General features: G+C 69.8%; 39 protein-coding genes and 3 tRNA genes. 37 read left to right on the forward strand and 5 right to left on the reverse strand.

Going from position 1 to position 41,415, the window contains the following annotated elements; all coding sequences use genetic code 11:
• Positions 1-354 precede the first annotated feature (354 nt).
• Complete coding sequence (locus MKK58_RS10160) at positions 355-1,755, reverse strand: sensor histidine kinase (RefSeq protein ID WP_243911963.1); 1,401 nt, start codon at positions 1,753-1,755, stop codon at positions 355-357.
• Complete coding sequence (locus MKK58_RS10165; protein ID WP_243911964.1) at positions 1,755-2,423, reverse strand: response regulator transcription factor; 669 nt, start codon at positions 2,421-2,423, stop codon at positions 1,755-1,757. The genes MKK58_RS10160 and MKK58_RS10165 overlap by 1 nt, the downstream gene beginning before the upstream one ends.
• A gap of 173 nt (positions 2,424-2,596) precedes the next feature.
• On the opposite strand from MKK58_RS10165, the gene MKK58_RS10170 reads away from it, so the two are divergent.
• The 11 genes from MKK58_RS10170 (at position 2,597) to MKK58_RS10220 (ending at position 11,408) form a co-directional block, all read left to right on the forward strand.
• Positions 2,597-3,241 (forward strand): DNA-binding protein, encoded by a 645-nt coding sequence (locus MKK58_RS10170; RefSeq protein WP_243911965.1) that lies wholly within the window; start codon positions 2,597-2,599, stop codon positions 3,239-3,241.
• Positions 3,242-3,285: 44 nt separating this feature from the next.
• The gene (locus tag MKK58_RS10175; RefSeq protein ID WP_243911966.1) at positions 3,286-3,636 is read left to right on the forward strand and encodes a hypothetical protein; all 351 of its coding nucleotides are present in this window, start codon (positions 3,286-3,288) and stop codon (positions 3,634-3,636) included.
• Positions 3,637-3,912: 276 nt separating this feature from the next.
• Positions 3,913-4,326 carry an EF-hand domain-containing protein gene (locus MKK58_RS10180; protein ID WP_243911967.1) on the forward strand — a complete coding sequence of 138 codons (414 nt, stop codon included), beginning with the start codon at positions 3,913-3,915 and terminating at the stop codon, positions 4,324-4,326.
• A gap of 215 nt (positions 4,327-4,541) precedes the next feature.
• Positions 4,542-5,459 carry a branched-chain amino acid ABC transporter permease gene (locus MKK58_RS10185; RefSeq protein ID WP_243911968.1) on the forward strand — a complete coding sequence of 306 codons (918 nt, stop codon included), beginning with the start codon at positions 4,542-4,544 and terminating at the stop codon, positions 5,457-5,459.
• Positions 5,460-5,564: 105 nt separating this feature from the next.
• Positions 5,565-6,863 carry a high-affinity branched-chain amino acid ABC transporter permease LivM gene (gene livM, locus MKK58_RS10190; RefSeq protein ID WP_243911993.1) on the forward strand — a complete coding sequence of 433 codons (1,299 nt, stop codon included), beginning with the start codon at positions 5,565-5,567 and terminating at the stop codon, positions 6,861-6,863.
• Positions 6,860-7,780, forward strand: a complete 921-nt coding sequence (locus MKK58_RS10195) for an ABC transporter ATP-binding protein (protein WP_279578313.1) — start codon at positions 6,860-6,862, stop codon at positions 7,778-7,780. Before livM ends, MKK58_RS10195 begins: the two co-directional genes overlap by 4 nt.
• On the forward strand, positions 7,777-8,574 hold the full coding sequence (locus MKK58_RS10200) for an ABC transporter ATP-binding protein (protein WP_243911969.1): 798 nt from the start codon (positions 7,777-7,779) through the stop codon (positions 8,572-8,574). Before MKK58_RS10195 ends, MKK58_RS10200 begins: the two co-directional genes overlap by 4 nt.
• A 2-nt stretch (positions 8,575-8,576) precedes the next feature.
• Complete coding sequence (locus MKK58_RS10205) at positions 8,577-8,942, forward strand: DUF6867 family protein (RefSeq protein WP_243911970.1); 366 nt, start codon at positions 8,577-8,579, stop codon at positions 8,940-8,942.
• A gap of 85 nt (positions 8,943-9,027) precedes the next feature.
• Positions 9,028-10,149, forward strand: coding sequence for a branched-chain amino acid ABC transporter substrate-binding protein (locus MKK58_RS10210; protein ID WP_243911971.1), 1,122 nt, complete (start codon positions 9,028-9,030; stop codon positions 10,147-10,149).
• A gap of 257 nt (positions 10,150-10,406) precedes the next feature.
• On the forward strand, positions 10,407-10,595 hold the full coding sequence (locus MKK58_RS10215; RefSeq protein WP_243911972.1) for a hypothetical protein: 189 nt from the start codon (positions 10,407-10,409) through the stop codon (positions 10,593-10,595).
• Between the two features lie 171 nt (positions 10,596-10,766).
• The gene (locus MKK58_RS10220) at positions 10,767-11,408 is read left to right on the forward strand and encodes a DedA family protein (protein ID WP_243911973.1); all 642 of its coding nucleotides are present in this window, start codon (positions 10,767-10,769) and stop codon (positions 11,406-11,408) included.
• A 237-nt stretch (positions 11,409-11,645) separates the two neighbouring features.
• Here the strand turns inward: MKK58_RS10220 and MKK58_RS10225 are convergent.
• Positions 11,646-11,721: transfer RNA gene (locus MKK58_RS10225), tRNA-Asn, on the reverse strand.
• Between the two features lie 286 nt (positions 11,722-12,007).
• On the opposite strand from MKK58_RS10225, the gene MKK58_RS10230 reads away from it, so the two are divergent.
• The 6 genes from MKK58_RS10230 to rsgA all read left to right on the forward strand — a co-directional run bounded on the left by MKK58_RS10230 (position 12,008) and on the right by rsgA (position 19,288).
• Positions 12,008-12,081, forward strand: a tRNA-Cys gene (locus MKK58_RS10230).
• A gap of 246 nt (positions 12,082-12,327) precedes the next feature.
• Positions 12,328-12,978, forward strand: a complete 651-nt coding sequence (locus MKK58_RS10235; protein ID WP_243911974.1) for a protein-L-isoaspartate O-methyltransferase family protein — start codon at positions 12,328-12,330, stop codon at positions 12,976-12,978.
• Between the two features lie 295 nt (positions 12,979-13,273).
• Positions 13,274-14,668, forward strand: coding sequence for a TolC family outer membrane protein (locus tag MKK58_RS10240; protein WP_243911975.1), 1,395 nt, complete (start codon positions 13,274-13,276; stop codon positions 14,666-14,668).
• 170 nt (positions 14,669-14,838) lie between these two features.
• The gene (locus MKK58_RS10245; RefSeq protein ID WP_279578314.1) at positions 14,839-15,441 is read left to right on the forward strand and encodes a PopZ family protein; all 603 of its coding nucleotides are present in this window, start codon (positions 14,839-14,841) and stop codon (positions 15,439-15,441) included.
• 105 nt (positions 15,442-15,546) lie between these two features.
• Entirely contained in the window at positions 15,547-18,282 is a 2,736-nt protein-coding gene (locus MKK58_RS10250) for a valine--tRNA ligase (protein ID WP_243911976.1), read from the forward strand.
• Between the two features lie 7 nt (positions 18,283-18,289).
• Positions 18,290-19,288, forward strand: a complete 999-nt coding sequence (gene rsgA / locus MKK58_RS10255; protein ID WP_243911977.1) for a ribosome small subunit-dependent GTPase A — start codon at positions 18,290-18,292, stop codon at positions 19,286-19,288.
• A gap of 8 nt (positions 19,289-19,296) precedes the next feature.
• On the opposite strand, the gene purD is transcribed toward rsgA, so the two are convergent.
• The gene (gene purD / locus MKK58_RS10260; RefSeq protein ID WP_243911978.1) at positions 19,297-20,580 is read right to left on the reverse strand and encodes a phosphoribosylamine--glycine ligase; all 1,284 of its coding nucleotides are present in this window, start codon (positions 20,578-20,580) and stop codon (positions 19,297-19,299) included.
• A gap of 213 nt (positions 20,581-20,793) precedes the next feature.
• On the opposite strand from purD, the gene MKK58_RS10265 reads away from it, so the two are divergent.
• The 13 genes from MKK58_RS10265 to MKK58_RS10325 all read left to right on the forward strand — a co-directional run bounded on the left by MKK58_RS10265 (position 20,794) and on the right by MKK58_RS10325 (position 35,257).
• Positions 20,794-20,973, forward strand: coding sequence for a hypothetical protein (locus MKK58_RS10265; RefSeq protein ID WP_243911979.1), 180 nt, complete (start codon positions 20,794-20,796; stop codon positions 20,971-20,973).
• Between the two features lie 81 nt (positions 20,974-21,054).
• Positions 21,055-22,776 carry an exodeoxyribonuclease VII large subunit gene (gene xseA / locus MKK58_RS10270; protein ID WP_243911996.1) on the forward strand — a complete coding sequence of 574 codons (1,722 nt, stop codon included), beginning with the start codon at positions 21,055-21,057 and terminating at the stop codon, positions 22,774-22,776.
• Between the two features lie 253 nt (positions 22,777-23,029).
• Positions 23,030-23,257, forward strand: a complete 228-nt coding sequence (locus MKK58_RS10275) for a DUF4170 domain-containing protein (RefSeq protein WP_243911980.1) — start codon at positions 23,030-23,032, stop codon at positions 23,255-23,257.
• A gap of 135 nt (positions 23,258-23,392) precedes the next feature.
• A complete protein-coding gene (locus MKK58_RS10280; protein ID WP_163644149.1) occupies positions 23,393-24,337 on the forward strand; it encodes a ribose-phosphate pyrophosphokinase in 945 nt (314 codons plus the stop codon).
• Between the two features lie 232 nt (positions 24,338-24,569).
• Entirely contained in the window at positions 24,570-25,277 is a 708-nt protein-coding gene (locus MKK58_RS10285) for a DUF1013 domain-containing protein (RefSeq protein ID WP_243911981.1), read from the forward strand.
• A gap of 369 nt (positions 25,278-25,646) precedes the next feature.
• Positions 25,647-28,817: an alkaline phosphatase gene (locus MKK58_RS10290; RefSeq protein ID WP_243911982.1), complete on the forward strand. Its 3,171-nt coding sequence runs from the start codon at positions 25,647-25,649 to the stop codon at positions 28,815-28,817.
• 303 nt (positions 28,818-29,120) lie between these two features.
• Positions 29,121-30,851, forward strand: coding sequence for a 30S ribosomal protein S1 (gene rpsA / locus MKK58_RS10295; protein ID WP_238277157.1), 1,731 nt, complete (start codon positions 29,121-29,123; stop codon positions 30,849-30,851).
• A gap of 359 nt (positions 30,852-31,210) precedes the next feature.
• Positions 31,211-32,197, forward strand: coding sequence for a signal peptide peptidase SppA (gene sppA, locus MKK58_RS10300; RefSeq protein WP_243911983.1), 987 nt, complete (start codon positions 31,211-31,213; stop codon positions 32,195-32,197).
• 47 nt (positions 32,198-32,244) lie between these two features.
• Positions 32,245-32,556 carry an integration host factor subunit beta gene (gene ihfB, locus MKK58_RS10305; RefSeq protein WP_238277152.1) on the forward strand — a complete coding sequence of 104 codons (312 nt, stop codon included), beginning with the start codon at positions 32,245-32,247 and terminating at the stop codon, positions 32,554-32,556.
• 40 nt (positions 32,557-32,596) lie between these two features.
• Entirely contained in the window at positions 32,597-32,971 is a 375-nt protein-coding gene (locus MKK58_RS10310) for a LapA family protein (RefSeq protein WP_238277150.1), read from the forward strand.
• A gap of 28 nt (positions 32,972-32,999) precedes the next feature.
• Positions 33,000-33,641 (forward strand): phosphoribosylanthranilate isomerase, encoded by a 642-nt coding sequence (locus tag MKK58_RS10315; protein WP_243911984.1) that lies wholly within the window; start codon positions 33,000-33,002, stop codon positions 33,639-33,641.
• Positions 33,642-33,827: 186 nt separating this feature from the next.
• The gene (trpB, locus tag MKK58_RS10320; protein WP_243911985.1) at positions 33,828-35,069 is read left to right on the forward strand and encodes a tryptophan synthase subunit beta; all 1,242 of its coding nucleotides are present in this window, start codon (positions 33,828-33,830) and stop codon (positions 35,067-35,069) included.
• Between the two features lie 111 nt (positions 35,070-35,180).
• A tRNA-Met gene (locus MKK58_RS10325) sits at positions 35,181-35,257 on the forward strand.
• A 166-nt stretch (positions 35,258-35,423) separates the two neighbouring features.
• Here the strand turns inward: MKK58_RS10325 and MKK58_RS10330 are convergent.
• Positions 35,424-36,134, reverse strand: coding sequence for a hypothetical protein (locus MKK58_RS10330; RefSeq protein WP_243911986.1), 711 nt, complete (start codon positions 36,132-36,134; stop codon positions 35,424-35,426).
• Positions 36,135-36,313: 179 nt separating this feature from the next.
• Between MKK58_RS10330 and MKK58_RS10335 the strand changes: the two genes are divergently transcribed.
• The 7 genes from MKK58_RS10335 (at position 36,314) to MKK58_RS10365 (ending at position 41,279) form a co-directional block, all read left to right on the forward strand.
• Entirely contained in the window at positions 36,314-37,045 is a 732-nt protein-coding gene (locus tag MKK58_RS10335) for a response regulator (protein WP_243911987.1), read from the forward strand.
• Positions 37,045-38,418 carry a sensor histidine kinase gene (locus MKK58_RS10340; RefSeq protein WP_243911988.1) on the forward strand — a complete coding sequence of 458 codons (1,374 nt, stop codon included), beginning with the start codon at positions 37,045-37,047 and terminating at the stop codon, positions 38,416-38,418. The genes MKK58_RS10335 and MKK58_RS10340 overlap by 1 nt, the downstream gene beginning before the upstream one ends.
• A gap of 157 nt (positions 38,419-38,575) precedes the next feature.
• Positions 38,576-38,839 carry a GCG_CRPN prefix-to-repeats domain-containing protein gene (locus MKK58_RS10345; protein ID WP_243911997.1) on the forward strand — a complete coding sequence of 88 codons (264 nt, stop codon included), beginning with the start codon at positions 38,576-38,578 and terminating at the stop codon, positions 38,837-38,839.
• A gap of 59 nt (positions 38,840-38,898) precedes the next feature.
• The gene (locus MKK58_RS10350) at positions 38,899-39,222 is read left to right on the forward strand and encodes a GCG_CRPN prefix-to-repeats domain-containing protein (RefSeq protein ID WP_243911989.1); all 324 of its coding nucleotides are present in this window, start codon (positions 38,899-38,901) and stop codon (positions 39,220-39,222) included.
• Between the two features lie 46 nt (positions 39,223-39,268).
• Positions 39,269-39,955 carry a DsbA family protein gene (locus tag MKK58_RS10355; RefSeq protein WP_243911990.1) on the forward strand — a complete coding sequence of 229 codons (687 nt, stop codon included), beginning with the start codon at positions 39,269-39,271 and terminating at the stop codon, positions 39,953-39,955.
• Between the two features lie 99 nt (positions 39,956-40,054).
• A complete protein-coding gene (locus MKK58_RS10360) occupies positions 40,055-40,351 on the forward strand; it encodes a hypothetical protein (protein ID WP_243911991.1) in 297 nt (98 codons plus the stop codon).
• 94 nt (positions 40,352-40,445) lie between these two features.
• Complete coding sequence (locus MKK58_RS10365) at positions 40,446-41,279, forward strand: DUF3658 domain-containing protein (protein ID WP_243911992.1); 834 nt, start codon at positions 40,446-40,448, stop codon at positions 41,277-41,279.
• Positions 41,280-41,415: the final 136 nt, after the last annotated feature.

Raw genomic sequence — 41,415 nt, forward strand, 5'->3', positions numbered from 1 at the left:
AACAGACCCGGCGTTTCCACCAAATCCGTGTGAGCTCTCGAAACGTGTCAGCAATCGTCTCACGATCCCCATTACAGGAATCCGCAAGAGCAAATACGCCGCCCACGCTTCTCTTTCTCAGATTCACTTGTCAAAGAACAAAAGCCCAGGCCAAAACCCAGACCCACACCAACAGACAAAAACAGAAGCGCCGCCCAGCTCGTCGCCGGAGCAACCCTTCCCAATCATCCAAAGAAGCGCCAGTCAGCCGCCAAATCCCTTGGCCGCCGCCGATGAACAGCCCTATACGGACACCAACAAACACCGTCAACCCAAAACGCAAACCTTTTGTGACGGACCGCGGATGTCCGCGTGTCACGCCGGCAGGGCGAGATGCGCGCTCAAGCCGCCGAGATCCGAGCGGCCGAGATCGAGCGCCCCACCGTAGAGCTCAGCGAGTTCCCGGGTGATCGAGAGGCCGAATCCATGGCCCGGCACGCTTTCGTCGAGGCGTCCCCCGCGCCGCAGCGCCATGGCGGCGGCGGCCGCGTCGAGGCCGGGGCCGTCGTCCTCCACCGTCACCACGACCCCGTCATCGGTCGCGCGAGCGGTGATGCGGATATGGGCGCGGCTCCACTGGCAGGCATTGTCGATCAGGTTGCCCAGCATCTCGTCGATGTCCTGCGCGTCGCAGGCCGCCGCGAGGCCCGGCGCCACGTCCTGCGCGATGGCGAGATCCTTGGCCGCATAGAGCCGCGCGAAGGTCGCGGCCAGATCGGCCACCGCGCCGGCGAGGTCGGTTCGCGCGCGGCCCGGTCCCCCGAGGGCGGCGGCGCGGGCTCGACGCAGGTGATGGCGCACGCGCCGGTCCATGCCGGAGACGAGGTTCGCGAGGGCGCCGTCAGGGTCCCGGCCGGGGTCGGCCAGGGCGAGGCTCAGGGTGGCGAGCGGGGTTTTCAGGCCATGGGCGAGATTGGCCACATGGGTGCGGGCCCGTTCGAGATTGGCGGCGTTCTGGTCGAGGAGCGCATTCACCTCCGCCGCGAGGGGGCGGATCTCGGAGGGCTGCGGACCCGGGATGCAGGGCTCACGGCCCGCCCGCACCGCCGCGAGGTCCCGGCGCAGGCGCTCCAGGGGCCTCAGGCCGAGGCGCACCTGTGCCACGAGCCCGGCCATGAGGCAGAGGCCGAGGATACCGAGGATCGCCGCCAGGGCGAGGCCGGCCTCGCGCAGAGGCCCAGCCAGGGCCCGGGCGGGGGCCGAGGCGACCAGGATCGCGGGCGGGCTGTCCCCCGTCGGTGGCAGGTCGAGGATACGCAGGATCAGCGCGTCGCCCCAGGGGCCGGTGCCATCGGCCGGCCGGGGCCGATCCGGGTCGCGGGGTCGAGGCGCATCGTCGGGCAGCGCGAGATCGCGACCTTCCAGGGAGCCGGAGCGTAGAACGCTGCGGCCCTGCCGCACCTGCCAGTGCCACCCGCCGCGATCCCGGTCGAAGGGCGGCCCGTCGAGATTGCGGTCGAGGCGCAGGCGGTCGCCCGGTCCGCGTTCCAGGCTCGCCGCGATGGCGACGAGCTGGCTGTCGAGGCGGCTGTCGAGCTGGCCACGGACGAAACGGTGCAGGATCAGCCCGATCGCCAGCCCCGCCACCACCAGGGCCGCCGTGACGAGGGCGAGGGCGGCAAGGAGCAGGCGACGCTGGAGGGAACCGAGATGGAACAGCCCGGTCGGCCCGGGCGGCCCGGGCGGCGGGTGACCCGGTCCACGCGGCGGCGGCATCAGGCGGGCTCGCCGGGGTGCAGCTGGTAGCCGTGGCCGCGCACGCCCTCGATGCGGGCGGGAGCGATCTTGCGGCGCAGGCGGGTGATGATGACCTCGACGGAGTTCGAATCCACATCGGCGTCGCCGTCATAGACCCGCTCGATCAGCTGGCCGCGCGGCATCACCCCGTCCTTGTGCAGGATCAGGCAGGAAAGGACGCGCCATTCGAGGCCGGTGAGCTTCAGGGGAAGGCCGTCGCGCTCGAAGGTGCCGAGGCCGGACTCGTAGGTGAGGGGCCCACAGGTGACGCGGGCGGCCCCGTGCGCCGTCGCCCGGCGTACCAGGGCGCGCAGGCGGATCACCAGTTCCTCCACCCGGAACGGCTTGACGAGGAAGTCGTCGGCGCCCGCCTTGAAACCCGCGACCTTGTCGCTCCAGCCGTCCCGCGCCGTGAGGATGAGGACCGGGACCGTCAGCCCCGCCGTCCGCCACGCCTTGAGGACCGAGAGGCCGTCGCGCTTGGGCAGGCCGAGGTCGAGCACCACCGCGTCGTAGGTCTCGGTCTCGCCGAGATGCTGCGCGTCCTCGCCGTTCGCGGCGTGGTCGAGGGCGAAGTTCTCGGCCCGCAGGGCCTTGGCGATCTCGGCGGCGAGGGCTGTGTCGTCCTCCACCAGCAGGAGTTTCATGGGGCGTGTCCGTGGGTGGAAGGCAGGGGCGCAAGGGCGGAGGCGAAGGGCGAGCGGCCTACGCCGCGTCGTTTAACGGGGGCTGAACCGTCCGGTTCAGTCCGGGTTCGTGGCCCCGGCCTAGAACGGCCTCAACCCGAGAGGGCGCCTTGAACCCGAGAAGGACAGACGTCATGACCGAGACCCACGAGACCTCCAGCCCCGCCGTCACCCCGACCCCGAAGCGCTCGCGCCGGGCCCTCGTCGCCGGCGCCATCGCGGCCCCCCTTGCCTTCGGTGCGATCGGCCTGTCGCTGGCCCAGAACGGCGCCTCCGTGATGACGCCGGTGGCGCCCACCGCGATCGCGGCCCTGAAACCGTCGGGCTCCATCGCCGCCAAGGGCGACGTCGCCGAGATCTACGGCAACAAGTTCGTGATGCAGGACGGCACCGGCAAGGCGCTGGTCGAGACCGGCCGCCAGGGGGAGGGGGGCACCCTCGTCAAGGCGGGCGAGGCCGTCACCGTGCAGGGCCGGTTCGAGAACGGCTTCCTGCATGCCCTGCTGATCACCCGCGCGGAGGGCAGCCAGGTCCGCGTCGGCCCCGCCGGCGGCCCGCCCGCCGGCACCCTCGACTGGGCCCGGGACCGGGTCGGCCTCGGGCCGACCCCCGACGTGCCGGCCCTGACCGCCGGGGTCGCGGCCGCGGGCTATTCCGACATTCGCGTCGTCGGGCGGGGTCCGCGCCACCTCGAGATCGCGGCGCGCGGCAGCGATGGCCGCGAGCGCCAGCTCCATGTCGGCTTCGACGGACAGGTCCGCGAGAAGCGGGTCTTCTAAGCGAACGCCCATCCCTTTCCCCTCGAGCCCGAAGGACATCGACCATGACGAAGACCAGAGCCCTCCTCGCCGCCGCCGCGATCCTCGTCGCCGGCGCGGCCGTCGCACAGCCGGCTCCGCCCCCGGGGGGCCCGCGTCCCGGGCCGGAGGCCGGAGGCCCCCCCGGCGGTCCCCGCCGCGGCCCCGATGCGCCACCTCCGCCGCCGGCGAAGGCCGCGCACTTCCGCCTGGAGCGGGGCGAGACCGCCCTCGACGTGAAATGCGCCGACGACGAGCCCATGAAGGCCTGCGCCGACCTCACCCTGCAGATGCTCGACCGCCTCGCCGCACTGCCGGGCCAGCCGAAACCCGATGCGCCCCGGCCGGACGCTCCGCCCCGGCCCGACGCCCGCTGACCCGATCCAGGGTCCGCATCCGTCGTCGAACCGGCGACCCCTTCGGTGATGGATGCGGACGCAGCCAAGTGCGCGGACGCGGCGGCTCATGGGCCACCGCGTCTCTGGCCAACGACAGACAACCCTCGGCGCGGATGAGCCGGCCGCCCATCGTGGAGCGGTATTGTCGCAGGACCAGCGCCGACGACGCGATACTGCATTGCAATATAAATCCTTCTGCGCGGTCGCAACGCATGGTAGCGAGGGAGCCGTTTTTGTCTGCACGGAGCCATTCGCATGTCCAACGTCTCCCGCCTCGCCGCCATCCTGGGCGCCGCTGCCCTCGCGCTTCCCCTGACCCTGCCGGCCTCGGCCAAGGGTCCGGGCGCGTCGAAGGTCATCTCGATGGTCGACACCGACAACGACGGCACCATCGACCTCAAGGAAGCCCAGGCCGTGGCCGGCGCCCTGTTCGACAAGCTCGAATCCGATAAGGACGGCACGGTCGACGCCAAGGAACTCCAGGGCCGCGTCAGCAAGAAGGCTCTGAAGGCCGCCGACCCGGATTCGGACGGCACCCTCGACAAGACCGAGTTCCTCGCGCTGGTGGAGGCCCGCTTCAAGGCCGCCGATCCGGACAACGACGGCACCCTCGACGCCAAGGAGCTGAAGACCCCGGCCGGCAAGGCGCTGGTCTCCCTCCTCAAGTAAGTCCGGCCGGTGCCGTCGCACCGGACCCTAGCCCGCTTCCGAGCCGGCCCGGCGCCTTCAGCGCCGGGCCGCGCGCGTTTCAGGACCGAGGGAAGCTCACGCCCGGACCCGCGGCAAGGATTGACCGGAGGCGGTTGTTCAGAACATTCCAGGCTGGCACGCCATTCGCAAACCCCGTTCGCGAATGGCCGCAGCGCCGAAACGAAGGCCGGTTCATGGAATTCTTCGCCCAGCAGTTCATCAACGGCCTGACGCTCGGGTCGATCTACGGGCTGATCGCCCTGGGCTACACCATGGTCTTCGGCATCATCGGGATGGTGAACTTTGCCCACGGCGACGTCTTCATGCTCTCATCCTTCATCGCGCTGATCTTCTTCCTGATCCTCACATCCTGGCTCGGGCTCACCTCGGTCGCCCTGGTGTTCCTCATCGTGCTCATCGTAGCGATGATCCTGACCGCGCTCTGGGGCTGGGCGATCGAGCGGGTGGCCTACCGGCCCCTGCGGGGCTCCTTCCGGCTCGCGCCGCTGATCTCGGCCATCGGCGTGTCGATCTTCCTGTCGAACTTCGTCCAGGTGGTGCAGGGCGCCCGCAACAAGCCGGTGCCGCCCCTGGTCCGCGACGTCATCGTGCTCTACCAGAACGAGCAGTACACGGTGACCCTGTCCTACAAGCAGGCGATCATCATGACGACGACGGCGCTGCTGCTCGCCGGCTTCTGGTACCTCGTGCAGCGCACCTCCTTCGGGCGGGCCCAGCGCGCCTGCGAGCAGGACCGGCGCATGGCGGCGCTGCTCGGGATCAACGTCGATCGCACGATCTCGCTGACCTTCGTGCTCGGAGCGGCCCTCGCGGCGGTCGCCGGCACCCTCTACCTCCTTTATTACGGCGTGGTCTCGTTCTCGGACGGTTTCGTGCCCGGCGTGAAGGCCTTCACGGCCGCCGTCCTCGGGGGCATCGGCTCGTTGCCCGGCGCGGTGCTGGGCGGCCTCATCATCGGTCTCATCGAGACCTTCTGGTCGGCCTACTTCTCGATCGAGTACAAGGACGTGGCCGCGTTCCTGATCCTCATCGTGGTGCTGATCTTCAAACCATCCGGCATCCTCGGACGCCCCGAAGTCGAGAAGGTCTGAGCCGTGGCGCAAGGATCGACGACGCAAGGATCGACGACTCACGGATCGACCATCGGCGCGGTGGCCCCCACCGTGGCCCGGCGCTCCGGCGCGGCGCTGCCCGAGATGCTCAAGGATTCGGCACTCTTCGCCCTGGTGACGCTGGGCCTGAGCATCCCGGTGGTGGCCTACCGGACGGATCTCGGGCAGGGCACCGGCCTCGAACTCACCGGCCGCTGGGGCGTCGTCGCCGGCCTGTGCCTCGCGGTCTTCGTGCTGCGCCTCGGCCAGCGGCTGCTCCTCGGCGAGGTCGCGCGGCGGCGGGAGGTGCACCGTCTCGCCACCGTCGACGCGGCTCCGGTCGTCGCCCGGGCCGGCCGGGTGCTCGGCCCGCTGACCCTGTTCGTGGCGCTGACCCTGCCGCTGCTGGCCGCCCTCGCATCGGGGGGCCTGTCGGAGGGGCGCTACTGGATCGACCTCGGCATCCTCATCCTCACCTACGTCATGCTGGGTTGGGGCCTGAACATCGTCGTCGGCCTCGCCGGCCTCCTCGACCTCGGCTACGTCGCATTCTACGCGGTGGGGGCCTATTCCTACGCGCTGCTCTCCACCGTGTTCGGCCTCTCGTTCTGGATCTGCCTGCCCCTGGCGGGCCTGTTCGCCGCCGCCTTCGGCGTGCTCCTGGGCTTCCCGGTGCTGCGCCTGCGGGGCGATTACCTCGCTATCGTGACGCTGGCCTTCGGCGAGATCATCCGTCTCGTCCTCATCAACTGGGTCGACTTCTCGGGCGGTGCGGCCGGTCTCTCCTCGATCCCGCGCGCCAGCTTCTTCGGCATTCCCTTCACGGCCGGGGAGGGCGGCTTCGCCCAGACCTTCGGGCTCGCCTTCAGCCCGATGCACCGCATCGTCTTCCTCTATTACCTGATCCTGGCGCTGGCCCTGATCACCAACCTGGTGACGCTGCGCATGCGCCGCCTGCCCCTGGGGCGCGCCTGGGAGGCCCTGCGCGAGGACGAGATCGCCTGCCGGTCGCTGGGCATCGACACCACCATGACCAAGCTCACCGCCTTCGCGCTCGGCGCCATGTTCGCGGGCTTCGCCGGTTCGTTCTTCGCCGTGCGGCAGGGCTTCGTTTCGCCGGAGAGCTTCAACTTCCTGGAGAGCGCGATCATCCTGGCCATCGTGGTGCTCGGCGGCATGGGCAGCCAGATCGGAGTGGCCATCGCCGCCATCGTGATGGTCGGGGCGCCCGAATTGCTGCGCAACCTCACCTTCCTGAAGGCCGTGTTCGGCGAGGGCTTCGACCCGAACGAGTACCGCCTGCTGCTGTTCGGACTCGCCATGGTCTGCATGATGGTCTGGCGACCGCGCGGGCTCATCTCGGAGCGCACGCCCTCCGTCCGCCTCGGAAACCGCGCCGCATGACCCTCGCCACGGGAATCACCCGCCTCGCCACCGTTCAGGACGAGCCCCCGGCCGCGATCTCAGGCGGCCCGGCCGACCCGATCCTGGTGGTCGACCACCTGACCATGCGCTTCGGCGGCCTGACCGCCGTGGGCGACCTCTCGTTCAAGGTCGGGCGCGGCGACATCACGGCGCTGATCGGCCCGAACGGCGCCGGCAAGACCACGGTCTTCAACTGCATCACCGGCTTCTACAAGCCGACCGAGGGCATGATCCGCCTGCGCCAAGAGGGCGGCGAGACCTACCTGCTGGAGCGCCTGCCCGGCCACGACGTCAACCGCCTCGCCCGCGTCGCCCGCACCTTTCAGAACATCCGCCTGTTTCCGCAGATGACCGTGCTGGAGAACCTGCTGGTGGCCATGCACAAGCCGCTGATGCGGGCCTCGGGCTTCTCCCTGGCGGGCATCCTGGGCCTGCCGGGCTATCGCCGGGCGCAAGCCGAGGCGATCGAGAAGGCCGCCGCCTGGATCGCCCGCATCGGGCTGACCCACCGAGCCGACGAGCCAGCGGGCGATCTGCCCTACGGCGACCAGCGCCGCCTGGAGATCGCGCGGGCCATGTGCACGGACCCCGTCCTGCTCTGCCTCGACGAACCGGCCGCGGGCCTCAACCCGCGCGAATCGGCAGACCTCAACACCCTCCTGCGCATGATCCGCGACGATTACGGGACCTCGGTGCTGCTGATCGAGCACGACATGTCGGTGGTGATGCAGATCTCCGACCGGATCGTGGTGCTCGATTACGGCATCAAGATCGCCGACGGGACGCCGGACGAAATCCGCAACGACACCCGGGTGATCGCGGCCTATCTCGGCGTCGACGACGAGGAGGTGGCGGCGGTGGAAGCGGAAGTCGGTCTCGCGGGAGCCCCAGCATGAGCGTCGCGGGCATCAACGTGCTGGTGGACGAGACCCGCGCCCGGATGGCGCAGGCGGACACCCAGGCCGGCAAGGCGCCGCTCCTCAGCGTGCGCGGGGTCTCGGCCTATTACGGCAGCATCCGGGCCCTGAAGGGGGTCGACGTCGACGTGCACGAGGGCGAGATCGTGGCGCTGATCGGCGCCAACGGGGCCGGCAAGTCGACCCTGATGATGACGATCTTCGGCCAGCCCCAGGCGCGCGAGGGCACCATCACCTTCGCAGGACAGGACATCACCAAACTGCCGACCCACGAGATCGCCCGGCTCAACCTGGCGCAGTCGCCGGAGGGACGGCGGATCTTCTCCCGCATGACCGTGCGGGAGAATCTGCAGATGGGAGCGGCGGTGAATGGCGGGCGTCACTTCGCCGAGGACCTCGAGCGGATGTGCACCCTGTTCCCGCGCCTGGCCGAGCGCATCGACCAGCGCGGCGGCACCATGTCGGGCGGCGAGCAGCAGATGCTCGCCATCGCCCGCGCGCTCATGAGCCGGCCGCGCCTGCTCATGCTCGACGAGCCCTCGCTGGGCTTGGCGCCGCTGGTGGTCAAGCAGATCTTCTCGGCCGTGCGCGACCTCAACGCCCGCGAGGGGCTGACCGTATTCATCGTCGAACAGAACGCCTATCATGCCCTCAAGCTCGCGCATCGCGGCTACGTCATGGTCAACGGCGCCGTCACCATGAGCGGCACCGGACAGGCGCTCCTCGACGACCCACAGGTCAAGGCCGCCTATCTCGAAGGGGGATCGCACTGAGCATGGGCGACGGTTTCAGCCTCGATCTGCGCACCCTCGGCATCTTCCTCCTCATCACCGTGGCGATGGGGGGCGGTGCGGCCTGGATGACCGGCAGCGGGCTCGCCCGCGGCTGGCGCCCGTTCTGGCACTGTGCCCTGGCGCTCCTCCTCATCGCGGCGGTGACGCGCTTCCTGCACTACGCCCTGTTCGAGGACCCGCTGCTGTCGCTGCCGGCCTACCTGGTCGACGCGGCGGTCGTCCTCGCCATCGGGGCCGTGGCCTACCGCTACACCCGCACCGGACAGATGACCCGGCAATATGCCTGGCTCTACGAGCGCACCGGCCCGCTGAGCTGGCGGGATCGGATGAGCGCGCCGACGCCCTGAGGGCCCGGCGCGAGACCACACCGCGTTTGGCGACCCGTCCGGCGAAGCGAACGCCCGGCCCGGCGCCGCAAGAGGGGAAACGAGCATGAAGTCACTGTTTTCAGCCGGTGTCGCCCTCAGCCTGATGCTGGCGGCCACCGCCGCCCAGGCCGAGATCAAGATCGGCGTGGTCGTCCCCGTCACCGGCCCGAACGCCGCCTTCGGCGCGCAGATCAAGACCGGCGCGCAGCAGGCCATCGCGGACATCAACAAGGCTGGCGGCGTCAACGGCGAGAAGCTGGTGATGACGGTCGGCGACGACGCCTCCGACCCCAAGCAGGGCGTCTCGGTGGCCAACAAGTTCGCGTCGGAAGGCGTGAAGGCCGTGGTCGGCGCCTTCAATTCCGGCGTGTCGATCCCGGTCTCCGACGTGCTGCAGGAAGCCGGAATTGTCGAGGTCAGCCCGGCCTCCACGGCGATCAAATACACCGAGCGCGGCAACTGGAACACCTTCCGCACCTGCGGACGCGACGACCAGCAGGGCGCCGTGGCGGGCGCCTACCTCGCCGACAAGTTCAAGGGCAAGAAGATCGCCTTCGTCCATGACAAGACCCCCTACGGCAAGGGCCTGGCCGACGAGACCCTGAAGGCCCTGAAGGCCAAGGGCGGCTCGAACGTGCTCTACGAGGGCATCAACCCAGGCGAGAAGGATTTTTCCGCCCTGGTCTCGAAGTTGAAGCAAGCCAATGTCGACGTGATCTACTTCGGCGGCCTCTACACCGAGGCCGGCCTGCTGATTCGCCAGATGCGCGACCAGAGCCTCAAGGCCCCGCTGATGGGGGGCGACGGCATCGCCGACCGCGAGTTCGCCCAGGTGGCGGGCCCGGGCTCGGACGGCACCCTGATGACCTTCTCGCCGGATGCCCGCAAGAACCCGAAGGCGAAGGCCACCATCGACGCCTTCAAGGCGATGAACTTCGACCCCGAGGGCTACACGCTCTATTCCTACGCCGCCACGCAGATCCTCGCCGAAGCGATGAAGGCGACGAAGTCCACCGACGGCCAGAAGGTCGCCGCCTACATGCGCGAGGGCAAGCCCTTCAACACGGTGATCGGCGACATCGCCTACGACAAGAAGGGCGACATCACCCGGCCGGACTACGTGATGTACATGTGGAAGAAGGGCGCCGACGGCTCCATCAACTACGCCGGCAACGAGCAGCCGTAAGCAGTGCCGGCTTCGTGGCCGATCCGGGCCGGGGGCGCGTTCCCCCGGCCTTTTTTCTGCGTGAATGTGCGATCCCGCCCCAGGGGAACGGGTCTCGTGACGCCGCGACGACGGAGCGGTGACCGTTCGGCGACGAGGCGCCCGGTCACCGCATGTCAGACCTGCCCACATCGTGGGAACGCGAGGGTTAACGGATCGCGTTCGTTCGGCTACCCCAAGCTGTGCCGTAGTGATGGCATCGCACTTGAGGAGCCTGGATGACCAAAGACGTGCAGCACGATCGCTCTGCCTCGCCGCTCGCATCCGTCTCTGACGAGATCTACTCTCCCCTCCAGAACCAAAGCCCGGACAGACCGGGCGAAGACGCTCCGGCCCCCGTGCCGGATGCACAGACCACCTCGACTTTCGAAAGCGACAGCTTCGCGGGCTTCGGCTCCTTCGGCTGATCCGCGAGCGCGCAGCGCTCCGAACTGTCCGGAAGGCCGGACCGGTGGCGCCGCGCGCTCGACCTCATGACGAAGTCTCCGCGTCGCGTGGCCCGGCACCGCCACGGACGAGCCCCGCTCCCGCCATGATCCCCCGCTCTGTGTCGCGGGATCATCGATGCGGGAATGCTGATGTCCTTTCTCTCGAACCTGCCCATCGCCGACCTGATCGCCAGCTACGGCTACCTCGCGATCTTCGTCGTCATCGCCCTCGAAAGCGCCGGCGTGCCGTTGCCCGGCGAGACGATCCTGATCTCCTCGGCGGTCTATGCCGGCAGCACCGGCCAACTGAACATCGGCCTCATCATCCTGGCCGCCGCGGCGGCCGCGATCCTGGGCGACAATCTCGGCTACTGGGTCGGCCGCCGCTGGGGGATGCCGCTCCTGCTGCGCTACGGCCATCTCATCGCCCTCGATCACGGCCGGCTCAAGCTCGGGCAGTACCTGTTCCGCGAGCATGGCGGGAAGATCGTGTTCTTCGGCCGCTTCACCGCGATGCTGCGCGCCTACGCGGCGGTGCTCGCCGGCGTGAACAAGCTCGATGCGCGCCGCTTCCTCATCTTCAACGGCCTCGGCGGCATCGCCTGGGCGACGATCATGGGCCTCGGCTCGTACTTCTGCGGCCGCTCCATCGAGCACATCGCCGGCCCGGTCGGCCTCGCCCTCCTGGCGCTGGTGATCTTCGGCGGCCTCGCCCTGTGGCTGTTCGTGCGCAAGCACGAGACCCGGCTCCTCGCCGAGGCCGAGACCGCGATCCCCGGCCCGCTGGCCTGACCGCATGCGCCGATCCGAAAAACCCCCGCCGGTCCATGACCGGCGGGGGTTTTTCGACGCGAGGCTTCGGGAGACCGAGCCGGATGCGGAGCACCGGACGCGAGCAAAAACGGCGCCGAAGGAGCGGCGCGGATGATGCAGACAGGATATGAGAGGAACGCGGCGCCTGATCCCACAGGATCGGCCCTGCCGGTATAGCCAGTCCACCAAGTGAACGGCTAAGTCTTGAAGAAGGTTTGGCTCCCCGAGCAGGACTCGAACCTGCGACAAAGCGATTAACAGTCGCTTGCTCTACCAACTGAGCTATCGGGGACCGCGATCGGGGGTCTACACAGCACATCGCCGGGACGCAAGGGTGTCCGGGCCAGGGATTTGACGAATCCGTCATATTTTTTGGCCGCCCCCTACGCGTGCGGTCCGGTTCCGCCCGATTGCGCCTCCGCCGCGGGGCCTCGCCGGAGAATTGCATCCCTTTTTGCGAAGATCGTCCAAAGGCCGTTGCCCTCGCGCCCGGGCCTCTGCTAGAGACCGCTCTCCCCGAGCCGGCCGCCCGGACGGGGGTCGCCGAGAGGGCCCGATCCGTCGGGCCGCGCGACAGAGGCCTCGTGGCGGAGTGGTTACGCAGAGGACTGCAAATCCTTGCACCCCGGTTCGATTCCGGGCGAGGCCTCCAAGAATTTTTCCCGCACAGCGCTGCAACGGGCGGTCCATCGATCCGATGGCTGAAGCCTCGCGCGCTGCGGCACGGGACCGACCGACCCAGTCCGACACCCTGCGCATGGCGAACGGCCCGTCGCGAACCTTGCGTTTTGCGGGTCGATCCACGACAAACTCCCAAGCTTCGGGAGGGCCGTCCGGCCCTCCCGAGGGGACAGACCGGCGCCCGGCGCCGGACCAGCGTCGAGGGAAGACGGCACCCATGCTCGATTACGCGCAGGCGCGACGCCTCATGGTCGATTGTCAGTTGCGGACCTTCGACGTGAACGACGTCCCGGTCCTCGACGCGTTCGGGGAGATTGCCCGCGAGGCCTTCGTGCCGCCGGGGCGCGAGGACTTCGCCTATATCGATCAGACCCTGCGGCTCGGCCCCCAGGGCCGCGCGATGCCGGCACCGATGCTGCTGGCGCGCATGATCCAGGCCCTGGCGATCCAGCCGGGCGAGAAGGCCCTCGATGTCGGCACGGGCTACGGCTACGGCGCCGCCATCCTGAGCCGGGTCGGCGCCCAGGTGACGGCCCTCGAATCCGACCCGGACCTCGCGGCCAGCGCCCGCACCCGCCTCGCCGCCTTCGACGGGATCGCGGTCGTGGAGGCCCCCCTGGAGACCGGCGATGCCAAGTCCGGTCCTTACGACGGCATCCTGGTGAACGGCCGGATCGAGACCCGGCCCCAGGCGCTCCTGGAGCAGCTGACGGATGGCGGCCGTCTCGTCTGCGTGATGGGCCGGGACCGGGCCGCCAAGGCGACCCTGTTCGTGCGGGCCGGCGATGCGTTCGGCGCGCGCCCGCTCTTCGATGCGGCCCTCCCGGCGCTGGGCGCCTACGCGGCAGAGGCCGGATTCGCCTTCTGAGGGTAGCCCGAACCCCGTCGCAATCCCCCTGCGGGGCGGGTCTCATGCCCCCGCGGCACCCGTTGGTGTGACCCTTGAGGGGCATCGACGGAAGTCGGTCCGCCGCAGCGCCTGGCGCATCCCCGGTGTCGCTTTTTTGTGGCACCCCCGGCCATTCGTGCAGTGCGCAGGAACCAGCCGGTGCTCCGTCAACGAAGGTCGGCTAGACTTGGCGCCGAGGCGGGCAATCCGGATCGCGTCCAGGCGCGGCGGCCATTCCAAGGCCGTCCGGTTCATCGAAAAACCGCAAGGGCTGATGAGCGTGAAAGAATCGAGACCTGCGATGCGTGCGCGGCTTCGGCCCGGCGCCGTCGCCGTGCTGGCCTTCGCGTTGGCGAATCCCGCCACGGCCGAGACGCTGGAAAGCGCGCTCTCGCGGGCCTATGCGGCCAATCCCGCCCTGAATTCCGGACGCGCCGGCGTGCGTGCGACCGACGAGAGCGTGGCCCAGGCCAAGTCCGGGTATCGCCCGACCGTGAGCATCGACGCGGATATCGGCCTCTCCCGGACCCAGGGGCAGGTTGCGACCCAACCCATCAACAACGTCACCCGGCCCGGCGGCGCCGGCCTGACCGTGAACCAGACCCTGTTCAACGGCTTTCGCACCGACAACCAGACCCGACAGGCGGAATCGGACGTGCTCCGCGTCCGGGAGGCGCTGCGCGCCACCGAGATGAACACGCTGTTCAACGCCGCTCAGGCCTACATGTTCGTGCTGAGCGACACGGCGAACCTGGAATTGCGCCGCAACAACGTCGAGGTTCTGGAAGAGCAGCTCCGTCAGACGCGCGACCGCTTCAACGTGGGCGAGGTGACCCGCACCGACGTCGCCCAGGCCGAGGCCCGCCTTGCCGGCGCGCGCTCCGAGGTGAGCGGCGCCGAGGCGACGCTGCGCGCCAGCATCGGCAACTACCGGCGCTTCATCGGCGTCGAGCCGCGTCAGCTTGCGCCGGGCCGCCCCCTCGACCGCTACGTGCCCGCGAACCTCGATACGGCGCTTAACATCGGCCTCAAGGAGCACCCGCAGATCGCCTCGGCGCTGCACCTCGTGGACGTGGCCGAAGCGCAGGTGAGGGTGCTCGAGGGCGCGCTCTACCCGACCGCCGGCATTCAGGGCACGGTGCAGCAGCGCTACGACAACCAGTTCCCGGGCGACAACGCGGTCAGCGCGTCCATCGTCGGCCGGCTCTCGATCCCCCTCTACGAGGGCGGACAGACCTACTCGCAGATCCGCCAGGCCAAGGAGACGGTCGGCCAGCGCCGCCTCGATGCCGAGGACACCCGCGATCAGGTCCGCTCGGCGATCGTCACCGCCTGGGGCCGGCTGGAGGCCGCAAAGGCGCAGGTCATCGCCTCGCAGGCGCAGGTGCAGGCCAACGAGGTGGCGCTGAACGGCGTGCGCGAGGAGGCCCGCGTGGGCCAGCGCACCACCCTCGACGTCCTCAACGCGCAGCAGGAACTGCTGAACGCCCGCACCAATCTCATCGTCGCCCAGCGCGACCGGGTGATCTTCTCCTACGGCGTCGTCCAGGCGGTGGGCCGCCTCACCGTGCGCTTCACCGCGCTGCCGGTAGCGGTCTACAGCCCGAAGGAGCACTTCGATCAGGTCAAGGACCTCTGGTACGGCGTGCGCACGCCCGACGGCCGATAGGACCTCCGGGCAACGGGACACCGGAGCAAAAGGATACCGGGGCAGAAGGATATCGGGGATTGGCGGGCTTATCCCGCGCCGCGCGCTGGGCGACGCTTGTGTCCGGATGGGAGCATGAAATACTCGGCCCCGTCAGCAAACGTTTACCCTTTTGACCGAGCATCGTCCGGATGAGTGCAGCGAGCCCCAAGGTGCCGGATAAGGCGCAGGAACCCTCCATGGAGGAGATCCTCGCCTCCATTCGCCGCATCATCGCGGACGACCAGAACGCCAAGGCCGAGGTGGTGGCGCCCCAGCGCTCCGCCCCGCTGCCCGAGAACGACGACGTCCTCGATCTCGCCGAAATCGCCCAGCCCGTGCGAAAGCCCGCTCCCCTGGAGGAGCCCGAGATCGCGTTCCGCAAGGCGCCGATCGAGGACGGGCAGATCGATTTCGACGCGATCTCCTTCGACGACGACGACGAGGACGAGCCGGAGCCTCCGCCGCCGGTCCGGGCCGCCGCCCCCGTGGAGCCGCCGCGCCCTGTGCCGCGGGCACCGGAGCCGGAACCGACGCCCACGGAGCGCCTGACCTCGGCCGTCACCGACGCCAGCGTGGCGCAGGCCTTCCACATGCTGTCCAACACCGTGCTGAGCAGCCAGGCCCGCACCCTCGAAGACCTCGTGCAGGACATGCTCCGGCCGATGCTGAAGGGCTGGCTCGACGAGAACCTGCCGAGCATGGTCGAGCGCCTGGTCCGGGCCGAGATCGAGCGCGTGGCCAGGGGCCGCTAGGGCCACCGACGTCGAATCGCGGGGCTCGCGAGTTGACGCAAGGGCCGTGACGGGTTGAAAGCGGGCCAGCTTCCGCTTCTCCCGACACGTGAACCGACTCCGCCCATGATGGACAAGACCTTCGACCCCGCCGCCGTCGAGGCGCGCGTCAGCGCCGCCTGGGAGTCCGGCGACGCCTTCAAGGCCGGTCGGCCCGAGCGGGCCGGGGCGCGGCCCTTCACCATGGTGATCCCGCCGCCGAACGTCACCGGCAGCCTTCACATGGGGCACGCCCTCAACAACACGCTCCAGGACATCCTCTGCCGCTTCGAGCGCATGCGCGGCCGCGACGTGCTCTGGCAGCCGGGCACCGATCACGCCGGCATCGCCACCCAGATGGTGGTGGAGCGCCGGATGATGGAGGCGCAGGAGCCGGGCCGGCGCGAGATCGGCCGGGAAGCCTTCGTCGAGAAGGTCTGGGCCTGGAAGGCGGAATCGGGCGGCGCCATCGTCAACCAGTTGAAGCGCCTCGGCGCCTCCTGCGACTGGTCGCGGGAGCGCTTCACCATGGGCGTCTCCGGCGCGCCGGACGACCAGATGGTCCGCGCCGTGACGAAGACGTTCGTGGATCTCCACGCGCAGGGCCTGATCTACCGCGACAAGCGCCTCGTGAACTGGGACCCCAAGTTCCAGACCGCGATCTCCGATCTCGAGGTGCTGCAGGTCGAGGTGAAGGGCCATCTCTGGCACTTCGACTACCCGATCGTGGACGCGGACGGGGCCGAGACCGAGGAGGTCATCACCGTCGCGACCACGCGCCCCGAGACCATGCTCGGCGACACCGCGGTGGCGGTCCACCCCGACGATGAGCGCTATACCCACCTCGTGGGCAAGCGCGTGCGCCTGCCGCTGGTCGGGCGCCTGATCCCGATCGTCGCCGACACCTATTCCGACCCGGAGAAGGGCACGGGCGCGGTCAAGATCACGCCCGCCCACGACTTCAACGATTTCGAGGTGGGCCGCCGCGCCGGCTGCACCCCGATCAACATTCTGGATTCGGAAGCCCGCATAAGCCTCGACGGAAACGCGGCTTTCCTTGCCGGCGCCGACCCCGAGCCGGAGGCCCTGGCCCTGCACGGCTTCGACCGGTTCGAGGCGAGGAAGCGCGTCGTCGCCCTGATGGAGGCGCGCGAGCGGCTGCGCCTGACCGAGCCCAACACCCATGCGGTCCCGCACGGCGACCGCTCGAACGTCGTCATCGAGCCCTACCTCACCGACCAGTGGTACGTGAACGTGAAGCCGCTCGCCGAGCGCGCGCTCCAGGCGGTGCGCGACGGGCAAACCCGTTTCGTGCCCGAGAATTACGAGCGGACCTTCTTCCAGTGGCTGGAGAACATCGAACCCTGGTGCATCTCGCGCCAGCTCTGGTGGGGCCACCAGATCCCGGTCTGGTACGACGACCAGGGCGGCATCTACGTCGCGACGAGCGAGGCGGAGGCGCAAGGTCAGGCCGATGCCAAGCGCCGCGCGCCCGTGGCTCTGCGCCGGGACGAGGACGTCCTCGACACCTGGTTCTCCTCCGCCCTGTGGCCGTTCTCGACGCTGGGCTGGCCGGACGAGACTCCGGAACTCGCGCGCTACTACCCGACCGACACCCTCGTGACCGGCAAGGACATCATCTTCTTCTGGGTCGCCCGAATGATGATGCTCGGCCTCCACGTCACCGACCGGGTGCCGTTCTCGACCGTCTACCTGCACACGCTGGTGCGCGACGCGTCGGGCGCCAAGATGTCGAAGTCGAAGGGCAACGTCGTCGATCCCCTCGGGCTCATCGACCAGTACGGGGCCGATGCCCTGCGCTTCACGCTTGCCGCCATGGCGGCACAGGGCCGGGACATCAAGCTCGCGGTGAACCGGGTCGAGGGCTACCGCAACTTCGCGACCAAGCTCTGGAACGCCTCGCGCTTCGCCGAGATGAACGGCTGCGTGCTCCGCGCCGACTACCGGCCGGAAGGCGCCACCGAAACCCTGAACCGCTGGGCGCTCGGCGAGGCCGCGCGGGCCGTGGCCGAGGTCACGGCGGCGCTGGAGGCCTACCGCTTCAACGACGCGGCGGCGGCCGCCTACCGCTTCGTCTGGAACATCTTCTGCGACTGGTACCTCGAACTCGCCAAGCCCGTGCTCCAGGGGGAGGGCGTAGAGGCCGCCGCCAGGGCCGAGACGCAAGGCACAGTCGCCTTCCTGATCGACCAGATCGCCAAGCTGCTGCACCCCTTCATGCCATTCCTCACGGAGGAACTCTGGGCGATCAAGGGCGAGGGTTTTTCGGAGTCGCGCGGTCTACTCGCGCTGGCGTCCTGGCCGGATCTGGCCGCCCTGAACGACGCCGCGTCCGAGGCCGAAATCGGCTGGCTGGTGGATCTGGTCTCCGAGATCCGCTCCGCCCGCTCGGAGACCAGCGTGCCGGCGGCGGCACAGATCCCCCTCGTGGTGGTCGGCGCCGACGCGGACCTGCGGGCCCGCGCGACCCGCTGGGGCGACACGCTGGTCCGGCTGGCGCGGCTCTCCGAGGTCCGCTTCGAGGCGTCCGCCCCGAAGAACTCGGTGCAGCTCCTGGTGCGCGGCTCGGTGGCGGCCCTGCCGCTGGAGGGCATCGTCGATCTCGCGGCGGAGGTCGCACGCCTGAAGAAGGAGGCGGCCAAGGCCAGCGCCGAGATCGCGAAGATCGAGGGCAAGCTCGGCAATGCCGACTTCCTCGCCCGCGCGCCCGACGAAGTGGTGGACGAGCAGCGCGAGCGCCGCGACGGGGAGGCGGCCCGCCTGGAGAAGATCACGGAGGCGCTGGCGCGGCTCGCGGGTTGAGCGGGTCGTGACCGCCGCCCACACGCTGACCGATCTCGGCTGGTCCGCCTTCTTCGCGGACCAGTGCCGGCCCGACGAGGCAGCGCTCCTGCCCCAGCGCATCGCCACCGTGCATCGCGCCCGCATGGGCGCCGTCTCGGAGGCGGGGGCGGTCAAGCTCATGCTGCCGGTCCATACCAACACCGGCGACTACGCGGTCGGCGACTGGGTCCTGGTCGAGGCCGATACACAGATGCTGCGCCGGCGCCTCGATCGCCGCACCGTGCTGGAGCGGCGCCGGGAGGGGAGCACGGCGCCGCAGCTCGCGGCGGCGAATGTCGACGCCCTGTTCATCGTCACCTCCTGCAACGCGGACTTCAACCCGACGCGGCTGGAGCGCTACCTTGCGCTGGCCAACCAAGGCGGGGCGGAGCCCGTGATCGTGCTGACCAAGGCGGATGTAGCCGAGGATGCGGAGCGTTATCGGCGGGAGGCCCTGGCGCTCCAGCGCGACCTGCGGGTCGTCCTCGTGAACCCGCGCGAACCCGAGGCCGCGACGCATCTTCGCCCCTGGTGCGGCCCGGGCCGCACCGTGGCGGTGGTGGGCTCGTCCGGTGTCGGCAAGTCGACGCTGGTCAACACCCTGGCCGGGCCGGACAACGACGCCCCTCAGGCGACGGGCGGCATCCGCGAGCACGACGCGAAGGGCCGCCACACCACCACGAGCCGCTCGCTGCACGCCATCGCGGGGGGCGGCTGGATCATCGACACGCCGGGCATCCGCTCGCTTCAGCTCGGCGACGCGGCGGAAGGCCTCGACACGCTGTTCGCCGAGATCACCGAGCTGGCGCCGGACTGCCGCTTTCGCGACTGCACCCACGCGCACGAGCCCGGATGCGCCGTCCAGGCCGCCGTGGCGGAGGGCCGGCTCGATCCCGAGCGGCTCGCGCGCTGGCGCACGCTCCGGGCGGAGAACCGGGGCAACACCGTCGTCCCCACGGGCCCGCGCGGCAACAAGCGGCGCTGAGGGACGGATCAGATACCGTCGCCGGCGACCTCCCGGGCGACGGCGCGGCGGCCGATGTCCCGGCGGCAGAAGCCCTCCGGCCAGTCGATCCGCGCGATGGCCGCGTAGGCGCGGGCCTGGGCCTCCAGCATGCTCTCGCCCAGCGCCGTGACAGCGAGCACCCGGCCGCCATCGGCCAGGAGCCGCCCACCCTCGGCGCGCGTGCCGGCCTGGAACACCAGAACGTCGGTGCCCGTGTCCGCCGACGCGACGCCCCGGATCTCGGAGCCGCGCATCACGGTGCCGGGGTAACCGGCGGCCGCCATCACCACCGTCAGCGCCGCGCGCCGCGCATCGAATTCCAGGCTGATGCCCGAGACGTCGCCCTCGCAGGCCGCCAGCAGGGCCGGCACGAGGTCGGAGGCGAGGCGGGGCATCAGCACCTGCGCCTCGGGGTCGCCGAAGCGGGTGTTGTACTCGATCAGCTTGGGCCCGTCGGCGGTGAGCATCAGACCGGCATACAGAATGCCGGTGAACGGCGTGCCGCGGGCGCGCATACCGTCGAGGGTGGGGCCGATAATGGTCTCCATCACCTCCCGTTCCAGGGCGGGAGTGAGGATGGTGGCGGGCGAGTAGGCCCCCATGCCGCCGGTGTTGGGGCCGCGATCACCATCGAAGACGCGCTTGTGGTCCTGGGCCGTGCCGACCGGGACCGCGCGGGTCCCGTCGCAGAGGGCGAAGAAGCTCGCTTCCTCGCCGAACAGGCATTCCTCGATGACGATCTCGGCGCCCGGCTCCTCTAAGAGGGCGCGCACCGCCGCCTCGGCCTGGTCGCGGGTCTCGGCTACCACCACGCCCTTGCCGGCCGCCAGCCCGTCAGCCTTCACCACGATGGGCGCGCCCCGCTCGGCGAGGTAGGCGAGGGCCGGCTCGAGGGCCCGGAAGCGCGCGAAGGCGGCGGTGGGGATGCCGACCTCGGCGCAGAGGTCCTTGGTGAACCCCTTCGAGCCCTCGAGCTGCGCGGCGGCCCGGGTGGGCCCGAAGGCGCGGATGCCCGCCGCCTGGAGATCGTCGACGAGGCCCGCCACCAGGGGCGCCTCGGGCCCGACCACCACGAGGCCGATGCGCTCACCCGAGCAGAAGGCACGGATGGCGGCATGGTCCGAGACGTCGAGGTCCGGCCGGTTCTCGCCGAACGCGGCCGTGCCGGGATTGCCCGGCGCCGTGAACAGGCGGGCGCAGAGCGGGCTCTTCGCGATGGCGTAGGCCAGGGCGTGCTCGCGGCCGCCCGAGCCGATCAGAAGGATATTCATGGGGGGTGTGTTCCCCAAAAGTCGTTCCTTGAAAAGGCCGAATCGCGGGCGGGCGTGCGCCTGTGCACGGGAGGCGGTGCGGGTCGATGCGTCGAACGGCGCGGGAAACCGGGGCGGAGAGAAGAATCGTCTCGTATTTTCCCCTGGAACGAACGCAGGTCGACGGCGTTTACGAGTATCATGCCAGGCTGTCGCAAATCCGTTCCGTTTTCGATGGCACCGCTCCCGACGCGGCGTGTGATCCTGTCGCACTACGTGCACAAGGGGCGCCACCCGGTCCGCGCCGCGAACGACAACCGTCGCGTGGACGGCCTGCCGATCTGGCGGATGGCACTGGCGGTGAGCGCCGTCCCGATCGTGTCCGTGCTGGTGATCCTGTCGATCCTGATGTGAGGCAACCGCCCGCCTCGGTGGGATATCTCTACCTGAGGCAGGTCTGGACCTAAGATGGCGCTGGCCGTAGCGTCCGCCGCCATGGCCGTTCCTCCCCCGCCCGCCAAAACCACCGCGTCCGCAAACACCGTCTCGAACGTACCGGAATGGTCCGTGGGCGACCTCGCCTCCGCACTCAAACGGACGCTGGAAGATGCCTTCGGCCATGTCCGCCTGCGCGGCGAGATCTCGGGCTTTCGCGGCCAGCACGGCTCGGGCCATGCCTATTTCTCCCTGAAGGACGGCAACGCGCGCATCGACGCCGTCGTCTGGAAGGGCACCTTCAACCGCCTGCGTCAGCGCCCGCAGGAAGGCCTGGAGGTCGTCGCCACCGGGCGAATCACCACCTTTCCGGGCAAGTCCTCGTACCAGATCGTCATCGAGACCCTGGAGCCGGCCGGCATCGGGGCCTGGATGGCGCTACTGGAGGAGCGCAAGCGCGTGCTGGCCGCCGAAGGTCTGTTCGCCGCCGAGTGCAAGCGGCCGATTCCCTACCTGCCGCGCGTCGTCGGTGTGGTGACCTCGCCCACCGGGGCCGTCATCCGCGACATCCTACATCGCCTGGAGGACCGCTTCGCCCGGCCCGTCCTGGTCTGGCCGGTGCGGGTGCAGGGGGAGGGGGCCGCCGAGGAGATCGCGGCCGCGATCCGGGGCTTCAACGCGCTCACGCCCGGCGGGCCGATCCCGCGCCCGGACGTGCTGATCGTGGCGCGCGGCGGCGGGTCGATCGAGGATCTCTGGGCCTTCAACGAGGAATGCGTGGTACGCGCGGCCTCGGAGTCCGCGATCCCCCTGATCTCCGCGGTGGGCCACGAGACCGACACCACCCTCATCGATTTCGTCTCGGACCGGCGCGCGCCCACGCCCACCGGCGCCGCCGAGATGGCGGTTCCGGTCCGAGCCGACCTCGTGGCCGAACTGGTCGATCTCGGGCGCCGCCAGCGCGAGGCCGTGACTCGGCGCCTCGACCGGGAGCGCAGCGACCTGCGCGCCCTGGTGCGGGCCATGCCGGACGTGGACGCCTTCCTGGCGGGCAAGCGCCAGCGCCTCGACCTCGCAGAGGCGCGCCTCGGCCCGGCCCTCGCCGGCAATGCCCGGGTCTACCGCCTCCGGATGGGGCGCGTCGTCGAGCGCTTCGCCCGGCATCCGCCGACGCTCGCCCTCGCCACCGCGCGGGGGCGCCTGTCGCGCATCGGCGACCGCCCGGAGGCCGCCCTGCGCCACCATGCGGGCCGCAAGGGCGAGGCCCTGGCCTATCTCGGGCGCCGCCTCGTCGTCGCCCGCGACGGCACCCTCGGCCGGGTCCGGGCCGAGCAGGTCCGCAGCCGCGACCGGCTCGGTGCCCTGCAGGCCCGGCTGGCCCAGGCCGGAACCCGTTCGATCGAGCGCCGCGCCGACCGTCTCGCCGGACTGGCGGGGCTGCTCGGCTCCCTCGGCTACCGGGCCGTTCTCGCCCGCGGCTACGCCCTCGTGCGCGACCGCGACGGGACCCCGATCCGTGCCGCCGCCGAGGCCACCCGCCACATGACCCTGGAATTCACCGACGGCACCGTGGCGGTGGGGATGCCGCAAGCGGGCGAGGCCGCTGAGGGCGTGCCGCCCGAGGCGCCGGCCGGGAAGGCATCCCCAAGCGGGAAGGCATCTCCGAGCGGGAAGGCATCTTCAAGAAGGTCGGGCACGCGGAAGGCCACACCGGCCGAGGCATCTCCGGAGACCGCCCCGCCCGGGCCGGCGGCCCGGCAGGGCACCCTGTTCGATCTCTGAAATGCGCGTTGCAGGACGCGACGCTGTCCTGGAGTTTCGCTTCGGCCTCGTGTGCACCCTCGAACCGGTGACCCCGCCGGCGAATGATGCTCGGGAACGGTGGTGCCCAGGCCACGCAGAGCCGCCATGCCGGCGCTCGCGTGCTCGCCGGCACGCGCAGCGGGTTGACGAACCCGGCCCCGTTTGCGACCGCACCGGCGGCACGGCTCATGCCTTCCGGCAGGAAACCGCGACCGGGCGGAGGAGATGCGGGATGACCACGACCATCGACAGCGGGCAGAAGCTTCACCTCGTCTTCGGCGGTGAACTCCAGAATCTCGACGGCGTGCATTTTCGCGACGTGAAGAATCTCGACATCGTCGGCATCTTTCCCGACTACGCCTCGGCGCAGACGGCCTGGAAAGCCAAGGCGCAATCCACGGTGGACAGCGCGCAGACGCGCTACTTCATCGTGCACCTGCACCGGCTCCTGGAGTCGTGATCCGCGCGAACCCGGCAAAGTAACGAAGGTGAAAGCATTGTGACGGCCCCGTTGCGGCTGTTATGGAGCGCCGCAGCGAAGGCCCGCCGTTCCTGAGGGGGCGGGTTTCCAGGATCGCGAGATGAAGACCCCGGCATGAAGTCCTCGATCAAGATCATCGCCGGCAATGCGAGCCGGCCCCTGGCCGAGGCCATCGCGGCCTATCTCGAATTGCCGCTCGCCAAGTGCATGGTCCGGCGCTTCGCCGACATGGAGATCTTCGTAGAGCTCCAGGAGAACGTGCGCGGCGAGGACGTCTTCATCGTCCAGTCGACCTCGTTCCCGGCCAACGATCACCTGATGGAACTGCTCATCATGATCGACGCGGCGCGCCGCTCCTCGGCCCGGCGCATCACCGCGGTGATCCCGTATTTCGGCTACGCCCGGCAGGACCGGCGCACCTCCGGCCGCACGCCGATCTCGGCCAAGCTGGTGGCCAACCTCATCACCGAGGCGGGGGCCGACCGCGTGATGACCCTCGACCTGCATGCCGGCCAGATCCAGGGCTTCTTCGACATTCCCACCGACAACCTCTTCGCCGCCCCCGTGATGGTACGCGACATCAAGGAACGCCTCGACCCGAAGGACTGGATGGTGGTCTCGCCGGATGTCGGCGGCGTGGTCCGGGCGCGGGCCATCGCCAAGCGCATCGACGCGACGCTCGCCATCGTCGACAAGCGCCGCGAGCGCCCCGGCGAATCGGAGGTGATGAACATCATCGGCGAGGTCGAGGGACGCTCCTGCATCCTCGTGGACGACATCGTCGATTCCGGCGGCACCCTGGTGAACGCGGCCGAAGCCCTTTTGAACGCCGGCGCCAAGGACGTCTCCGCCTACATCACGCACGGGGTGCTCTCGGGTGGGGCGGTCTCGCGCATCGCCGCCTCGCGGATGAAGGAGCTGGTCATCACCGACTCGATCCAGCCGACACAGGCCGTCAAGCTCGCCCGCAACATTCGCGTCGCCACCATCGCGCCGCTGCTGGGCGAGGCCATCGGCCGGACCGCGACGGAGTCGAGCGTGTCGAGCCTCTTCACCTGAGGCCTTCGCGGTCCCTTCGCAGCCCCGCCGAGCCCCGACGACGCCGCCCCGGATGCGACCCCGAGCGAAGGGGCGGATCGCAATTGCGCTGACCCCATTGAAACCTGTATAGACGGCGCTTCCCTATTGCAGCGTTGAGACGGGATGCTGCCGGCCAGTCGGGCCGGAGCGAGCGACGCCCTGTCGGCGGCGCCCCGGGACCCGTCCCGCACGAACCTGTTGGAGTCGCCCGATGTCGCAAGGCCCGCTGATGCCGAAGGCCACCGCCGTATGGCTGGTGGAGAATACCTCGCTGGCCTTCGAGCAGATCGCCGATTTCTGCAAGCTGCACCCCCTCGAGGTGAAGGGGATCGCCGACGGCGAAGTCGCCGCCGGCATCAAGGGCCTCGATCCGATCACCACGGGCCAGCTCACCCGCGACGAGATCGAGAAGGCCCAGAAGACCCCGAGCTACAAGCTCAAGGTCGCGGTCTCGAAGGTGAAGCTGCCCGAGGTCAAGCGCACCACCAAGGGTCCGCGCTACACCCCGCTCTCCCGCCGCCAGGACCGGCCGAACGCCATCCTCTGGCTGCTGCGCAACCACCCCGAACTCAAGGACGCGCAGATCATCCGGCTGGTGGGCACCACCAAGTCGACGATCCAGCAGATCCGCGAGCGCACCCACTGGAATTCCGGCTCCCTCCAGCCGATGGACCCGGTGACCCTCGGCCTCTGCACGCAGATCGACCTCGACTTCGAGGTCCAGCGCTCGGCCAAGGATCGCCCGGCCAACCTGGCCGTGGATGGCGGCGCGACCCTGCTGCCCACCGAGGTCTCGACGGCCACCGACTACTCGGAAGCCGACGAGCACCACCGCAGCGCCCGCGACGAGAAGCTCAACGCCGATTCGGTGTTCGCCAAGCTGAAGGGCATGCGCAGCACCGAGGAGGAGGAGGACTGAGACGGCGGATTCGTCGTCGGAACGCCCGCAGCACCTCGTCATCCCGGGTCCGCATAACGGAACCCGGGCTCCGGAAACCCAATGGTGCCCTGTCTTGCACGGTCACGCGTGTGGACTGCACGCCTCCGACGCGCTTCTTCCGAGTCCTGCGTGACGGGCGACGACCCGGTTCGCATCCCCGCAGCCTCGCTGCGGGGTTTTTTCTTGCCGGGACTCGAGAGCTATCGCTCGGCCTCAGCGGCGCAACCAGGCGCCATCACGACGTTCGAACCGCTTTAATCCCTTGATCGGCCAGATTTTTTGGCCGGCGCGCGTCATCCGGCCGTCGCACGAATCTTCGTAGTTCGGCCGAGCACGGGATATCGGCGGATGCGTCCGGCCGGCTCCTGCGGCATGAGGGAGAGCGGCGTCGTCATGGCCAATGCAGGGTCCGTCAAGAACGTCATCGTGATGATCGCCGATGGCGCCGGGTTCAACACCCTGGAAGCCACGCGGCTGTACCTGAAGGGTCTCGCCGACGGCGATCCCAGGGCAGGCGCGGCCGGCAAGGTCCTGATCGCGGACGGCTCGGCCTTCACCGCGACGGCGCAATCGGTCTATCCCCTCGACAACCGCACGACGCCGGTCCCCGGAGAGGCCGGCCTCGCCCAGAACCCCGCGGTGGTCTACGACCCGGCCAAGAACTACGACTTCGCGCGCGCCACCGGGCTCGACCCGAACGGGCAGCCCCGTGCCTTCGCGGGCTACGAATGGAACCGCAACACCTATCCGGATTCGGGCAACACCGCCTCGTCCATCGCCACCGGCGACAAGACCTACAACAACGCCATCGATGTCGACGGCAACGGCGCGGAACTCTTCTCGATCGCGGAACTGGCCAAGCAGCAGGGCAAGCCCACCGGCGTCGTCACCACGGTGCAGTTCAGCGACGCCACCCCCTCGGCCACGGGCGGCGCGCACAACATCGCACGCTCCAACGCCAACCAGATCGCCCAGGAGATGTTCGGCTCCGGCACCCTCGACGTCATCGCCGGCACCGGCAACCCCGACTACGACGACAACGGCCGCCTGCGCACCACCGCCGACTACACCTGGATCGGCGCCGACCTCTGGAACGGCCTGAAGGCCGACACCTATACCTCGCAGGACGGCGCCGGCTGGAACCTGCTCCAGGACCGCGCCGCGATTCAGGCCGCAGGCACCGGCACACCGACGACCGAGCGCCTGGCGATGATCTCGAAGGCCTTCACCAGCAACAACTTCAACCGCGCCGGCGCAGCCGCCGGCAACACCACCGAGATCCCCTTCAGCGTGCCGCGCCTGGAGAGCTCCGCGACCCTGTCGGAGCTGTCGCTGGCCGCGCTCAACAAGCTGAACGCCGACCCGGACGGCCTCTACCTGATGATCGAGGGCGGCGCGGTCGACCGGGCCATGCACGCCAACAACCGCGGCCGGATGATCGAGGAGTACATCGACTTCAACAACGCGGTGAAGACCGTGGTCGACTACGTCAATTCACCGACCAGCAAGGCGACCTTCGAGGACACGCTGCTGATCGTCACCGCCGATCACGACCACCTGTTCTTCGGCCCCGAGGGCGCGACGATTCCCTACCAGCCGGTTCAGCCCGACCGGAACGGGGACGGCGTACCGGAAGGCCTGTTCTTCTCAACCAACCATTCCAATCAGGTCATTCCGCTCTTCGCCGCCGGGGCCGGCTCGGCCCAGCTCGCGCAGCTCGCCGACCAGACCGATTCCTTCACGAACGCCCAGGGCCAGGTCGTCGGCAGCGGGCGCGCCTTCACCGACGAGGCCGAGCTCGGCGACTACCTGCTCGCCGAGACCCGCCTCGGCGCGACGGCGATCACCACCGGCAACGACAACCTGATCGGATCGGATGTCGGCGAAACCCTCGACGGGCTCGCCGGCAACGACGTGATCGATGGGCGGGGCGGCAACGACACGCTGATCGGCGGCCTCGGCAACGACGTGCTCCGCGGCGGCGCCGGCGACGACATCCTCACGGGCGGCGCCGGAAACGACACGGCCCTGATCAACGTCAGCACCGATGGTGCCGACCGCATCGACCTCGGCGACGGAAACGACCGCGTCGACGTCTCGGCCGCGGCCAGCGGGCAGGTGCGCCTGACGTTCACCTCGGCGGAGGTCGGCAACGGGAGTGCCGGCGATGGACGGACCGGCGCCAACCAGGATGGCGGTCTCGCCGTGCGGCTCCAGGCCGAGGGCGCCGGCGACGCCCCGACCGGCGCCGTCTCCCGCGTCGACGACGAGGGCATCACCTTCGTGGCGACCACCGACGGACTCACCTTCGATGTGCGCGACCTCGTCGCCGGGACGCAGCGCGGCGACGCCTTCCGGGTCGTCGCGCTCGGCACCTCCGGCAACGACACCCTGGCGCCGCTGGCCGATCGGGTCGCTCAGAGCCATTACATCAATGCCGGCCAGGGCAACGATCTGGTGACGGGCGGCAGCGCTGCCGACTTCCTCGTGGGCGGCGCCGGCAACGACGTCCTCAACGGGGCGGCCGGCAACGACAGCTTCATCGGCGGCGCGGGCAACGACCGCATCAACGGCGGCGACGGGACGGATCGGGCCATCTTCACCTACGCCCTCGGCTCCACCGCGCTGGGGCGGGATCCGAGCGGGTTCCTGACGCTGACCGGCACCGACGGCACCGACACCGTGACGGGAATCGAGCAGTTCCAGTTCAGCGACCGCACGGTGGACGTGGCGGACGGCAATCCGCTGGTCGACGACCTGTTCTACCTGATCCGCAACCCCGACGTGGCCGCATCCGGACAGGACGCGGATGCCCATTACGCCGCTTATGGCGCGAACGATGGCCGCGATCCGAACGCCTTCTTCTCCACCAAGGGCTATCTCGGGCTCAACGGGGACGTCGTGAAGTCCGCCGCGGATGCGCTGGGCCAATACAAGACCTCCGGCTTCAAGGAAGGCCGCGATCCGGGCGCGCACTTCGACAACGAGTTCTATCTCGCCCGGAACCCCGACGTGGCGGCGGCCGGGCTCAATCCCCTGCAGCACTACCTCGAATACGGGCAGTCCGAAGGTCGGGCCATCTACGACGCGGTCGGCAGGAGCGCGGACATCAAGGCAGGCTTCGACGCCGCGTTCTACCTTCTCACCAACGACGACGTGCTGCGCGCGGCCCAGGCCTCGGGCACCACCGACACCTTCGCCTTCGCCCAGCGCCACTTCGACACCTATGGCTGGAAGGAAGGCCGTGACCCGAACGCCATCTTCGACACCGCGGGCTACCTGAAGGCGTACGGGGACGTCGCCGCCGCCGGCATCAACCCGCTGAGCCACTACGACACCTACGGCTGGAAGGAGGGTCGCGACCCGGCGACCGACTTCGACACCTCGACCTACCTCCAGGTCAACGGCGACGTGGCGCAGGCGAACATGAACCCGCTGCAGCACTACCTCCAGTACGGCCTCGTCGAGAACCGTGCCGTCCTCAACGACGGAACCTTCGGCGCCGGCCTGATCGGCTGACCCGCGCGGGGTCCCGGGAGGGGCGCCCGACATCCGCGTCACCGGAACGGACCTGTTGCCCGGGACCCGCCAATCCGCTACAGGAATGGCGCTCTTCGACTGAAAGTGACGAGGCTCGGCCGGTGTGCCGGGCCTCGCACCCGTTGGAGAACCGCTCTCGGCCATCGCTTGAGATTGCGTCGGCCCTCCTTGATTCGGGAGGTTGAGCCCATGGGGTCGCAGACCCCGGGCGGCGACGTCGAGGGTGCCCCGTCACACGAGCCGCCGATGCTGGCCTCCCGATGAGGCCTGTCAGGAGACAGAATGACCGCTGGTAACGCCCTGCAGCGTAGCCCGAGCCGCGACGATTTCGCGGCCCTGCTTGAGGAGTCCTTCCTCCAGCACGAAATCACCGAAGGGTCCGTCGTCAAGGGTCGCGTCGTCGCGATCGAGAAGGACGTGGCCGTCATCGACATCGGCGCCAAGACGGAAGGCCGTGTCGCCCTCAAGGAATTCAACGGCCCCGGCCGCGAAGGCGAACTCGCCGTCGGCGACGAGGTCGAGGTCTATGTCGACCGCATCGAGAATGCGCTCGGCGAGGCCGTGATCTCGCGCGACAAGGCGCGCCGCGAGGAGAGCTGGGTCAAGCTCGAGAAGGCCTTCGAGGCCAACGAGCGCGTCACCGGCGCGATCTTCAACCAGGTCAAGGGCGGCTACACCGTCGACCTCGACGGCGCCGTGGCGTTCCTGCCGCGCTCCCAGGTCGACATCCGCCCCGTGCGCGACGTCACCCCGCTGCTGGGCACCCCCCAGCCCTTCCAGATCCTCAAGATGGATCGCCGCCGCGGCAACATCGTCGTGTCGCGCCGCACCGTCCTCGAGGAGAGCCGCGCCGAGCAGCGCTCCGAGCTCGTGGCCAACCTCGAAGAAGGTCAGGTCATCGACGGCGTCGTCAAGAACATCACCGAATACGGTGCGTTCGTGGATCTGGGCGGCATCGACGGCCTGCTTCACGTCACCGACATGGCCTGGCGTCGCGTGAACCATCCGTCCGAGGTCGTGACCATCGGCCAGACGGTCAAGGTCAAGATCATCAAGATCAACCACGAGACCCACCGTATCTCGCTCGGCATCAAGCAGCTGCTGGCCGATCCGTGGGAGGGCATCGCCCAGCGCTACCCGGTCGACGCCAAGCTCAAGGGCCGCGTCACCAACATCACCGATTACGGCGCCTTCGTGGAGCTGGAGCCGGGGATCGAGGGCCTGATCCACGTCTCCGAGATGTCCTGGACGAAGAAGAACGTCCACCCGGGCAAGATCGTCTCCACCTCGCAGGAAGTGGAAGTGCAGATCCTCGAGGTCGATCCGGTCAAGCGCCGCATCTCGCTCGGCCTCAAGCAGACCCTCCAGAACCCCTGGGAGGCCTTCGCCCAGCAGCATCCGGTGGGCTCCGAGGTCGAGGGCGAGGTCAAGAACAAGACCGAGTTCGGCCTGTTCATCGGTCTCGACGGCGATGTCGACGGCATGGTCCACCTGTCGGATCTCGACTGGAACCGTCCCGGCGAGCAGGTCATCGAGGAGTTCAAGAAGGGCGACATGCTGCGCGCCCAGGTTCTCGACGTCGATGTCGAGAAGGAGCGCATCTCGCTCGGCGTGAAGCAGCTCGGCGGTGACCCCTTCACGGAAGCGGGTGACCTCAAGAAGGGTCAGATCGTGACCTGCGAAGTGGTGGACGTGAAGGATTCGGGCGTCGACGTGAAGATCGTCGACACCGACCTGACGACCTTCATCCGCCGGGCCGAGCTCGCCCGCGACCGTGGCGACCAGCGCCCCGAGCGCTTCGCCGCCGGCGAGAAGTTCGACGCCCGCGTGATCCAGTTCGACCGCAAGGCGCGCCGGGTCCAGCTCTCGATCAAGGCCCTGGAAATGGCCGAGGAGAAGGAGGCGATGGCCCAGTTCGGTTCGACCGATTCGGGCGCCTCGCTCGGCGAGATCCTGGGCGCGGCCTTCAAGAAGGCCCGCACCAGCGACGACAAGGACGAGTCCCAGGACTGATCGTCCCGCCCCCCGGTCCTTCGGGACCGGGGACTGACGTCTCGTGAGAGCCCGCGCCGGACCTGTTCCGGCGCGGGCTTTTTCGTACCCGCATTTCCTCCACATGCTACGCCGAGACCGGCGGGGAGGGGGCTTGCTCCCCCCTTGCCGGTCGCCGCAATGCGGCGCTAGAACACGATCCCTGACAGTGACCGGCCCTGCGTTTCCCCAAAGGACGCGAGATGCGCCAAAGGCTTGGTGCAAATCGGCCGGGAGTGTGGGACAAGGTTCGCCCGCCGCCGTCATCGGGTGGGTGCCGGACCGCCAGTCCGGACAGAATCAGCCGGCAGAGCCGGCGCGCGAGGGAGCGTAACCAGCGCATGGCCGCGGATGCCGAACTTCTGATCGATCGCCGGCGTCTGCGCCGCAAGCTCTCCCTCTGGCGGGTCCTGGGCATCGGCGGCCTCGTGGTGGCCGTGGGCGCGGTCGGCCTGCGGGTTCGCAGCGGCGGCGAGGCCCTGACCCTCGGAAGCGTGCGCCCGCAGATCGCCCGGATCTCGGTGGGCGGCTTCATCGCCGGCAGCGAATCCACCACCAAGCTGATCGAGCGGGTCCGCGACGCGGATTCCGTGCGCGGGGTCGTCGTCTCGATCTCGTCGCCCGGCGGCACCACCACGGGCTCCGAAGAGCTCTACCGCAACCTGCGCGCGCTCGCCGAGAAGAAGCCCATGGTGGCCTTCGTCGACGGCACCGCCGCGTCCGGCGCCTACATCGCGGCGATCGCCGCCGACCACATCGTGGCGCGCGAGACCGCGCTCGTCGGTTCGATCGGCGTCCTGTTCCAGTATCCGGACCTGTCGGGCCTCCTCGACAAGGTCGGGGTCAAGGTCGAGTCCGTGAAGTCGGCGCCCCTCAAGGCCGAGCCGTCGGGCTTCACGCCCACCTCGCCCGAGGCACGCGCCGCCCTGGCGGCCGTCGTCGGCGATACCTACGCCTGGTTCAAGGGCCTCGTGGCCGACCGGCGCAAGATGTCCGACAAGGAACTCGCCACGGTCTCCGACGGGCGTGTGTTCAGCGGGCGCCAGAGCGTGCCCCTGAAGCTCGTGGACGGCCTCGGCGGCGAGCGGCAGGCCATCGCCTGGCTCGAGACGGAGCGCGGCGTGGCCAAGGACCTGCCGGTACTGGACTGGAAGCCCACGGCCAAGAGCGACTTTCGCCTGTGGTCGGCCCTCGGGCTCGGGGCCGATCTCGTCGGCCTCGAAGGTCTGGCCACCCGCCTGCGCCAGGTCGGTGACGAGACGGCGAGCCTCACCCAGGGCGGGCTCCTCGTGCTCTGGCGCCCCGGCCCGGCGGAAGCCACCCGCTGAGGGCGCCGGCCCAACACCCTCGTGCATGACTTCGTGAAGGCCGCCGCATGATCAAGTCGGAGCTCGTGCTCAAGATCGCCGAGCAGAACCCGCACCTCTACCAGCGCGATGTCGAGACGCTCGTGAACGCGATCCTCGACACCATCGCGGATGCCCTCGCCCGGGGCGACCGGGTCGAGCTGCGCGGCTTCGGTGCTTTCTCGGTCAAGCGCCGTGACGCGCGACGCGGGCGCAACCCGCGCACGGGTGCGGCCGTTGCCGTTTCCGAGAAGGCCATCCCCGTGTTCAAGACGGGCAAGGAGATGCGCCTGCGCCTCAACGAGGCGGGCATCGGCGACGCGGGTGCCTCTGCGTCCTGATCGGCCGCCGCCTCGTTCCCTACCTTCGGAGTTCCACGCGATGATCCGCTTCCTCAAAGGTTTGGTGCTGCTTCCCGTGGCGATCCTCGTGGTCGCCTTCGCGGTGGCCAACCGCGACGCGGTGCGGGTGTCGTTCGATCCCCTCTCGCCCGACATGCCGGTCTTCAGCGCGACGCTGCCGCTCTACCTCCTGATGTTCATCGCGGTGGCGTTGGGGGTGCTGCTGGGCGGCTGTGGCGCCTGGCTCGGTCAGGCGAGCACCCGCCGCACCAGCGCCGAGCGCCGCCGCGAGATCCGCCGCCTGGAGGGCGAGACCGCCCGCCTGAAGACCTACGCCCCGCCGCCGGCCAATGAGGGCCCGAACGGCATCTACCGCAACGCCTCCGACCGCGTCGCCCTCCCGGCGCCGCGCTGAAGGCGACTGCCCGAAGCCCCGCCGCCGCATGTCCGCCATCGCGATCAAGATCTGCGGGCTCAGCACGCCGGCGACCCTCGACGCCGCCCTGGCGGCCGGCGCCGACCTCGTCGGCTTCGTGCATTTCCCGAAGAGCCCCCGTCACGTCGGGCTGGAGGCCGGCCGCGCCCTGTCGGCACAGGCGCGGGGCCGGGCCGATCGGGTGCTGCTCCTCGTCGACCCGGACGATGCCCTGGTGGCCGCCGCCGTCGCGGCCCTGGACCCCGAATGGATCCAGCTCCACGGCCGCGAGACGCCCGAGCGCGTCGCGGCGATCCGCACGGCCACCGGCCGCCGGGTGATGAAGGCCATCGGCATCGCCACCGCGGCGGACCTCGCCTCCGTGGCCGCCCATGCGGGTGTGGCCGACCGCATCCTCCTCGATGCCAAGGCGCCACCGGAGGCGGCCCTGCCCGGCGGCAACGGCCACAGCTTCGACTGGGACCTCCTCGATGGCGCCCGTCTCCCGGCGGATTACATGCTCTCGGGCGGCCTCACCCCCGATACCGTCGCGGCGGCGCTGGCCCGCACCGGCGCCCGGGCGGTCGACGTCTCCTCGGGCGTCGAAGACCGGCCGGGCGAGAAGTCGCCGGAGCGGATCGCGGCCTTCATCGCCGCCGCGCGCGGCTGACGGGCCGGGCGTCCGCGCCGCCAACCCCTTGCTTTCGGCCCGGAAAGCGCCCTGAATCCGCGATCCGGCGCGTTGGCCGCATTGTCGCCGCACCCCACGCGGGTCTAGGCGTGTCGCCAAACGCGAAATCCGATTCCCGCGTGCGCATCGTCCAACCGTGCACACCCGATTCCGAGGACCAAGCCCGTGACCATCGCTCCCCCTCCGAACTCGTTCCGCAACGGCCCGGACGAGCGCGGCCGCTTCGGCATCTTCGGTGGCCGCTTCGTGGCCGAGACGCTGATGCCGCTGATCCTCGACCTTGAGGCGGCCTACACCGCCGCCAAGGCCGATCCGGCCTTCCAGGCGGAGATGAACAGCCACCTGACCCACTATGTGGGCCGGCCGAGCCCGCTCTACTACGCCGAGCGCATGACGGAGCACCTGCGCGCGCTGGCCGCCCCCGGCCACGGCGCGAAGATCTACTTCAAGCGCGATGAGCTGAACCATACCGGCTCGCACAAGGTGAACAACGTGCTCGGCCAGATCATGCTGGCCCGCCGCATGGGCAAGCCCCGCATCATCGCCGAGACCGGCGCCGGCCAGCACGGCGTCGCCACCGCCACCCTCTGCGCCCGCTTCGGCCTGAAATGCGTGGTCTACATGGGCGCCGTCGACGTGGCGCGCCAGGCGCCCAACGTGTTCCGCATGAAGATGCTGGGCGCCGAGGTGGTGCCGGTGCAGTCCGGGACCAGGACCCTCAAGGACGCGATGAACGAGGCCCTGCGCGACTGGGTCACCAACGTCGCCGACACCTTCTACTGCATCGGGACGGTGGCGGGCCCGCATCCCTACCCGGCGATGGTGCGCGACTTCCAGTCGATCATCGGCCGCGAGGCGAAGCAGCAGATGCTGGAGATGGAGGGCCGACTGCCGGATTCCCTCGTCGCCTGCATCGGCGGCGGCTCCAACGCCATGGGCCTGTTCCATCCCTTCCTCGACGATCCCGAGGTCGCGATGTACGGCGTCGAGGCGGCGGGCCACGGCATTTCCAGCGGCCTGCACGCGGCCTCTCTGTCGGGCGGCAAGCCCGGCGTGCTGCACGGCAACCGCACCTACCTGCTGCAGGACGCCGACGGCCAGATCGCGGACGCGCACTCGATCTCGGCCGGCCTCGACTATCCGGGCATCGGTCCCGAGCACGCCTGGCTGCACGAGGCCGGCCGCGTCACCTATCTCTCGGCGACCGATCAGGAGGCCCTCGACGCCTTCAAGCTGTGCTCGATGCTGGAGGGCATCATCCCGGCCCTGGAGCCGGCCCACGCCCTTGCCAAGGTACGGGAACTGGCACCGCAGAAGCCGCAGGATCACCTCCTCGTCGTCAATCTCTGCGGTCGCGGCGACAAGGACATCCCACAGGTCGCCGAGATCCTCGGCACCCAGCTCTGAGACCGGGACGGGACGCGCCATTTTCTGAGGCGCGACCCCGTTGACACCTCACGGCGGGTTTCCCTATACCGCCGATCTCATCGCGGCGCCGCTCTCCGGCGGCCGCGATCTGGCGGGGTAGCTCAGCTGGTTAGAGCAGAGGAATCATAATCCTTGTGTCGGGGGTTCAAATCCCTCCCTCGCTACCAATATTTCCAATGACTTAGACGCGAAGCCCTGGCCTGGACGCCGGGGCTTTTTCGTTCCGGGGCGGATCTGGGGCGGGACCTCGGGTTTCCTTCGAAGCCCAGGCGCCGGCTCGGCCTGCCGCGAGCACGGCGGCGGTGCCGAGCACCAGCGACCGTCGGTCGATGATCATGGCCGCGCCGGCCCGGAGGTTTGCATGGCCTCGAACGCGGCGGCTCGCGGGCTGCCGAACAGTCGGTTCAGGTACCCGAAATAGACCGGCTGCTTCCGCCGGAGCTCCTCGCGGGTGAAGGGCTCGCGCGCCAGCCTTCCGTGCAGGTAGACGCTGGCGGTCATCGCGAAGAACTCGCCGGGATTCTTCAGGAGATAGGCGTCGGCCGGGTAGAATCCGCCCTCCCTGGCCCGCTCGTAGAAGGCCAGGATGTCCGGGTTCCGCTTGCCGCTGGGCAGCATCCGGACGTGGTAGACGTGCATGTACTCGTGCAGCAGGATCGGACAGTCGTCGCCCGGGTCCGCGACCGCGATGGTGACGCTGTCGCCGCCGCTGTAGTGGCTGCCCGCGCTCGCGCCGGTCTGCACCACCACGGGAAAGCGTCGCAGGAAAGCCTTGGTGGAAGCGTCGAGGACGGTGGCCTCGACGAGGTCGACCTGATGCTCGGCCGCCCGCCGCAATTTTGCGAGCTCGGCGTTCGGGACATCCCGGGCCATCTCGATCCGGTAGCCGCGATAGGTCGCGCTCCCGTCACCGGATCGAGACGTGGCGGCCGCGACCGCTTGCGGGGCGGCGTCGACCGTCCCGCCGTGGACGGCCATCGTCCCCGCCACGGCGAGCGCGGCCACGACGTGCCAGAGCGGGGATGCCAGTTGGGCTGGGGCCATGGGTCCGGTGCCTCTGTTCGTCGGTTCGCCGGGACCCGCCCGGGGGCCTGCGCTGCGATGCCGACGACCGTCGCGTCCAGACCGTTCCCGAATGTGACGGGATGCGCGCGGCATGTAACGTTTTGTGACAGCGGGCGCTTTCGCGTTGCGGCCCGGTCACCGCGGCCTATCCTGACGTCATGTGCGACAGCGTCACCATCGCCATCGTCGAGGACGACGACGACATCCGTACCCAGCTCACCGGCTATCTGGAGGGCGAGGGGTTCCGCGTGGTCGGCCTCGACGGAGGCGCGGGACTCGACCGGCTTCTCGCAACTGGACCCGCCCCGGACCTGATCGTGCTCGACTGGATGCTGCCGGGCGAGGACGGGCTGTCGATCTGCCGGCGGCTGCGCGAGGAGGGCGGTCCCCCCATCGTGATGCTGACCGCGAAGGACGAGGACATCGACCGGGTGCTCGGCCTGGAGATGGGGGCCGACGACTACGTCTCGAAGCCCTTCAATCCCCGCGTCCTGCTCGCCCGCATCCGCGCGGTCCTGCGCCGTGCGCAGGGGAACGGTGCCCATCCGGCCAATGGCGAGCCGGAAACGCTCGCCGTGGCAGACCTCGTCGTCGACCTCGCCGCGCGGCGGGTCACGGTCGGAGACCCGAGGACGGACATCCCGCTGACCAGCGCCGAGTACGACCTGCTGCACTGCTTCGTCACCCGGCCGCAGCGGGTGCTCTCGCGCGACCAGCTCCTCGACTGGACGCGCGGCCGCACGGCGGACGCCTTCGACCGGACCATCGACGTGCAGGTGAGCCGGTTGCGGCACAAGCTCGACGCCGCGGGCAGCGAGGCGGCCGCGCTTCTCAAGACCGTCCGCAATGCCGGCTACATCCTCGCCGCACCGGTGAGGCAGGCTCCGTGATGGCCCGCGTCGGCCTGCTCGGGCGGATCATGCTGCTCCTGCTCGGGGCGCTCTCCCTGCTCGTCCTCGCCACCGTCGCCGTGGACACGTGGCAGCGTCGGCAGGAGCGCTCCCCCTACGGCACGCGCTTTCCGCGCGTCGACCAGGCCGCGAACATCGTGATCCTGCTGCGGGATGCGGATCCTGCCCTGAGACCGGCCATCCTGAAGGCCGTGAGCGGCGAGGCCCTCAGGGCCGAGATCACCGACGTGCCGCCCGACGATCACGACCGGATCCCCGAACCGCGTCTCGAACGACGCCTGCGCCGGATGACGGGCGATCCGGATGGGCCGCTGCGGGCATTCACCGACACCGCGATGCTGCACCGGGGCGTCGATCCCGCCGAGGTCAACGACAGGGATCGCGACGGGCCCATCGGTCGCCTCGCGACGGCGACCTATCGACTGCCGGACGGCCGGACCCTGGTGATCTCGGCCGTCGAGAAGCACCGGTCGATCATGCCGTGGCTGCTCGGCCAGCCGCTGAGCCTGTGGGTGGCCGTCCTCGGTGCGGCGGTGGCCGGGCTCGTCCTCGTCGGCGCACGCCACGAGCTCGCCCCCCTGCGACGCCTCACCGAGGCGGTCACCCGATTCGACGGTCGTGCCCACCAGCCGGTGGCGACGCCCCAGGGCGCCCCGGAGATCCGCGGGCTTTCGCGGGCGGTCCGGGACATGCAGGAGCGGATCGTCGGGCTCCTCGGGGAACGCTCGATGCTGATCGGCGCGATCTCGCACGACCTCAAGACCTACCTGACCCGCCTGCGGCTGCGGGCGGAAGGCGTGACGGAACCGGAGCGACGAAACAGGCTGATCGAGGATCTCGATGCGATGACCGCGCTGATCGAGACCTCCCTGGGCTTCGCCCGGGGCACGGCCGTCGAGGTGGGACGGACGGCGGTCGACCTCGCCGACCTCGTCGCCGTCGAGGTGGCCGAACACGCCGCGCAAGGCATCGACGTCCGCCTGATCGGCGAGGACGTGCAGGATGTCGTCGCCGCCGGGGATGCGGTCGCCCTGCGCCGGGTCGTCGCCAACCTGATCGGGAACGCCGTCAAGTTCGGCCGCTCCACGGTGGCCGTCTCCGTGAGCCGGACCGGCGCGCTGTGCCGGGTCACGGTGGAGGACGACGGCCCGGGCATTCCGGAATCCGAGCGGACGGCCGTGTTCAGCCCGTTCTACCGGAGCGAACGGTCCCGCAACCGCCGGACCGGCGGCACCGGTCTCGGCCTCGCCATCGCCCGCCAGATCGCGGAGGCGCATGGCGGCACCGTCGTGGCCGAGTCGTCACCGCTCGGCGGCGCACGCCTCGTCGCGACCCTGCCGGCCATCGCCTGACGACCGGCCTGGCCCGCAGGGCGGCCCGTTACAAAACGTTACGTCGACGCATCGGTCGGTCACATCCGGGAAGGAGGCCGGGACGATCTTGGCCCTCATCGGTCGCGGCGCCGGCTCAGGCATCGCGGCACGCCTGAGGACAGAGAAGGATTCGATGATGTTGAAGATGCTCGCCCCCGTCGCGCTCATGGCCGGCCTGGCATTCCCGGCCTCGGCGTCGTCCCTGATCCAGGACGCCGTGTCCGACGGATCGGACGGCGCGCGGATCATCCAGGTCTACGGCGGATGCGGTCCCTACGGCCATCGCGGGCCCTACGGCGGCTGCCGGACCGGCGGTCAGTGGGGTGGCTACGCCCGCGGCCGCTCGTGCCCTGCGGGCTTCCACATCGGCCCCTACGGCCGCCGCTGCTGGCCGAACTGAGCCTTCCCCCGTCCCGAAACCTGCGTCCGGTCGCGTGCCGGACGACCATGGAGGCGTACGTGATCCGCAAGATCATCCTACCGCTCGCCCTCGCCGCGGGGCTTCTCACGGCCGGCTCGGCCGCCGAGGCCCGTGACGGCTGCGGCCTCGGGTTCCACCGCGGGTTCTACGGCTGGTGCCGACCGAACCTCGGCTACCGTCCCTACGCCTACGGCCCCGTGTACCGTCACTTCGGCTATCGCCGCTGGGGCGGTTCCCGCTGGCATTACGGCTACCATTACGCATGGCACCGCCGTTTCGCCTGGCATCGCCGTTTCGCCTGGCACGGCGGCGGGCATCGCTGGGGCGGCTTCCGGCATCCGGGCTGGCATCATCGCTGGTGATGCGTCCCGTGCCTTGCCAGCCCAACCGCTTCGCCGGAGACCTCGCATGACCCCGGTGGTCAGGACGGCATCGACGCGACTCAGCCGCCGCAGCGTGATCACGGGATCGGTCCTCGGTCTGTCGGCCCTCGGCCTCGCCGCGATGGCGCTGAGAGGCCCTCGCGATCCGACGGTCGTCCATGTCGGGGACCCGGCGCTGGCCGGCCCGCTCGGCGATGTCTGGTTGGGATCGCCCCAGGCGAAGGTGACGCTCGTCGAGTACGCCGCGCTGACCTGCCCGCATTGCGCGGCGTTCCATGACGGGACCTGGCCGGCCATCAGGGCGCGCTGGGTCGATGCCGGACAGGTGCGGTTCGCGTTGCGCGGATACCCGTTGAGCCCTCTCGACACGGCCGGCTTCATGCTGGCCCGGGCGGACGGCGACAGGCATTACTACGCTCTCACCGATCTCCTGTTCGCGCGGCAGCGGTCCTGGGCGTTCGTGGAGAAGCCTCTGGATGCCCTGCGCGACGTGGTGCAGCAGGCGGGGATCAGCCGGGATCGGTTCGATGCCATCCTGCGCGACCAGTCCCTCTACGACGGCGTGCAGCGCGTCTCCGCGCAGGCGACCTCCGCCCTGGGCGTCCACAGTACGCCGACGCTGTTCGTGGACGACGACCGACACGAGGGAGCGCTGACGGCGGATGCGCTCGGCGAGATCATCGAACGGGCCCTGGCACGGAGCCCGGGCTGAACCTTTCGGTCCCTGATGCCGGTCGCTGCAGGGCCGGCACGGCGAACGCCTTCGAAGATAGGGAGGGGCCGGGGCGAGCGGTCGAGGAGGGAGGAATTCATGAACAGGTTCGGGTTGGCCCTATCCTCGCTGATTTTGGTCGCCATATCGGTCGACCCTTCGTCCGGGCAGCCCGCGCCGGACCGAGGGGCCGTCGCATGCCGTGACGAGATCGGTCCGGTCGCCGCCAAGCGTCTGGCCGCTCAGTGCCGGGATGCGTCGCCCGCGACGCATCCGCCGTGCAACGCGGTAAACCCCTGCGCCATGATGCGCGACGAGATCGAGCGCAGTTGCCGGATGTTCCAGGCGTCCAGTCCGCTGCCGGTGGACCTCTGTGCCGCGGGTCGCGGGCCGTGAGCCGCGTCGATACCCTGCGACCGAAGCCATCGCCGACAGGCCGGGCAGCCGGACCCTGCCGGTCGTCGAGCCCGAACCGGAATGGGAGACCGGCATGACCGTGTCCGTCGAGGTGGTCCATGCGGCCTGGGGGGTCAGCAGGGCGGAGAGCGTCCGCGACGCCCTCCGTTTGCAGGGCTGCACGGATCGGGTGGTTGCGCTCACCCACGACCTGAGCGTCGGCCCCATCGACGCGCTCGATCCGGCCGTGCGCAGGGCCTGGTTCGCGGCCAACCTGCGATCGGACGAAGAGCCCTGCGTGGAGCCGGCCGATTCGGAGGCGCCCTGGGTGGAGGCGACGGCCGTCGGCGTCCATCCGGTCCATTGGGTTTGCCTCAGCGACGCCGCGGAGCACGCCTGCTTCCTGGAGTTCGTCTTCCGCATGGCCGGCCGCCCCTTCGACGTCGTCGACGCGACCGGGCTCGACGTCCCGGGTGCGGGCCGCGTCTCGCCGATCCGGTCGCTGGGCCAGTTGCGGCCCGCGGAGATCGTGGCGGCTGGCCTCGCCGAGAAGCGGCGTCCGTACTCTCGGGCGGAGAGCGACGCTGCCGTGGCCGCCTGGACGCGGTTGCGGCGGGAGAACGCACCGCTGCGCGTCTTGCGCGACGGACGCCTGGTCTCGGCGCCATTGACCCATTTCGACGCCCTTCTGGCCGGGCAGGCATCGGGGGAACGGGAACCGCTCGTCAAGCTGGTCGCCCGCGTCCTTCACCCAGTCAACGCCGGGCCGGAACAGCCGGGACAGGGCTGCCGCTACGAACTCCTGTTCGCCCGCATCCTCGCCCTTGGGGAGGCCGGCGTGCTGGAGGTCACAGGGCTCGGGCCGGGCATGCGGGACTACGAGGTTTGCGGCCCTGCGGCTCGTCGGTCGGCCCGGTGCGCCAACTAGGAGCTTGTCCGAGTAAGGGGATTGAAGCCGAGGTTGGAGGGGCGAGACCAGAGCCGGTGAGGGCGGATCGGCGGCCTCATCGGCCGGCCTGTGCCAGTTTCAGGAGGTTGTGGGCCGTGCAGATCATCGCCCATTC

This window comes from Methylobacterium sp. J-078 (assembly GCF_022829285.1).
Lineage (GTDB): Bacteria > Pseudomonadota > Alphaproteobacteria > Rhizobiales > Beijerinckiaceae > Methylobacterium.

Bases quoted from the DNA above. Each gene is read 5' to 3' on its own strand.
- MKK58_RS10160 (WP_243911963.1), bottom strand. From the start codon at position 1,755: ATGCCGCCGCCGCGTGGACCGGGTCACCCGCCGCCCGGGCCGCCCGGG.
- MKK58_RS10165 (WP_243911964.1), bottom strand. From the start codon at position 2,423: ATGAAACTCCTGCTGGTGGAGGACGACACAGCCCTCGCCGCCGAGATC.
- MKK58_RS10170 (WP_243911965.1), top strand. From the start codon at position 2,597: ATGACCGAGACCCACGAGACCTCCAGCCCCGCCGTCACCCCGACCCCG.
- MKK58_RS10175 (WP_243911966.1), top strand. From the start codon at position 3,286: ATGACGAAGACCAGAGCCCTCCTCGCCGCCGCCGCGATCCTCGTCGCC.
- MKK58_RS10180 (WP_243911967.1), top strand. From the start codon at position 3,913: ATGTCCAACGTCTCCCGCCTCGCCGCCATCCTGGGCGCCGCTGCCCTC.
- MKK58_RS10185 (WP_243911968.1), top strand. From the start codon at position 4,542: ATGGAATTCTTCGCCCAGCAGTTCATCAACGGCCTGACGCTCGGGTCG.
- livM (WP_243911993.1), top strand. From the start codon at position 5,565: ATGCTCAAGGATTCGGCACTCTTCGCCCTGGTGACGCTGGGCCTGAGC.
- MKK58_RS10195 (WP_279578313.1), top strand. From the start codon at position 6,860: ATGACCCTCGCCACGGGAATCACCCGCCTCGCCACCGTTCAGGACGAG.
- MKK58_RS10200 (WP_243911969.1), top strand. From the start codon at position 7,777: ATGAGCGTCGCGGGCATCAACGTGCTGGTGGACGAGACCCGCGCCCGG.
- MKK58_RS10205 (WP_243911970.1), top strand. From the start codon at position 8,577: ATGGGCGACGGTTTCAGCCTCGATCTGCGCACCCTCGGCATCTTCCTC.
- MKK58_RS10210 (WP_243911971.1), top strand. From the start codon at position 9,028: ATGAAGTCACTGTTTTCAGCCGGTGTCGCCCTCAGCCTGATGCTGGCG.
- MKK58_RS10215 (WP_243911972.1), top strand. From the start codon at position 10,407: ATGACCAAAGACGTGCAGCACGATCGCTCTGCCTCGCCGCTCGCATCC.
- MKK58_RS10220 (WP_243911973.1), top strand. From the start codon at position 10,767: ATGTCCTTTCTCTCGAACCTGCCCATCGCCGACCTGATCGCCAGCTAC.
- MKK58_RS10235 (WP_243911974.1), top strand. From the start codon at position 12,328: ATGCTCGATTACGCGCAGGCGCGACGCCTCATGGTCGATTGTCAGTTG.
- MKK58_RS10240 (WP_243911975.1), top strand. From the start codon at position 13,274: ATGAGCGTGAAAGAATCGAGACCTGCGATGCGTGCGCGGCTTCGGCCC.
- MKK58_RS10245 (WP_279578314.1), top strand. From the start codon at position 14,839: ATGAGTGCAGCGAGCCCCAAGGTGCCGGATAAGGCGCAGGAACCCTCC.
- MKK58_RS10250 (WP_243911976.1), top strand. From the start codon at position 15,547: ATGATGGACAAGACCTTCGACCCCGCCGCCGTCGAGGCGCGCGTCAGC.
- purD (WP_243911978.1), bottom strand. From the start codon at position 20,580: ATGAATATCCTTCTGATCGGCTCGGGCGGCCGCGAGCACGCCCTGGCC.
- MKK58_RS10265 (WP_243911979.1), top strand. From the start codon at position 20,794: ATGGCACCGCTCCCGACGCGGCGTGTGATCCTGTCGCACTACGTGCAC.
- xseA (WP_243911996.1), top strand. From the start codon at position 21,055: ATGGCCGTTCCTCCCCCGCCCGCCAAAACCACCGCGTCCGCAAACACC.
- MKK58_RS10275 (WP_243911980.1), top strand. From the start codon at position 23,030: ATGACCACGACCATCGACAGCGGGCAGAAGCTTCACCTCGTCTTCGGC.
- MKK58_RS10280 (WP_163644149.1), top strand. From the start codon at position 23,393: ATGAAGTCCTCGATCAAGATCATCGCCGGCAATGCGAGCCGGCCCCTG.
- MKK58_RS10285 (WP_243911981.1), top strand. From the start codon at position 24,570: ATGTCGCAAGGCCCGCTGATGCCGAAGGCCACCGCCGTATGGCTGGTG.
- MKK58_RS10290 (WP_243911982.1), top strand. From the start codon at position 25,647: ATGCGTCCGGCCGGCTCCTGCGGCATGAGGGAGAGCGGCGTCGTCATG.
- rpsA (WP_238277157.1), top strand. From the start codon at position 29,121: ATGACCGCTGGTAACGCCCTGCAGCGTAGCCCGAGCCGCGACGATTTC.
- sppA (WP_243911983.1), top strand. From the start codon at position 31,211: ATGGCCGCGGATGCCGAACTTCTGATCGATCGCCGGCGTCTGCGCCGC.
- ihfB (WP_238277152.1), top strand. From the start codon at position 32,245: ATGATCAAGTCGGAGCTCGTGCTCAAGATCGCCGAGCAGAACCCGCAC.
- MKK58_RS10310 (WP_238277150.1), top strand. From the start codon at position 32,597: ATGATCCGCTTCCTCAAAGGTTTGGTGCTGCTTCCCGTGGCGATCCTC.
- MKK58_RS10315 (WP_243911984.1), top strand. From the start codon at position 33,000: ATGTCCGCCATCGCGATCAAGATCTGCGGGCTCAGCACGCCGGCGACC.
- MKK58_RS10330 (WP_243911986.1), bottom strand. From the start codon at position 36,134: ATGGCCCCAGCCCAACTGGCATCCCCGCTCTGGCACGTCGTGGCCGCG.
- MKK58_RS10335 (WP_243911987.1), top strand. From the start codon at position 36,314: ATGTGCGACAGCGTCACCATCGCCATCGTCGAGGACGACGACGACATC.
- MKK58_RS10340 (WP_243911988.1), top strand. From the start codon at position 37,045: ATGGCCCGCGTCGGCCTGCTCGGGCGGATCATGCTGCTCCTGCTCGGG.
- MKK58_RS10345 (WP_243911997.1), top strand. From the start codon at position 38,576: ATGTTGAAGATGCTCGCCCCCGTCGCGCTCATGGCCGGCCTGGCATTC.
- MKK58_RS10355 (WP_243911990.1), top strand. From the start codon at position 39,269: ATGACCCCGGTGGTCAGGACGGCATCGACGCGACTCAGCCGCCGCAGC.
- MKK58_RS10360 (WP_243911991.1), top strand. From the start codon at position 40,055: ATGAACAGGTTCGGGTTGGCCCTATCCTCGCTGATTTTGGTCGCCATA.
- MKK58_RS10365 (WP_243911992.1), top strand. From the start codon at position 40,446: ATGACCGTGTCCGTCGAGGTGGTCCATGCGGCCTGGGGGGTCAGCAGG.